Raw genomic sequence first — 49,826 nt, forward strand, 5'->3', positions numbered from 1 at the left:
ATATGAACTTTCAAATGGAATTTCGTTAAATTGGATTATAGTGTTCTTAATGCTGATAGCTAATTTTATAGCCAATACTTACACTTATAGCTTTCAACTAAGACGTAACGAACTCAAATGGTTTGTAACTATTACAATAATTGGTTTTATATCGGCTGTCTATAATAGCATTAGTACTAGCTTTTATGACATTACATTGTTTGTAAATAACTATATTGCGATAATGGTGTTCTTTTTTGCTTATATAATATTTACAGCAAATTGTAATTTCAAGGTTCTTGTTTATGGATTATATGTCGTAGGAATAGCAGCAGCTTCGATATGTTTATATCAACGCTTTATGCTAATATTCACCGGGACTTATATTCAAGACTTCTTTATTCCAGGTTTGGTCGTCAATCGAGACCTAGACACATTCGATTTTAGTCGTGCTAGCGCATTTTTTACAGAACCGGCTCACCTATCAATATATTTGCTCCCAATCTTTTATATTTCATTAAAGAGATATAACTTTACTCTATCCGTGTTGTTTGCACTTGGAATCCTTTTTTCGGGTTCTACAACAGGATTGATTCTTACAGCTATACTACTTATCGCCTTTATGGTAACAAGAGGTGTTGCAAAATGGAAATTGATCCTATTAGCAATTTTATTTGCTATTGGATATTATTTTGTTAACCAATTTTTTTCTGAAGTGCTGCTCTCCAATATTGAGAAATTAAATAATACTGATATGCAAGAGAATAGATTTTTAGGTCCCTTGGCGTATTTAGGATTTTTTGATTTGTTCCAATGGATTACAGGTATCGGTCTAAACCAATTGGGCGAACTTCTCAACTATCATGGGGTTCATTTGTATACAGACTGGGGCAAAGAGGTAAATGCTGCTTATGCTAATGCTGTGATTTATATGCTTATTAGCTATGGCCTGTGGGGGTTGCTGTATTTTATACGATATTTATTTAGAACGATAAAGACATATAAATCAGACATAGGTTTTATTATTATTGCATTAGGCGTTCTTCTGTCTGATCAAGTTCTGTTTAATAGAAATTTGCTCTATGTGCTAATGTTTCTTATTTTTTCGAACAATATAATAAATCTTAATAAGCGCGAAAATGATGAAAATACTCTATATAACCGCTCCACCGCTGTTTGATTTGGAGATTTCCTTAATAAGAGAACTGTCGGCATATGTCGAGCTGGATGTTATTGAAATAGTAAATCCATCCAATTGGCGTTCCTCGGCCTTTTCTATAAACTATATAGGGAAATCTGCTCAATTTGTTAATGCAGATAACTTTGATGACATGCGGCAGTATAAGGATATGATAGACTTAAAGAGGTGGAATCTCGCAATTTGTCCATCAGGAAATATTTCAAATATTATTAAGTTATCGCATCTCATCAAGTCTTTTATGCGAAATGGCAACTATGATATTGTCCACAATACAACGTACTCAAAAGAACTTCTTCCACTCTTACCCAAATTACGGTGTTATCCTCATAGGATTATGACAATTCATGATCCAATTCCGCATGATAAGCCTTCAATCCTGGAAAAGATGCGCTTAAACGTGTATCAGAGAGTCTTTGATAATAAACTGCTATTAAGTGATGCTTTGCTTGATGATTATGTAAAATATACAGGCATATCAAAAGAAAAAATCTTTTTCTCAAGATTAAGTACATACGACTTCCTTACCAAATATCAGCCCATTGAGAATAAGTATGGTAAGTATATTTTGTTCTTTGGACGGATTACTAGATATAAAGGAGTAGAACTCTTGATAGAAGCATATAAAGCAAGTAACTTGCTTGATAATGGAGTAAAATTAGTCATTGCAGGTAAAGGGATATTAGAGTGCGAACAGCCCTTAGAGGAAGAAGGTGTAATAATGCTGAATCGATATATTGAAAATTCAGAATTAGCCTCTTTGATATATCACTCGACATATGTTGTCTTGCCATATCGCTCTGCAACCCAAAGTGGTTGCGTTATGTCTGCTTTTGCCTTTAATAAACCCATCTTGGTAACAAGAGTTGGCGATCTCCCCAAGGAGGTTGAAGATGGAATAACCGGATTGGTAGTAGAGGCAAATGACGTCAATGCTCTAAAGACAGGAATAGAGACACTTCTAAACGAAGATTTGCTATTTGGTATAGAGACTAATATTAGGAAAAAATATAGTGATGACAGCCCTTATTCATGGAAGTCTGCTGCAAAGCAGATTGTAAATGCGTACAAAACGATTATTGAGAAATGATACATTTTAATTCTTTCCGCGAATGCAAGGACTATATATGGTCTGATGCATACAGATACAATGGAAATTATAGTTGGGTTTCCTTTTTGAAATTGTATATCATAACTATTGGTTTTAGATATACAGTTTGGATGCGCTTATGTACGTATTTTATGACACGCAAATGGGCATTGCCTTTTTACGCATGGTCTATATTTAGAGTAAAGCATCTTTCATATAAGTCCGGTATCCAGATTTCTTGGAAAACTCAAATAGGAAAAGGTTTCTATATTGGCCATTTCGGTACTATCGTAGTCTCACCTAATGCCGTATTAGGAGAGAATGTAAATATTTCCCAAGGGTGTTGTGTGGGTGCAGCGAATCGTGGTAAACGTAAAGGTGCTGCCACTATTGGAAATTGCGTTTACCTCGGCCCAGGATGCAAGGTTGTAGGTGCAGTTACTATCGGAAATGACGTTTGCGTAGGTGCAAATGCCGTCGTTACAAACGACATACCAGACGAAGCCTGTGTAGGTGGTATTCCTGCAAAGGTTTTATCAATGGATGGTGTGGAATTTTATATTGAAAAAACAGTATAGAGTTATGAAAATACTACATGTAATAACAACGCTTTCAACTGGAGGCGCCGAGCACTTGATGGTAGATTTGCTACCGCGGTTGAGAGATTTAGGTAATGAGGTGGAGATTGCTGTGTTCAGCTGTAAGAAGACTGCATTCTACAATCAGCTTGAGGCGGCCGGTATCAAGATCCACGGCTTCTCGGAAACAGAGGGCGTGTATAGTTATAAGCACATAGCCAGACTCAAGAAGTTGATGAAGGAATTTAATGTGGTACATACACACAATACTGCTTGTCAGATGTTCGCTGCTCTTGTGAAAACAAAGCGTAATATCCTTGTTACCACAGAGCATTCCACATCAACACGCAGAAGAAACTATCGAATCTTCTGGTATATCGATAGGTGGATGTACAAGCAGTATGACAAGATTATCTGCATTGCAGAACCGTCAGAAAAGAGTCTTCGTAACTATATAGGTGAAAATTTCCCAATCACAACTGTCCTGAATGGTATTGATGTGAGCCGTTTTGTGAATGCAAAAGCAATAGATCTCGGCTTCCCTGGTTGTAAGATTATCACGATGGTTGCTGGTTTCAGATATGAGAAAGACCAACCTACGGTTATTCGTTCCTTGAAGCATCTTCCAGAAAGCTATCATTTGGCATTGGTGGGCGATGGAGAAAAACGTCCGGAGTTGGAGGCTCTAATTGCAGAATTGGGATTGAAGGAACGGGTACACCTTTTGGGCTTGCGCAATGATGTGCCGAATATCCTGAAATCATCTGATGTGATTGTGATGTCCAGCCATCGAGAAGGTTTGTCGCTATCGAATGTTGAAGGTATGTCATCCGGCAATCCTTTTGTAGCAAGCGATGTAGAAGGACTTCGCGAGGTGACGAAGGGATATGGCGTTCTCTTCCCTCATGGTGATGATAAGGCGCTCGCTGATGTCATTTTGAAACTAACAACAGACGAAGAATATCGAGCTGAGGTCGTAAGAAAATGTCAGGAACGTGCTATGCAGTACGATATTAGCACCATGGCAGAGAATTATAATAAGGTGTATAAAGAACTTTCAAAATAACTATGAACATCCTTCTTACCGGAGGTGCTGGCTATATTGGTAGCCACACCATCATTGAACTTGACAAAGCTGGCCACTCAGTGGTCGTAGTAGATAACTTCGTGAACTCTCAGCCAGAGGCACTTCGTAGAGTTGCCAAGATTATTGGCAAGGAAGTTCCTTTCGTGGAAGCAGACGTGCGTGATCGTGAGGCTATGGACAAGGTCTTCACCGACCACAAGATTGATGCAGTCATCAACTTTGCTGGTCTCAAAGCAGTTGGCGAATCGGTAGCAAAGCCTCTGGAGTATTACGAGAACAACATGAATGGCGTATTCGTGCTGGTTGATGTAATGCGCAAGCACAACTGTAAGAACATCATCTTCTCTTCTTCTGCAACTGTCTATGGTGATCCTGCAATCATTCCTATTACAGAGGATTGTCCCAAGGGTCAATGCACTAACCCTTACGGTTGGACAAAGTCTATGCTGGAACAGGTGCTGATGGACGTGCAGAAGGCAGATTCCGAATGGAACGTTGTTCTTCTTCGCTATTTCAATCCTATTGGCGCACACGAAAACGGTCTGATTGGTGAAAATCCGAATGGCATTCCTAACAACCTCATGCCTTATATCACTCAAACTGCAATCGGTATGCGTAAGGAGCTGGGTGTGTTCGGTAATGATTATGACACACATGATGGCACAGGTGTACGCGACTACATCCATGTGGTTGACCTTGCTTGCGGTCATGTATGCGCATTGAAGGCTATTCAGGAGAACAAGGGTCTTGCCATCTATAATCTGGGTACTGGCCATGGATATAGCGTTCTTGATGTGGTCAAGGCATTCGAGAAAGTGAACGGCATGAAGGTGCCATACGTTATCAAGGACAGACGCCCTGGCGATATTGCTACCTGCTACTGCAATCCTGCTAAGGCAAAGGCAGAACTGGGATGGGAAGCTAAGTTCGGCATCGAAGAGATGTGTCGCGACAGCTGGAACTTCCAGAAGAACAACCCTAATGGGTATGAGGGGTAAGATGGATGGCGAGCAAGAACGATCAAAACTTCATAACCTTCTGTGATGAGCTCAGAGCGTACGTTGAGGAGCATCATCTTTTTCCTGACAAGCATACCCGACTATCGCACAAAGTCAAGTACACTCGTAAGAAGATTAATGAGGGTACACTTGAAGAGTGGAAGCGTGTGATGTTTGAGGAGATTGCGAATGCAAGGGATTTGAGCATACATACTGGTGGACGGAGAAAGCAAGAATAAGATAAAATTAACAGTTAACGTTAACACTATATGAAGGAGAAGACAAAGGAAAAGTTACAGTTGTGCCTGCAAGAGGTTTCGTGGATCAAGGAGCTTCTTGCAGAAAAACAAACTGATAGTATAACTGCTCGAATGCTTTGTATATATGCATCTATCCGCTTGGACGATGTCTATCATTGTATGCCAGATTACCCTAACCACCATCCCAACAAGGCATACACTGATCCTATAAAAGAAGAATACGAGAAGAGATGGCAGGATGCCAGAAATAAGTTGGGTGGTCATTTCCAATCGATCGAAGTTAGTGAAGAAACCGAAAACAGGAATCTTGGCGATATAGTCGAGAGAAATCTTATCTTTCAGACAATCACATTTGATAAACTGAAAGAGATGTTGGATGATGCGACTATATTTTATCAGATAGCGACTCATACAGAGGATGTTGAACCAGATATAGTCTCTTTATCTGTTATAGATAAACAGACTCTTATAGATGTATGCCAGTTCCTAAACAATAGTGATAGGGTTTTGTTGAGTACGAGCGCTCTCCATTTGTCTCAGAAAAATGCAGTTGGTGTTTTCTTCTGTTCACCAGCACAACAAAAGGTTCAAAAACTTTTAACGATAGAAACCTTTGTCGATCTTGCACATACACTTTATAATAAGGTATATACAGATACCAATATCCAACTCATGTTAAAGCGCATGCTTATTTGTTGGATTATGAACTATCATGATAACTTGTTCAATCCGGCTTCGTCAGATACTGCTCAACAATATGATAAGGGTCTTGATGAGTTGTTGTATGAAATGTTCAAGGCAGAAAAAGACGATGCTACGCGAAACCAGATTAAGAAGTATTTTGATAAACTTAAAAGCTTACCTATATATTCTGCAACTATTGTCGCTGCAAAAGACATACGAAATACAGCTTGTGCTCATTTAGATTCTACTCTTAACCTTTCGGATATTAATACTAGGCTTTCAGGCTTTGATGTCAGTAAACTTTACAGGCTATATGACTGTATGTATAAGACATTGCGAAATGTCTTGGATTCACACTTCTTACTACAGCACCTTGCCATTAAAGGACAAACGTTCTACGATATGTGGGTTGAGGATAAAGGGGTGTTGAATTTCTATAATGATGAAACGAATCAGGTTAGTTCCAATTATTTTACCAATACAATAACATTAGAAGAAGCAATCAAGGTCATCAAAGAGCATGGGATGGTATCCTTTGATCTTGCAATGGAAAAAGTCCGCAATACACTTTTCAAAGCAAAAGGTTGTCAGTATCAGCTTCTCAAAAAGCTCATTCTATCACGGTTCTGTGCTGATGATCTTTCTTACGACGAATTGACCACGTATGCTGACATATTCTATAGCATAAGGCATGGCTATCCAGAAAAGAATTGTTTGTTCTTTATTAAGTTGTGGAGAGTTTTGTGGCGAAAGGATAAGCGATCTCATCGTTTCATTTTGTACTCAATAGCTGGTAGCGCTGTATTTGATGTCAAAGGCGAAATGAAGAAACTTATCGAAGAGCTAGCAATAAGTAAATATGAACCCCATGTGCTCTATGGAGCGGTGATAAATGCCAAAGCCTGTATTAATAGTCAGACCAGCATTTATGCATATCAACAGAATCCAATAGTTGATGCACGGATTATAGATTATTGTAATAAGGTTGGTGATTTGAAGCTTCGTCTCGCAACAGAAATAGCATTGTCAAGCAGATGGTTCTGTGGCAATGACATACATTTTGGAAACTGGGTGAACTATAATGAATTCTTTGAAAGTCAGCTGTTAATGGTTCTTGCGTCTTATATGAAAAGTGCTTCTTTAGATGTTGAGAACGCGGATATTTTGAACACGTTAGTTTGTGAGCATAAGTATTCGGAACTATTATGGTATATTCTTAGGATTGAAAAACAAATAACAGGAACTTCCGGCGTCTTCGCTTCTCTCATCGAGGATTGCATCTACAGTGGAAATAGAAGTTACTATTCCGAGACTGCATATTGGGCCTTGTGTATGGAAGAACTCGGTCATATCGAGATAACTCATAATTGGTTAAAGAAATTACACGAAGACAATCTTGACAAAGGCTTGACCATGACTTTCTGTCGCTTTCTTCAAAGACATGCCGAATACCAGGACGAGCTATCACAATTAAGAGCATCTTTATTAGATTTGTATTCGTTTACACAAGACGAAATAGATTGGATGGAGCAGGATAAATAAGAATAAACCCTCTCATTTCTTGATAAGATGTTGAGGGTCGAGGGTATTTCTATTTTAGAAATGTTGGTTTTGGCGGCTATTACTGTTTTGCCTGAAGGAAACGTGAATCTTGTAGTGGCTAAATCTGTGTGCTCCCATATCAAAAACAATCAGTATTCTAGGAGATGCTCTACCCATTGGCGACCGATGGCGAAAGGTGAAGTTCTTCTAATACGTACAACCACCATGGAAGCAGCCGAGCAAGTCCGCACCCACATCCTCAACAACTGGCAAGACTTCACCACCATCTACAAAGGCACCGCTGCCCAATACACCACCCTCGCAAGAGTAAAGCAGCTCTTCGGCAAGTGTTAACGTTAAGTGTTAAATCTATACAAACGATATATGGTACAAGGAATAATGATACAATGTGATGTTTGCGATGAACATTTTCATGTCAAATATCAAATGGATGAGACAGTCAGATTATACCCTTGGAATCTTGATTTCCAATGTCCAGAGTGTGGTGATAGAATACACCTTACTTTTGGTGCTCAGGGTGTCAATCGCAAATATACTCAGGAAGAATTAGATGAAGAAGCGTATTTGATCGGGTATTCTTCGTGCTTACCGATTACCAAAGAAATGTATCTGAATAAAACGGATCGTGGTGGTCGCATAGCCTTTTTCTCTCCTTTTTTCAATTTGTCGAGATTATACCCAGAATCCGATTTTAGGTGCATCCAAGGGCAAAGGGCTGTGGTTGAGCACATTCTGTCAAATGTGTTTAAGTACCGTAAGTCTCTGACGGAACTCTTACCCCTTTTGAATAAAACCAACATGAAACCTGAGGCTTATGCAAGAAAAGTAATGCAGGTGTTCAATTTGAAGGGGCAGCAAAGAGGTATCCAGTCATATAAAGACTGTGTAGGTCAATATAGTGGCATGGTGGACGTCTGCTACAGAAATCTGGTTCCTCCAACATTCAAAAGTGAACCGTATGGTCATTTATTCATTGGACTATTAGCTTATGCAAAGGGCGCACCTATAGAGGAAATCTCGTTACTTAAACAAGAACTGGACAAGTTTGGGAACATCAAAGACTGGATGACAAAAAGGGCTTTCAAGCACATAGCCCAAATGGTTGGAAAAGTTGAGAAGTACTTTCCTGCCATGTTCTATGGTGTAACTGGAGAATATGAGATTCCTCATCAAAAACAATTGTATCTTATGACAATCAGTCACGAGGAGGTTAATAATGATTATCGTAACGGCTTTGAAGTATTAGAGAAAATACTACCTGCTTTTGTTGGAATGTCTAATAAATTGTTTCGATGTGACTCAAATAAATTTGGCGAGGAACTCTCTTACACGCTTTCCGATTTTGTCGATAGAACTGTTGGCGCAAGAATAGGTTTGATTTTCAAAGATGGAGTCTATTCTCAGTATTTCAATGGTTCTCTTGACAATAAGATTAGGAATAGTGAAACTCATGATGATTGGGAGTTTGATTCGGAAACTCAAACGTGTCGTTATGAGGATCAAGATAATAGGGGAGTGAAGATTGAATTACCACTCATGGATGTAGCATTCATGACTTACATTCAATTGCTTCACATTATGGAAATCACTATAATATTTAACACAATGCTTCAAAGAATATGGAAGTAAAGGTATTATCAGTAGAAGAAAAACAGGAGCTTGCGTTTACAAGAAAACGAGTTCTTTATAACAATAAGTGGGCTGCTAATCCATGGAAAGAAGAAGCTCAGCGCATATTTGAAACAAGACTTTCTGAGATTGGCAAGAATCAAATATTTGAAGGTGTACGATTACATGTGGATAATGCGACTGAGGTACTCTTTAGAGATGCTCAGTTGAATAAGCTACATTCAATTATTACAGATATATATGATTCATTGCCATATCATCCCGACTCTGCATTTGATCAGGCTTGGAGTGCATTAGAGCTGTCAATGAAACTGTATAATGTACGTTTGTGGGAAGGCAGGAAAGGGAATACTGATACTATAATCAATGATATATTTACACAGGAACTTCCTGCGCTTTTGAAAGACTATCCGGATTTAAAAACATCTCTTTTTGAATTCGTTAATGTGATGCCTTTGAGTGTTACCAGATTTGCATACGCACGATGGTTCCACCATAGAGGATTAGAGGTTCAATCGCACTATGGTGAAATTCAGCGTAGGACAAAGGAAATCATAGGTGAGGAGATGTATAATCGATTCGCAGAAAAATATGCTCCCGAAGATGATGCAAAGCATCAATTCGAATCCGCTCAAGAGATTAGGGATATATTGAGGGGTAAAGAACTTGTGTTTGCTGATAAAACGTTTGATCCTTTTGATGAATGGACACGATTACGAATTGTAGTAAGTTGTTTGCTTTACACAGCTCGCAATGAGCGTTTCCACGGTGATAACTTCTCACACTTCAAAAGCGATAGAGCCTCGCTGAAAACATATCACCATTTCTACTATCTGCTTATGGTAACATACTCGTTGTTGTGGGTTCTCTTACTGCGTCTTTGCCTTAGAACTGGTATTACGACTTTTGTAACTCCAGAACAAGTCAAGACAAGTATTGATAAGAATATAGAGCTTATTACAACGGTATTTAAGCAGGATTAAGAAAATGAAACTCGATAAACAACTATTTGACTTGGTGGCAAAGTTGGCTGCGGAGTCACCTCGGTTGCGTATGAATTATGATCTGCGTGACAGCGAGGAGGAGGATGGGCAGAGGATGCTTAACGTGCTTTTGCCCGGTACGAAGTCGGCTATTCACCGGCATACGGATACGAGCGAGGTGGTTGTCTGCATCTATGGTAGTGCCATTGAACGATTCTATGACGATGAGGGCAAAGAGACAGAGATGGTGGTGATGACGGCTGGCAGCAAATGTCCAGGTGTGGTGGTTGAGCAAGGGCGTTATCACTCGCTGGAAGCAACGAATGAAACGGGTGTCATCTTTGAGGCCAAAGCACATAAGTATCACCCTATTAAAACTGAAGATGTACTGGATAAATGATAATAGAACTATTGTTTTTTGAACTGATTCGTATTGCGTTAGACAATGCGAACAGCTTAATACATAAACCATCGGACAATGAGTGGAAGCAACTCTACAACATGGCTAAGAAGCAAAGCCTTGTGGGAATCTGCTTTGCTGCAGTCCAGAGGCTTCCAGAGGATGAACGCCCTCCAGAAATGCTCTATCTCACTTGGATGGGGATGGCGGCAAAGATTCTGCAACGTAACGAAACCCTAAACAGGCAATGCGTTGAACTGCAGAGGATGTTGGCCACTGATGGCTTTAATTCATGCGTTTTGAAGGGACAGGCTGTTGCTTCGCTTTATTGTTCTATAGCAGGGCTTCGTCAATCGGGCGATATTGATATGTGGATGGTGGCGGAACCTGAGAAGGTTATTGATTGGGCGCGTGCTACTGGAAGGATGTATTACTATGACTATCATCATGCGGATCTCTCGTTGTATCAAGATACCGAAATTGAGCTGCATTATCGTCCTTCGTTGAGTAGGAATCTTGTGAGGAATGCGAGACTACAGAAGTGGTTTCGTGAAGAAGGATCAAGACACATTGTCTATCGTGAAGAACTTGGTTTCGCTGTTCCCGATTTCATCTTCAATGTGGTGCTGACGATGAATCATAACTTCTGGCATTTGCTGTATGAAGGGGTGGGAATGAGGCAACTCTTAGACCTTTATTTCATCTTAAGGTCTAAGAACGCTAATACTTCGGCAAGCTCAGCACAGGCTGATGACGATAACCTTCATTGTGAAACTCTGAAACTCCTGAAACATTTGAAACTCTTGCGCTTTGCGAGCGCGAGCATGTGGATAATGAAGGAGGTATTTGGGTTGGAGGATGAATATCTGCTGTGTGAGCCGGATGAGGATGCTGGAAGGTTCTTGATGAATGAGATTATGCAAGCTGGCAACTTCGGTAAGCATGACGAGAGGTTGAAGGAGGGCAGATACAAGACTTCACGTGTCGGCTTGATGTGGGCATGGATGAAGCACAACCTGCGATTGATAAAATACTATCCTGCCGATGTGCTTTGGACTCCGATTGGAATCCTCAGGATCTCCCTCTGGAGACGTTGGCATTATAGAAACGAAAATGAACTGAAAAATATTTAACGCAATATGGAAAGAAACAAAAAGAAAATTATTAGGGCATGTACGGTATCTATCTCAATAGGATTCTTTAAAGAGATAATGAACAGAATGCGCAATGAAGGTTTTGAAATGGTGGCTTTAACGTCACCAGGTAAAGAACTCGATACCCTAAAAGATGAGGGATACCATTGCGTGGAGGTTCCAATGGAGAGGCGTATATCCCTGGTAAAGGATATGAAATCATTGTGGAACATGATTAAGGTGTTACGTAAAGAAAAACCTTATATCATTCATTCAATGACGCCAAAAGCTGGCTTGCTTTGCATGACTGCCGGATGGCTTATAGGCGTACCTGTTCGTATCCACACTTTTACAGGTCTTGTTTGGCCAACTTCTACAGGCATATCACGAAAGATCCTTATGTTGACAGATAAAATTCTTTGCGCTTGCGCAACACACATTATACCCGAGGGGCAGGGGGTTTTGAATGATTTGAAGAATGGAGGCATCACCAAGAAGCCAATGAAAGTTTTAGGCTATGGAAACGTGAGGGGGGTGGATATGGTTAAATTCAACCCGAACCGATTTGTTGATGTAAAAAAAGACAATAGTAAATTTACATTTATATTTGTTGGACGTATAGTTGGTGACAAAGGAATCAATGAGTTAGTAGAGGCATTCACGCAATTGCATGATAAGTACAAGAACGCAAAACTTGTTCTTGTTGGTGACTTTGAGGAAAATCTTGATCCCGTGAAGACGGTAACGATGGATAGAATCAAAGCAAATCCAGATATAGTAGCTTGTGGCGCTAAGTATGGTGATGAACTACTAATTGAATATATGAAATCAGACTGTCACATATTGCCTTCATATCGTGAAGGATTCCCAAATACTCCAATGGAAGCCGGTGCTTTGGGGTTACCTAATATCGTGACGGATATCAATGGAGCAAGAGAGATTGTGGTTGATGGTGAGAATGGACTTATTGTTCCGCCTCGAACTGTGCAGCCGCTTTATGATGCCATGGAGCGAATGGTGACCGATACAGCAATGCGCGAGAAGATGCAGAAGAATGCACGACCAATGATTGAATTGAGATTCGAGAAAAGTTTCGTGCAAGATTGTTTGATTAATTATTATAAGGAAATTCTAAAAGATAACAACTAGTATGTATAAGCATTTTTTTAAGCGATTGATTGATTTTACAATCGCATTGGTTGCACTTTTGTGCATCGGTTGGTTCTTGATTATTATTGCAATCTGGTTACACTTCGCAAATAAGGGTGCTGGTGCGTTTTTCTTCCAAGAGCGTCCGGGTAAAGGTGAGAAGGTCTTTAAGATTGTCAAGTTTAAAACAATGACAGACGAACGAGACACTGATGGCAAACTCCTTCCAGATGAGGTTAGGTTGACAAAGGTTGGTAAATTTGTTCGCTCGACAAGTATTGATGAATTGCCTCAACTTTGGAATGTATTAGTTGGCGACATGGCTCTGATAGGTCCTCGTCCGCTTTTGGTACGTTACCTGCCCTGGTACACAGAAGAAGAACGTCATAGACATGATGTGCGACCTGGCATTAGTGGCTATGCTCAGAGTCACGGTAGAAATACAGTGACATGGGACGAGAAACTGGCTATGGATGTATGGTATGTAAATAATGTGTCATTAAAGACTGATCTCAGTATCATCTTCAAGACTATTAAATCTGTTCTATTGAGAGAATCGGTTGAGGTAGCCGGTGTGGAAGCACTCGATGTATGCAGAATGAAAGAAGGTAAAACAATTAACAAATAAAGACTATTAACAATAAAAATATAGAAACAATGAAAAAAGCAATTGTTTTTGGCGCAACAGGCCAGCTTGGATGTTACAGTGCATTGGCACTGAAGGATAATGGTTACGATGTAGTAGCCGTAGGTAGAAGAACCTCTGATGGCGGCTTTTTCGCATCGAAGGGTATGACCTTCGTTGGCGGTTTTGACATTTCAAAGAAGGAAGCGTTCGAATTGTTGCCTAATCAAAAATATGATGTAGTGGTGAACATGGCTGGTACTATGCCTGCTCATGCCGACAGAAATATGATGCCTTACGTTCAGAGTATCGTTGTAGGCATTGTAAATCTGTGTAACTGGATGAAACAGAATGGTACTAAGCGCATTGTGTTCAACACAACTCCAAGTGATGTTGCAGAGCATTGGGGAGGTACGGAACCTATTGATGATGATGCTACACGTTCATTCCCTAAGAATGGCAACGATCATGCAGTATATGCAATATGCAAGCGTGCTGCATGTGACATTCTAGAGCACTGCCAAATAGCAGACGGTTTCGAGCCTTGTATTTTCCGCCACTTTATGGTTTACGGCTGGCATCCAGATGCATGGTATTATCTGGATGGCGAAAAGAGAATGCTACCTTGGCGTTATATGATTCGTCGTTGTATCAACGGTCAGGGTATTGATGTGTATGGTGATTCTTCTCGCTTGAAGGAACTTCTTTATATCAAGGATTTTGCTGCCGCTGTAGTTCGTGCTGCCGAAACGAATATCTGTGGCATTTTCAACCTTCCTGGTTATAAGCCTTATTCGTTGGACGAGATGGTAGATGGCATCATGGCCGCTTTTGCACGCAAGGATGCTGTGAAGACACATCGTCCCGATATGCCAGATACTCCTCAGATTTTGCTCTCAGGAAAGAAGAGCGCAGAGGTGCTCGGATGGAAGCCTCAGTGGACTTGGGAGGCTGCATGTGAAGATATGAAGGCGGAATGCCAGAGTAATCCTATAGAATTGATGTGGGGTGCCATTGAAGAGGAAGACCGAATCAAGTAAATCGATGGAACAAATTAATCACAAGGTACTGAAGGAACTAGATGAGAAGTTTGGTGCGCCATTCTACATCATGGATCCTGAGAAGTACAGAAGCAATATCAACGGATTCCTGAATGCCTTCAAGAAGAGATATGAGAAGGTGGAGGCAGGATATTCGTTCAAGACCAACTATGTGCCTGCCCTCTGCAAGATAGCCATGCAGGAGGGTGTGATGGCCGAGGTGGTAAGCGAGATGGAGTATGAACTGGCAAGAAAGATTGGTTTTGAGAAGGTGATCTTCAACGGACCTATCAAGCGTCCGGCTATCTTCAGAAAAGCGCTGGAGCATGGAGCCATCATCAATCTGGACAGCGAGTATGAGGTGGACATGATCTGCCAGTACAAGCAGGAGCACCCAGAGAAGGAACTGAAGGTGGGCATGCGCATCAACATCAACCTGACGGACGAGAACGGCAACAGCACGATACAATGCGGACTGAGATTCGGACGATTCGGTTTCCCAACGGAGCTCATCGGACGAAACATAGAGCGATTGCGTGAGGCTGGTGTGAAGATCATCTCGCTGCATGGTCACACTTCGACATCAGACAGAGCCGTGCTGAACTACAAGATTATCACTCAGCACATGTTGGCAACGTGCGAGAAATATGAGCTGAACGACTTGGAGTATTTCGACATCGGTGGCGGTTACTTTGGTGCTGCTCCTGAGGGTATGGACTTGACAGGAAGGCCGAAGTATGAAGACTATGCCAACTGTGTGCTGGATGAAGCCATGGCGAACGAGTGGTTCATGAAGCAGCAACCAACGATAGTGATAGAACCAGGTTCATCGGTTGTGTCGAATGTGTTCACCTACTACACTAAGGTGTATCAGAACAAACGAGTGGGCAAGGTGAATTTCGTGATGGTGGACGGAACGGTGTTTGACGTGAAGCCTACGATGCACGCGAATAACTTGCCGCACAAGGTGCATAGAGCCGTGGAGTCGGACGAAACTTACGTTTGCGATGTAGTAGGTTCGACCTGCATGGAGAAGGACGTGATGCTGAAGGAGGTGACGATGCCACGAATGGAGGCTGGTGACTTCATTCAGTTTAATGGTGTTGGTGCTTACACCATCTGTCTGACTCCGACCTTCATCAACTTCTTGGAGCCAATACTTATGCCTGAGAATGGCGAATGGGTAGAGGCAAGAAGAAGGCAGACGGTGGAGGATATTGTGGGAGTCTATCGACTCTGACGATAACGTTGACGTTAACGATAACGATCCTTCGACTCCGCTACTTCGACTTAGCTCAGCACAAGTCAGGAACCGAGGGTAATTTATGAACGATAAAAATTTTAGATAACAATGAACATCCTATTTACATGTGCAGGACGCAGAACGTACCTGCTGAAGTATTTCAAAGAGAATATGGCCGAGGGCGACAAGGTGGTGGCAACGGATATGCAGCTGAGTGCTCCGGCTCTGCAGGCTGCTGACGTGAAGCTGCAGGTGCCTGCAGTGTATGACCCTGAGTATGTGAACATCACGCTGAAGATTTGCGAGGAGCAGAAGATTGACGCGTTGATTTCGCTGAACGACCTGGAGTTGCCTATCTTGGCTGAGAACAAGGCGAAGTTTGAGGCGTTGGGTGTGAAGGTGATTGTGAGTGACCCACAGGTGATTGACATTGCCTTCGACAAGTATAAGACGGCTCAGTGGGTGGAGTCGCTGGGACTGGTGGCTCCGAAGACCTACGTGCGTCTGGCTGACGTGAAGGAGGCTTTGGCAAAGGGCGAGATTGAGTTCCCGCTGTTCATGAAGCCTCGTTGGGGTTCGGGCAGTATCGGCCTTGAGAGTATCGCCGACATGGAGGAGCTGGACATCTACTACAACCTGCTGATGAAGAAGATCAAGAAGACGATTCTGGCTACTGCAAGCGTGGGTGATGAGTACATCATGATTCAGGAGAAGCTGACTGGCAATGAGTTCGGTCTGGACATCATGAACGACCTCAATGGGAAGAACATTGGTGTAAGCGTGAAGCAGAAACTAGCCATGCGTGCTGGTGAGACAGACAAGGCTGTCACTGTTGACTTGCCGGAGGTGCGTGAGATGGGACGCAAGATTGGTGAGGCTCTTGGGCATATCGGCAATCTGGATGTGGACATCATGCAGCGTGCCGATGGTGCTTATTGCGTGCTTGAACTAAACCCTCGTTTCGGAGGTGGTTTCCCATTCAGCTATGAGGCTGGCGTGAACTTCCCTAAGGCTCTGATTCAGATGATAAAGGGTGAGAGTTTTGACCCTCAGATGCTCGCTCCTGAATACGGCAGAATGTTCTCGAAAAACGATTATCTGATGGAGATAAAGTAAAGACATAAATTTACTTCTTATCTTATGGATGCACAATTCATATCAGAGATAGATAGTTTTAGGAAGATGTCCAACTCATGGGACACTTTCAAGAAATCTGTCAAGACAGATGCTGATAAACAGGCTCTATACGCGGGGTATCTGACGTTTTTGGATGCTGTAATCGATGGAGTAAAGAATAGGCTTAATAGCAAAAAATACAATAAAGATACCGTTGTTCAGAATATTATCAAAGATAATTTTAAAAATAAGGCTGAGTATAAAGAGTTTCTAAGAATGAACCTTTACTGCATTCAGGATTATTGTGAAGGACAAAAGGGTGTCGTTAAGGTTGAATATATTGACAGATATGAACATATCATTTACACTCTGCTTGCAGAAATTGAGTGGTATTTTTGCAGATATGATGAGTTGATAAATGAAACCAACTATTTATCGGGGTTTGGATCAAGGAACAATCTTCATGTTTCCGAACTATATATTCTTTGCAAGAACATTCAATACATTGAAACTGTTCCAAAGATTCAGGACCTTTATTTTAGAGATATACGTCCTACCTCGATATTTCTTGTTAGGCAAATTCTCGAAGAGTCAGGAAAGAGTCTTATCGGATATTCCAAAATTCTGGATAAGAAAAACGTGCCAATCAAGAAATTCTCTCAAGTTGCCTGGGATTTTCTGAAGAGCAAAAGCAGTTCCAGTTGGAGGCTGCAAAGTCCTTTTCAACTTGCAACTATATACGGCATTAACTGTTGGGCTAATCAATTTATTCACACTACTATCTTTGCTCCAATTTTTGTACAGTCATATATTATTCAATACATTGCGCCCATAATAAATCCTGATAAAACAAAAGTTGTTGGGGATAAAGGGGCGTTAAGGAGCGATTTTGCTCAATATCTCTCTAATCTACATAAATCAGATTTGACCATATTATGGGATGATGGTGAAAAGACAATGGTTGAGTATAAAAAAACTTGTTTACTTAAGCGTTTGATAAATTGGTTGAAAGCAATATGGATAAACTGAAAAGACGTTGATACGCTTACAATTAAAATCAATATATCGTGGACGCAATTAGATTGTTATCGCTTGAACAAGAAACAATACTATCACTCATCAGTACTGTTGTAAGTGGTGCACACGACGTGCGGTTGAAGGCGGAAATCTGTTGGGCAAAGGTAATGGAAGAAGCGGCAAGGCAGGGGGTGCAGGGTATTTGTTTTGATGCTCTGGAGCTATTGCCTGCGGAACAACGGCCTGACAAGGCGATGCTGTTGGGATGGCTTGGGCAGGTGGTGTGCTTGGAACGGCTCTATAAGGGTCACAGGAAGTCGATAGATGCTCTTTCCTTCTTCTATCAGCAGAACGGTATCAAGATGATGCTGCTGAAGGGATATGGAATGAGCCTGTATTGGCCTAAGCCAAACCATAGGCCTGTTGGTGATATGGATGTTTATCTCGGAAGCTGCTGGCAGGAGGCTGACAGGCTCGTTAGCGAGAGGTTGGGCATCAGGATTGATGATGGCCATGAGCATCATACTTGTTTTACTTTTCAAGGCGTGAGCGTGGAGAACCACTATGATTTCGTGAATACCAAGGTGAATGATAGTTCGAGAGAGCTGGAGGCTTTGTTCAAGAGGCTTGCTACTTTCGACAAACCATTGACAATGGAGAAAAGCGAGATATTCCTTCCTTCGCCATCATTGAATGCCATTTTCCTGATTCGTCATCTGGGGCAGCATTTTGCGGGAGCAGAGGCGACACTGAGGCAGTTGCTCGACTGGGGCTTCTTCATGCAGCACGAACATGAGAATGTGGATTGGGAGCTTGTGGTCTCGACACTGAAAAAGGTGGGTATATACAGGTTCTTCCAGCAAATCAATGCTATCTGTGTGGATTATTTGGGATTTGCGGAATCGTCGTTTCCTCAGATAGAAAGGGAGGCAGACTTGGAACGACGTATCATTGAGGATATTCTATCACCAGAGTTTGGCAAAGAGAAGCCGAAAGGAAATACCATTCAAGTGATATGCTTCAAGACAAGGAGGTTCTTTGCGAACAGATGGAAGCGTGAGCTTGTGTATCGCGAAGGGATATGGAGCCAGCTGTGGTATGGCAGCATTGCGCATCTTCAAAGGTTCAAAACGATAAAGGATTGAATATTAAGCAGTCTATAATTAGTATGTTCAAAATTCTATATATCCATACACTTCCCCATCCATCTTTTACGGCAGATGAGACGGAAGAACCCAGACGGAAAGAGGCAAGATACCAAAGCATTATGCGTATCTTGAAGGATAGACAAGAATACAGATTTCTTGACAATACATTATCTTCCACTTTCTATAATGCCCAAACGCCCTTAGTCTCTGTATCTGCCATTGTCGGAGAAAATGGTCAGGGAAAGAGCTCCCTGATTGAACTGATGTTGCGGCTGATAAATAATATGGCCTACGCTCTGCGACCCGCATACGCACAAGCCAACAGAAGTCATCCGAGGTTTATTCGTGGTGTATATGCGGAATTTTCATTTGAACTGAACGGCAATGTCTATATCATCCGTAATGAGGATTTGAACATATGTTGCCGTGTCAATGATGAGAAGATATGGCAATATGACTATACTCAAAGAAACGATGAGAGTCATGGATTAACTAACATAAAGACAGCTTTACCCGCAACCGAGCAGGATGTTCATCGGTGGTTGTCGGACTTGTTCTACACTATTGTGGTAAACTATTCTTCATACAGCTACAACACGAACGACTATTTTCCAGAGCATATTGAGGACGAAGAATTAGATAAGGATGAGACAAGGGATAGTGTGACAGAAGAGGAACGCTGCTGGCTCTGTGGAATTTTTCATAAAAATGATGGATATCAGATGCCTATTGTCCTCAATCCTTTCAGGGCTAATGGTCAAATAGATTACAACAATGAGATTGATTTGTTGCAGACTCGAATCTATTTGTTGGCCATTTCAAACAATAGTCCTTTGGCTTCTATCTATAAGGATAAAAAGCCAAAATCCTTTGTGTTTGACATCTTGACGGATTTTTCTCCGACAGGGACCCACCTCTTTACCTCTATAAAGACAAGGTTGGAGATGTATTATCTGCATTACATAAGTGATTGGAGACATGCTGACGAGCATGCAATGGATATATTGGGAAAACGTATTGTTGAAGTATGGAGCAAATGTGTCGGCCTCAATTTGAACAAATGCTGCAAAAGCAAGGACGAGGGAAGCATTAGGAGAACCCTTAACTATATTGTATATAAAACGATTAAGATTTCCCTGACCTATGCAAAGTACAAAAGGTATCAGGAAGATGTGAAGAATGTTGAGGAAGAACTGAATGGGGAAAGCGGCATTGAAGCATATATCAAACAACTGTATCTGGACAACACCCACATTACGCTAAAAATAAAGCGAGCTATTGCCTGGTTGATATTTGCCCACTATAGTACTACAATGACGAAAGACAAGCAGGGCGAGAGATGGGTGACAGACTCAGAAATACCTATTTTCTTGTTCGCAAAACGTGTAGAGGATAGATTAAAGAACAAATCCAGGTATATAAATGGAGCAAATAAGAATGTGATGGCAAAGCGTTATCCGGATTTGCCTTTGCATGAATGGACAGTAGAGGAACTCCTTCCAGCTCCCAGTTTTCGCTCAGACCTTCGTTTCAGTTTGCTTGACGAGAAAGGGGATAATACGGGGAAAGTAGTGTCAATGCGCTCGTTCAGCTCAGGAGAAAAGCACATTGCAGGTTCTTTGTTTACCGCTCTGTATCATATATATAATCTTTATACACTTTGGGGAGAATCAGAAAACAAAAAACAGGGTATAAAGTACCGCTTCATTAACCTTGTGTTTGATGAGATAGAACTTTATTTTCACCCTAAATATCAGACCGCATTCCTAAAGAAACTATTGGATGGCATAAATGCCATGAACGTTGGCGACAAAATCAAAGGAATAAACATAATTATTTCCACGCATTCGCCATTTGTGTTGAGTGACATACCCAATCAGAATATCCTGTGTCTGGAATCGGGAGTGCCAAAACCTTGGAGCTCATCTTGCAACACTTTTTGTGCCAATGTGTATGACATACTGAACAGTGGCTTTTTCATGGAGAAGTTTGTGGGGGATTTCGCTGAAAGCAAATACCATGAGCTGATGGACAAGATTGGAAGGTGCGGCGGCAAGGTGCAAACCCATACAGAATTGACAGGTATAGAGACTGAGATAAGCCTTATAGGTGATGAATATCTCAGGGATTGTCTGAGGGAAGCCTTATATGCTAAAGCAGGTGAAAACATCCGCTTGCTTGAAGAAAAAAATAGATTGGAGGAACGTCTTGCAGCCATAGACAAGCAATTAAATCTGAGCTGACACAAATGATACCGATAGAATATTCAGGAGATATGTCTGCATACGACAAGTTTTGCAGAAACTTCAAGAAACGTTTGTCTCTTATATTGCAAAGAGGATATATTGGAAATCGAAGCAATATTACTGTAAAAGAAGCAAAGCAATACAGTGCAAAATTACAAGGGTATATTGCGGTTCTTTATACCAATAGCGTCGGAGACAAGAAAGGCAGATGGCTACAACTGGACGATTCTGATATTGTTCTTGCTCCAGCAGAAATGTTAGACAAAGAATCTATGGATAGCCTGAACATCATATATGACCATTTAGATGAAATAGTGAATGCGGATGATGCGGGAATGCTAAAGATTATTGCACATGCAAAGCGAATATACAAGCCCCTGACGAATAAGGATAAAGTATATGAGAACATCTGTAAGGTTGTAATCGGGCAGGGATATGAGCATAGAGACTTCCCACGCAGTGAATTAATCAAAGCGACAAAGACCAAAGTGTGCCCTTATTGCAACCGTGTCTTCGTTGAATGCATAGAAGGACAACAAAGAGAAGTAAAAGGCCAACTGGATCATTTCTATCCAAAAGAGAAATATCCATATTTGGCTATATCAAAATACAATCTGGTTCCGTCTTGCTCGTATTGCAATGGAGTCAGTGGAAAGCATAATAAAGATTCACGCATTGAGGGCTTACAAAATCCTTTTTTTATAAGGGATGTGAATTCGATGGTTTTCAAGGCAGATATACTACAACGTGGCTTTTTGAATTTGAAATCAATGGAGTCAGCCATAGATGTCGGGATAGATGTAAGTCTCAATATGGGGATGGCAAATAATGTAAGGGTTTTCAATCTGAAAGAACTGTATAATTCGCATAAGGATTATGTGGCGGAAGTTTATTTCAAGTATATGAAGATGAAATCCCCTGCCTATAAAACTTTTGTCAAACGTATGTCGCAGACATCTGGGAACAGCAAATCTCCTCTAATAAAACAGGTGTCGATTGAAGATTGGGAAAGGCTTGTTTTGGGAGTATATAATGAACCCGAAGAATTTTCAAAAAGGCCATTATCAAAGTTTGTTCACGACATCTTTGAAGGCTTGGTTAATGAACGGAAATCTATATGAGTTCAAAATAGCTGATTGGAAATATCCTTTGCTAGAAAATACAAGAGTATAATCATAACACATAATAAATATGGCTGAAGAAAGAAAAACTATCTACCTCTGTCTGGCACATATGTCAGAGGAAGGTTTTGAACAAAAGTATGTAAAAGAAGCATTTGACACGAACTGGGTCGTACCGATGGGGCCGAATGTGAATGCGTTTGAGGACGAACTTGGGAAGTTTGTCAATAATCATGTCAGTGGAGGCAAACTTGACCGCAAAGTGGTCTGCCTTTCGGCTGGTACTGCAGCGGTACATCTGGCATTGTTGGCTTGTGGTGTCGGACAAGGTGACGAGGTGATTGTGCAGAGTTTCACGTTCTGTGCTTCGTCCCATCCTATCACATACCTTGGGGCTACACCAATATTCGTGGATTCTGAATCTGAGACATGGAACATGGATCCAGAGCTTCTGGAGAAGGCTATCATCGACCGCAAGGAGAAGACAGGCAAATATCCGAAGGCGATTGTGCCCGTGGCTCTGTATGGTATGCCTTATCAGATTGACAGGATAATGGCGATTGCCGACAAGTACGGCATTCCTGTGGTGGAGGATGCTGCCGAGGGTATGGGCTCGCGATTCAACGGGCAGGTGCTGGGTACGTTCGGAAAGTTTGGCGTGCTTAGCTTTAATGGCAATAAGATGATTACGACATCTGGTGGTGGGGCGCTTATCTGCAACAATGCCGAGGATGCGAACACTATAATGTGGTATGCAACCCAGGCGCGTGACGCTTACCCTTACTATGAGCATACAGCCATCGGCTATAACTACCGCATGAGCAATGTGTGCGCTGGTATTGGTCGTGGACAGATGACGGTGCTGAATGACCACATTGCTCATCATAAGCATGTGCAGGAGCTTTACAAGAATTTGCTCAAAGATGTGAAGGGCATTACATTGCACGAACAGCCTGCTGACCCTCGATATGATTCCAACTTCTGGCTTTGTGCTGCCACGATTGACCCTGAGGTAAGAATCAAGGGACAGGAGAATGCCTATAAGGAGGTGATAAAGACGGCTGTGGGTGGTGCTGCGGGTGTCATCAAAGCGGTGGATAGTGCCACTACGGATTGTCAGCCGAATGAAAATGTAGAGGCACTACGTGTGTTCATGTTGCAGAAGAAGGTGGAGTGCCGTCCGGTATGGAAGCCTATGCACAAGCAACCTGTGTATAAGGATGCTCCTGCCTACGTGAATGGCGTATCAGAATCCATCTTCAAGGTCGGCTTCTGTCTGCCTGCGGGTCCGTATGTGACGGACGATGACGTGCGCTATATCGTGGAGTGTATCAAGGAGGCTATCGTTGGCTAAGGTGTGTATTATAATAAGGTGGGCGGCGATGCTTTCGTCGCCCTTTTGGGGAATAATGAAAAAGTTAGTTTGGGCCATCTTCGCTTTCTGCTGGTTTCTTCTGATTCCGCGGCGAGCGAACAGATTGCCCAACGATTGAAGAACATGGAGATAGATAAAGACTTGTTGAGCCATCTCGTCGACATGGCCAAGGCCAGTCCGCGTCTGCGCCATAGCCATGACTTGCGTACCTCACAGGCTGACAATAGTCAGCGGATGCTGAATGCCTTGCTGCCTGGTGCTGACGTACCTATCCATCGCCACCCGCAGAGTACGGAGATGGTGGTGGTGTTGTGTGGCAAGTTGGTGGAGGTCATCTATGATGATGGTGGGCGCGAGGTGGAGCGCATCAGCCTTGACCCTCAGGCCGGTAAGTTTGGATGTGTGGTGCCTAAGGGCGCTTGGCATACGGTGGAGGTGCTTGAACCATCGGTCATCTTTGAGGCCAAAGACGGTGGATATGGCTTCGATGGTAGTGAGGTGTGGAGTGGGGTGAGGGACAAAACGGCTTTCTCCAACTGCCTTGGCGACCTGAAAAAGAACGTAGAATATCTTATCGGCATGGAGCGTCAGCAAGGTGCTGTGGATGTGTCACCTGAGTATATCGCCCGCGTGCTGAATGTACCCGTGGAGGATGTCATACGGGTGATGGAGGAGATGGCGTAGGCCGTTTCGGTTCTTTGTCTGCGGTGGAGATGCAGTTATAGCAGTCCGCATAGGGGATATGTGGCTATAGGAGAAATGCTGCAGCGATACTATGCAGAAGGCGGATGCGCAAGATGATGAGTCTTGGGCATCCGCCTTCAGCGTTTGTCAGGGAATGAGTGGGTTGATAGTGACATTATACGAATTTTATATGGGAAATACAACCTCCATTTCGGAAGATTGATGGTAACGCCTTCGGCTAATCGCAACTCCTGTAGAGTTGCTAAGAGGGTGGGGGATGATACCCAGGGTAGAGGCGCTGCGCACCTCAACCCTGGGCTGGGAAATCGCAACTCCTACAGAGTTGCCTCTGGGTGCGTACCAACTCGTATAATCTCTACTCATAGCAAGGATAGGGATTTGCATGGCCTCAACCTTGAGGCTGAATGACGCAGGCACCATGGTAGGAAAAGCGGCCCATGGCCGATTAAAAAGTCCGGCTGTTGCGGTAAATAGCAATAGCCTCCATTTCGGAACATTGATGGTAATGCCTTCGGCTAATCGCAACTCCTACAGAGTTGCCTTCGGGTGCATACTGGCTCATATAATCTCTACTCATAGTAAGGATAGAGGTTTGCAATGGCTTCAACTCAATCCTGAGCTGAGAAATCGCAACTCCTACAGAGTTGCCTTCGGGTGCGTATTGGCTCATATAATCTCTACTCATAGGAAGGATGAAGATTCGCAATGGCCTAAACTCTGGGCTGGGAAAACGGTAGGACTGGGAAAACGGTAGGACTGGGAAAACGCAACTCCATTAGATTTCCGCTATGCGCAGTGACCTTCGGTTTAGAATTTCCTTTGGGTACGTAAAGTGGAGCTGTCTGTTAACGTGAATAGAAAACTTGTGATTGTCTTTAGGATAAAATGGTGGGAGATGGACTTTGGACTGGTTTGGCGGCTTGATTTGGTGATTGCGTGGTCGGAATTGGTGATTTCGTGCTTAGAAATGCTCGTTTCTGAGTTTGAAGTCAAGTTTGGTGTAATGGCGTCATATGTTGTCTGAGCAACAAAATAGTGCAATCTATTATTTTTCTTGTGAAAAAGATTGGAAGAGTAGAAGAAAAAGCGTAATTTTGCATATTAAGGCAATTGTGTTGTCTCTATTGGAAATCATGATTATTGTATGGCAGTCGTAAGATTGGATAATATCAAGGCGGAAACGTTCAGATGGGCGTTTGTCCGCGCAGGCTACAATGAAGCGGAAGCTGTTGCGGCTTTCCCTATGTTGGAGTCGTGGCTGTCTGGAGAACAATTGCCAACACTTCGCCAGCTTGAGAAGTTTGCTGCCAAGTTCTTTGTGCCTATGGGTTTCCTGTTCTTGCAGCAAAAACCAGTAGAGACCGTTCCATTCCCGATGTTCCGTGGCAGCGCTGGTATAGACAATAATTTCGATTTGAATGTCTATGATACGGTTATGAACATTCAGAGTCGCCAGGACTGGCTGGAGGAGTATTTGCAAGACAATGTGATGGATACTTGTCAGATAGTTGGAACCATTACGCCCGCTACTCCTTTTGCCGAGGCAGTCCGTAAGCTGCGTACTGCTTTGGGCCTTGAGTGCGAATGGGCATTCAGCCTTGCCAATGTTGAAACGGCAGTAAATGTGTTGACGGAACACCTTGAAGAAATAGGTATCTTCGTCGCATTCAATGGCGTTGTTGGCAACAATACTCATAGAGTCCTTAAAGTTGAAGAGTGCAGAGGTTTCGCTCTTGTCAATGATACAGCCCCATATATTTTTGTAAATAGTGCAGACAGCAAGTCGGCCCAGATGTTCACATTGATACATGAGACAGCCCATATCATGCTTGGTATTAGTGCTGGCCACGCTGGAGAAAGTATTGCCATGCAAAACCATGTCGAGAAATATTGTGATATGGTTGCTGCCGAATTCCTGGTGCCCGAGAACGTGTTGCGAGAATTGTGGAATGGTGAGATCAAATGGATGTCAAGACGCTTCAAAGTAAGCGAACTCGTCATTGCACGAAGAGGGCATGACCTGAATCTGCTCAGCGATGAGGACTATAACCAGTTCTGGCATGAATACTCCAATCGTCCCATTAACAAGAAAACATCTGGTAGTGGCGGAAGTTTCTATTTGACCAGCGTAAAACGTGTGGGAAGGGCTTTTGCTATCCATGTGAGAAACGCTGTAAACAGTCGTGTGTTGAGCTATACTGATGCTTTTAGATTGACGGGATTGCACGGAGGAACATTTGAACATTTTATGAATAATAATATATAAGGTCATGGCATATCTGATAGACAGTAATATATTTATACGTTCGAAGAATGAGATGCCTATGAATCTATGGCCTACGTTCTGGCAGCGAATGACCGATATGGTAAATAGCGGCGAGTTGTTTATCAGTACCAAGGTTAAGGAGGAAATAGAGCGGGGTAATGACGAGCTGACAGAGTGGCTGAAACACTCTGCGCCAAAGACGTGCTTTGTCGGGCTTGATGGCGACGTCATGCGTATGTATGGAGAGGTCCAGACATGGGCTGGTACAAAGTCATTCACTCAGACCGCCAGAAATGTGTTTGCTACTGTTGCCGATGCCTATTTGGTAGCTACTGCTGCTGCGAAGAATATGACACTGGTAACGTATGAGAAATCAAACCCAAACAGCAAAGCCCGTGTCTTGATTCCAGATGCCTGTGAAGCGGTTGGCGCCAATTATTGTGATTTGAACGCGGTGCTGCGCGGTATGGGAGTCGTGATATGATAATCTGCACAAAATGGATTCGAGCGTTATAAGTATTTAAGACACAACTTATAACGCTCGAATTGTTTCTGTACAAAAGAGATGTGGGCTCTCTTCAATCTCTGCAGATTTCCAATCCTGTCAATATAGAGTTGAATATAGCGAGTGGGGTGGTGGTTACTTCGCCGTGATGTGGAAACAGCCTTGGTGGACTTCGTATTTTATCCAGCAGCGGTCGTTCTGCCTCATGTCGCGCAGCACTTCGCTCAATATCCATTTCAGCGTGTCGTTGCGCACCACGCGGCGGCGCTCGCCTGGGGCTTCTACTGTCTTGTAGCGGTTGTAGGCGATGTCAAAGGTGGTGCCATACATGTGGCAGCTGTTCTGTGTGGCGTTGGAATTTCGTCTGCGCAGATGGGTCACATCCTTCTTGCTACGCAGCACGCTGGTCACGATAATCTTGTGGAGTGGCACTCCCTTGGTCTGAAGGCTGTCGAAGAAGGCGCGGCCTATGTCCTGCAAGAGTACGGAGGCGCGGGGCACGAGATAGGGGATGCTGTTGTGTAGCCGGTCGGTATAGAAGTAGGGGTTGGCGCCGATATATACCAGTTCGCTCTTGCGGCGTTCTGCTTCGTGCTCGTCTGCCACGGGCGACACGCCATGTTTCCGGGCTGAGAGCATCTGTACATCGTTCTGGTCGGGAAAGGTATTGCCGAAATTGGGCACGCTGAATATGCGGTTGCGCGCTGGGGTTCCGTCGGCGTTGAAAAAGCGTGTGCGCTGGCTGATGGGGGTGGCCTTCAGTGTGCCTTTGAGCAGCGCTGCGGTGTCTGCGGCCAGTGTGCTGTCGGCTGTCGTCGCTACGGGAGTCTGTGTCTGAGCGGAGCGGGGCATATCGCCTGCCACCGAGGGGAAGATACATCTCACCATGCCGAGCACCACCACTGCGATGCAAAAACCTTGTATATATCTTTTTCTACTTATGTTCATCAAATCTATGTATTTGTGCGCAAAGTTAGTAAAAAATCAACACTTTATGGTCAAGTATCACAAGATTTTTGTAAATTTGCACCTAAATTTAAATGGGTATCAATTGATAGAGAAACATATTATATTAGAAGATATCGACCCACTCATATTCTATGGGGTGAACAACAGCCACCTACAAATGATAAAGTCGCTGTTCCCTAAACTGCGCATAGTGGCTCGCGATAATGTGATGCGTCTTCTCGGCGATGAGGAAGAAATGGCCAAAGCCGAAGAAGATATTGAAACCATAAGAAAACATGTTCTGAAATATAACAGTCTGAACGATGAGGACATACTCGACATCATCAAGGGCGAGGCGACCAAGGCCGATGCCGTGAAGGATGTTGTGGTCTATTCGCTCTCAGGCCGACCTATCAAGGGGCGCTCTGAAAACCAGCAGCTTCTGATAGACTCGTTCAACAAGAACGACATGATATTCGCCGTGGGACCTGCCGGAACCGGAAAAACCTATCTCAGTATAGCCCTCGCCGTGAAGGCTATGAAGGAGAAGAACGCCAAGAAGATTATCCTGTCGCGTCCGGCCGTCGAGGCTGGCGAGAAGTTGGGTTTTCTGCCCGGCGACATGAAGGATAAGATAGACCCCTATCTGCAGCCGCTCTACGACGCTCTGGAAGACATGATACCGGCAGCCAAGCTGCAGGATATGATGGACAAGCACATTATCCAGATAGCTCCCCTGGCCTTCATGCGCGGTCGCACGCTGAGCGACGCGGTGGTAATACTTGACGAGGCTCAGAATACTACGCCGGCGCAGATACGCATGTTTCTCACCCGTATGGGATGGAATACCAAGATGATCATCACCGGCGACATGACCCAGATAGACCTGCCCCACGAGCAGAAGAGCGGGCTGAAGGAAGCTCTGCAGCTGCTCAGCGGTATCGAAGGCATCTCGGTGGTAGAATTCAACAAGAAGGACATCGTGCGCCACAAGCTGGTGACACGCATCGTCAATGCCTACGAAGCCTACGACAAGGCGCGACACGGCGAAAAGGAATTGGAATTCAAGGACTAAACTCAATAAATAATGAAAGCTCTAACGAAAACAGATTTCAAGTTTGAAGGACAACAAAGTGTGTATCATGGCAAGGTAAGGGATGTGTATGACATCAATGACGACCTGATGGTAATGGTGGCTACCGACCGTATCTCTGCCTTTGATGTAATTCTGCCCAAGGGCATACCCTTCAAGGGACAAGTGTTGAACCAGATAGCTGCCAAGTTCCTGGACCAGACCCAAGACATCTGTCCCAACTGGAAGCTCGCTACCCCTGACCCCATGGTTACCGTAGGTCTGAAGTGCGAGGGATTTCGTGTAGAAATGATTATCCGCGGTATACTTACCGGTTCGGCATGGCGCGACTATAAGAACGGCTGCCGCGAGATATGTGGTGTGAAGCTGCCCGAAGGCATGCGCGAGAACGAGCGTTTCCTCGAGCCCATCATCACTCCTACCACCAAGGCCGATGAGGGTCACGACCTCAACATCTCCAAAGAAGAGATTATCCGTCAGGGTATCGTCTCTGCCGAGGACTACGCCGTGATGGAAGACTATACCCGCAAGCTCTTTGCCCGCGGACAGGAAATTGCCGCCAAGCACGGACTGATACTGGTAGACACCAAGTATGAGTTTGGCAAGCGCGACGGCAAGGTATATCTCATCGACGAGATACACACTCCCGACTCGAGCCGCTACTTCTATGCCGATGGCTACGAGGAGCGCTTCGCCAAGGGTGAGCCCCAGCGCCAGCTGTCCAAGGAGTTTGTACGCCAGTGGCTGATTGAGCACAACTTCATGAACGAGCCCGGACAGACCATGCCCGAGATTACCGATGAGTATGCTGAGACCATCAGCGACCGCTACATCGAGCTCTACGAGCAGATTACCGGCGAGAAGTTTGACAAGACCGCCGAAGATGGCGACATCGCTGCCCGTATCGAGAAGAACGTGGCTGCATATCTGGCTACCCGCAAGTAGAACTATGTACGCACAGGAGAAGATTAAGCCCTACACAGGCAAGGCAGAGAAAGGCAAGATGGTGAAGAGCATGTTTGACACCATCTCGCCCACCTACGACAAGCTCAATCTGCTGATGTCGTGGGGCATCGACCGCCGCTGGCGCAAGGCTCTCATAGACAGTCTGAAGCCCTGGCGCCCCCAGCACATTCTGGATGTGGCTACGGGCACCGGCGATCTGGCCATCCTTGCCGCCAAGAGCCTGGCGCCCCAGCAGGTGACTGGCGCCGACTTCTCTGAAGGCATGATGGAGATAGGGCGCGAGAAGGCTGCGCGAGAGGGACTGGGAGAGGTCATCTCCTTTGTCCACGAAGACTGTATGAACATGTCTTTCGCCGACGAAACCTTCGATGCTGTCACTGCCTCGTTTGGCATCCGCAACTTCCAGAGCCTCGACAAGGGTCTGGCCGAGATGTGCCGTGTGCTGAAGAAGGGCGGTCGCCTCGCTATCGTCGAACTGACCACGCCGCAGCGCTTCCCGATGAAGCAGCTCTTTGGCCTCTACTCTCACACCATCCTGCCGCTCTATGGCAATCTGATCAGCCATGATGTCAAGGCATACCGTTATCTGACGCAGACCATCGAGGCCTTCCCTCAGGGAGAGCAGATGACGGAGATACTCAAGAACGCCGGTTTCGAGGAAGCCTCGTTCCGGCGCCTCACCTGTGGTATCTGCACCCTGTATCTTGCAACCAAATAACATATTACAGTTATGGACAAATATGGATTAATAGGCTATCCCTTAGGACACTCGTTCTCCATAGGGTATTTCAATGAGAAATTCCAGAACGAGGGCATCGATGCCGTGTACGAGAACTACGAAATCCCCGACATCTCTACGCTGCCCGAGATTCTCGACTCCAATCCGGAGCTGAAGGGGCTCAATGTGACCATTCCCTACAAAGAGCAGGTCATCAAATATCTGGATGCCATTAGTCCGGAGGCCAATGCCATAGGTGCCGTCAACGTTATCCGCGTCACCCACAAGGACCGCAAGACCATCCTCAAGGGTTTCAACAGCGACGTGATAGGTTTCACCAAAAGCATAGAGCCCATGCTGGAGCCCTGCCACAAGAAGGCGCTGATACTGGGTACTGGCGGCGCGTCGAAAGCCATCAACTTCGGTCTGAAGTCGCTGGGCCTGGAGACTCTCTTTGTGAGTCGCAGCAAGAAAGAGGGCGCCATACGTTATGAAGATGTGACTCCCCAGGTGGTGAAGGAGTATAACGTGATCGTCAACTGTACTCCCATCGGCATGTATCCGCACACTGACGAATGTCCCAACATTCCCTATCATGCTATGGACATGCACACGCTGCTCTACGATCTCATCTACAATCCCGACGAGACCCTCTTCCTGAAACGAGGCAAGGCTCATGGCGCCACCATCGCCAACGGACTGGAGATGCTGCTCCTGCAGGCATTCTCGTCATGGGAGTTCTGGAACGGCAAAGAACAACTATAATATATATAATAAGGTATAGGCGGGCCGACAGGGCTGCCAGAGCAAACAACACAATCAACACGACAAACAATGACAGACAACAGATATATGATGCGTGGCGTAAGTGCCGCCAAAGAAGATGTGCACAATGCCATCAAGAATATAGACAAAGGCATATTCCCACAGGCCTTCTGCAAGATTATCCCCGATATCCTGGGCGGTGACCCCGACTACTGCAACATCATGCACGCGGACGGCGCCGGAACTAAATCGTCGTTGGCCTACATGTACTGGAAGGAGACCGGCGATATCGATGTGTGGAAGGGCATAGCCCAGGATGCTATCGTGATGAACACCGACGACCTGCTGTGTGTGGGTGCTGTCGACAACATCCTGGTGTCGAGCACCATCGGCCGTAACAAGATGCTGGTGCCTGGCGAGGTAATCTCTGCCATCATCAACGGTACCGACGAGCTGCTGGCTGAGATGCGTGAGATGGGTATTGGCATCTATCCCACAGGCGGTGAGACGGCCGATGTGGGCGACCTGGTGCGTACGATTATCGTAGACTCGACTGTGACCTGCCGCATGAAGCGCTCGGACGTGATAGACAATGCCAACATCCGTCCCGGTGATGTCATTGTGGGTCTGAGCTCTACCGGTCAGGCTACCTATGAGAAGCATTACAACGGCGGTATGGGCAGCAACGGTCTGACCAGCGCCCGTCATGATGTCTTTGCCAAGTATCTGGCTGAGAAATATCCCGAGAGCTTTGATCATGCTGTGCCCGACGAACTGGTGTATAGCGGCAAGTATGCTCTCACCGACGAGGTGGAAGGTGCGCCCGTCAATGCCGGCAGACTGGTGCTGTCGCCCACACGTACGTATGCTCCAGTCATCAAGAAGATGCTCGACGAATGTAGAAGCGAAATCCATGGTATGGTACACTGTACCGGTGGAGCGCAGACCAAGGTGCTGCACTTTGTCAATGACAACTGCAAGGTGGTCAAGGACAATATGTTTGCCGTTCCCCCTCTCTTCAAAGCCATCCACGACTGTTCGGGAACAGACTGGAGAGAGATGTATCAGGTGTTCAACATGGGTCACCGCATGGAAATCTACGTCGCTCCCGAAACTGCAGAGAAGATAATCGCCATCAGCAAGAGTTTCAATATCGATGCCCAGGTAGTGGGTCATATCGAAGAGGGCGAGAAGAGCCTTACCATCCATTCTGAATACGGAACATTCAATTATTAATATATGGCAGAAAACAACAGCATATTATCTAAACTCGACGGACTTGAAAGCCGATACGAGGAGGTTTCAACCTTGATTACCGACCCTAATGTCATTGCCGACCAGGAGAGATATGTCAAGTTGACCCGTGAATATAAGGACCTGGGCGACATCATGGATGCCCGCAAGAGATATATCGACTGCATCAACTCTATCAAGGAGGCCAAGGACATACTGGCCAACGAGAGCGACCCCGACATGAAGGAGATGGCGCGCGAAGAGTTGGCAGAGAACGAGGCTCTCCAGCCCAAGCTGGAAGAAGAAATCAAGATTGCCCTCGTGCCCAAAGACCCTGAAGATGCCAAGAACGTGCAGATGGAGATACGTGCTGGAACAGGTGGTGACGAGGCTGCCCTCTTCGCCGGAGACCTGTTCCAGATGTACAAGAAGTACTGCGACTCCAAGGGTTTCACCCTCTCTGTGACCAGTGCGTCGGAAGGTGCTGTGGGTGGTTTCAAGGAGATAGACTTCGCCGTGAGTGGTGTGGATGTCTATGGCACATTGAAGTATGAGTCGGGTGTGCACCGTGTGCAGCGTGTGCCTGCCACCGAGACTCAGGGCCGTATGCACACCAGTGCCGCCACCGTGGCAGTGCTGCCCGAGGCCGACAAGTTTGAAGTGACCATCAACGAAGGCGAAATCAAATGGGATACCTTCCGTTCGAGTGGTGCCGGAGGTCAGAATGTGAACAAGGTGGAGTCGGGTGTGCGTCTGCGCTATATGTGGAAGAACCCCAATACCGGTGAAACCGAGGAAATCCTGATAGAATGTACCGAGACCCGCGACCAGCCCAAGAACAAGGAGCGTGCGCTGGCGCGTCTGCGTACGTTTATCTATGACAAGGAGCACCAGAAGTATGTGGACGATATCGCCAACCGTCGCAAGTCGCTGGTATCTACCGGTGACCGTAGTGCCAAGATACGTACCTACAACTTCCCCCAGGGCCGCGTGACCGACCATCGCATCGGTTATACCACCCATGATCTGCAGGGCTTCCTCAACGGTAACATCCAGGATATGATAGACGCTCTCACCGTGGCTGAAAACGCTGAGCGTCTGAAGGAAAGTGAACTCTAAAACAAATAGCATTGACGTTATGAACAGACAAGAACTGGTAAAAGAGATATTTGACAAGAAGTCGTTCCTCTGCGTAGGACTGGATACCGACCTGAAGAAAGTTCCTACCCATCTGCTGAATGAGGAAGACTCTATCTTCGCCTTCAACAAGGCCATCATAGATGCCACGGCAGACTACTGTGTGGCCTACAAGCCCAATCTGGCTTTCTATGAAGCCTTCGGCGTGAAGGGAATCATGGCCTTTGAAAAGACCATTGACTATCTGAACAAGCATTATCCCCATCACTTCGTCATCGCCGATGCCAAGCGAGGGGATATCGGCAACACATCGGCTATGTATGCCCGTACATTCTTTGAGGAGTACAACCTTGATGCCCTGACTGTCGCCCCTTATATGGGTGAGGACAGCGTGAAGCCCTTCCTGGGATATGAGGACAAGTGGGTAATCCTCTTGGCTCTTACATCCAACAAGGGCTCTTTGGATTTCCAGATGACTGAGGACAAAGACGGCGAAAGACTCTTTGAGAAGGTGCTGAAGAAGAGCCAGGAGTGGGGCAACGATACCAATATGATGTATGTGGTAGGTGCCACTCAAGGAGAGATGTTCAAGGACATCCGCAAGTGTGCTCCCACTCACTTCCTGCTGGTTCCCGGCGTAGGTGCCCAAGGAGGCAGTCTGCAGGAGGTGTGCAAGTATGGCATGACTACTGATTGTGGTCTGCTGGTCAACTCGTCGCGCGGTATCATCTATGCTTCGCAAGGTGAAGACTTTGCCGAGGTGGCTGCGCAGAAAGCCCATGAACTGCAACAGGAAATGGCAGCTGAATTAGAACGCATTGAACGATAGCAAAATCATAAGCGATCCGGTCTTCGGATTTGTAAAGATACCACGGGGATTGCTGCTCGACATCGTGAAGCATCCCCTGTTTCAACGCCTGACACGCATCAAGCAGTTGGGCTTGACCAATGTGGTATATCCCGGTGCCCAGCACACCCGCTTCCAACACTCATTGGGCGCTTTTCATCTTACGAGTGAGGCCATACTCTCGCTCACGCAGAAAGGCGTGTTCATCTTTGAAAGTGAAGCAGAGGCGGTTCAGTCTGCCATATTGATGCACGACATCGGTCATGGCCCTTTCTCGCATGTGCTGGAGAATACTCTCATCCACGGCATATCCCATGAGGAGATATCGCTGATGATGATGAATGAGATAAACCACGACTTGGGCGACAACCTGACCTTGGCCATCAAGATTTTCAAGGATGAATATCCCAAGCGTTTTCTGCACCAGCTGATTAGTAGTCAGCTCGATATGGACAGGCTTGACTACCTGCGCAGAGACAGCTTCTTTACCGGTGTGACCGAAGGCAATATCGGCTCAGCGCGTATCATCAAGATGCTCAATGTGGTCGATGACAATCTTGTGGTTGACTCAAAGGGTATCTATTCGATAGAGAATTATCTCACTTCGAGGCGGTTGATGTATTGGCAGGTGTATCTGCACAAGACCACGGTGGGTTATGAGAAACTGCTGGTCAATCTCCTCTCGCGTGCCAAGTATCTGGCTGACCAGGGAGAGACGCTCTTTGCCACTCCGGCGCTGCACTTCTTCCTCTATAACCATATAGATAAGGAGGCGTTTGTGGACAATGCTGAGCCGTTGCAGCATTACAAGATGCTGGATGACAGTGATATCTGGGCGAGTGTCAAGGCGTGGACCACCCATCGCGACCCCATACTCTCGTTGCTGTCTCGCAATCTTATAGACCGCCGAATCTTCAAGGTTGAGGTTCGCAGTACGGCAGTGGAAGAGGCTGAAGTGATGGATATAAGGCATCAGATAGCCCAGCGCTATGGGCTCTCTTTTGACGACACAGCCTATCTGGTCAATGTCTCTACCATCCGTAAGGACATGTATGACATCCACGACGACCACATATCCATATTATACAAGGACGGTACGATAAAAGACATCACTGAAGCCTCTGAAATACTCAATATATCGTTGTTATCAAAAAAAATATGCAAATATTATCTTTGTTATCAGCGTTTTTGAATTATATTTACTATATTTGCAGAAATTAATTAATACATAAACTATGGAGTTTACTGCTAAACAGATAGCGCAATTCGTGCAAGGTGTCATCGAGGGCGATGAAAATGCCTCAGTCACTACCTTTACGAAGATTGAAGAGGGTGTGCCTGGTGCCATCTCTTTTCTTGCTAATCCCAAATATACACATTATCTCTATGAAACCAAGTCCTCGGTGGTGCTCGTTGACAAAAGCATAGAACTGGACAAACCTGTAGAGACTACGCTTATCAGAGTAGACAACGCACGTGACTGCGTAGCCAAATTGTTGCAACTCTATGAGAGCATGAAGCCCAAGAAACAGGGCGTAGACAAGATGGCATTCATCTCTGAGTCGGCCAAGATTGGCGACAATGTTTACATCGGCGCTTTTGCCTATATCGGCGACAATGTTGTGGTGGGCGACGGCTGTCAGATTTATCCTAATGCCACCATCTGTGACAATGTAAAACTCGGTAATAACTGTATATTGTATCCCAACACTACAGTCTATCACGACTGTCGTTTGGGCAATGAAGTTATCCTTCATGCCGGCAGCGTGGTGGGTGCCGACGGCTTTGGCTTTGCCCCCAATGCCGAGACCAACAGTTATGACAAAATTCCCCAGATAGGCAATGTCATTATAGAAGACAATGTTGAAATTGGCGCAAATACCTGTATCGACCGTTCTACTATGGGTAGCACGTTCGTAAGAAAGGGCGTCAAACTTGATAATCTTGTACAGATAGCACACAATACTGATATCGGTGAAAACACCGTGATGAGTGCTCAGGTAGGTATTGCCGGCTCTACCAAGGTGGGCCAGTGGTGTATGTTTGGCGGTCAGGTAGGTATTGCCGGACATATTACTATCGGCAACAAAGTATTCCTGGGTGCCCAGTCGGGTGTACCTGGCAGTCTGAAAGATAACCAGACCCTTATCGGTACTCCCCCTACAGACCAGCGTTCGTTCTTCAAGTCACAGGCCATCATCCGCAGATTGCCCGAGATTTACAAGCAGCTGAACGATTTGCAGAAGGAAGTGGAAGAGCTGAAAAAGCAGAAACAAGATTAATCACATATATCTCTATCAATTAGAGAACAGAGCAAAGTAATATATGGACACAGTAAAACAGACTACCCTTAAAGGTAGTTTCTCTCTCTTCGGCAAAGGATTGCATACCGGTCTTCACCTGACCGTCACTTTCAATCCTGCTCCAGAGAATCATGGATACAAGATTCAGCGTATCGACCTCGAGGGACATCCCATCATCGACGCCATAGCTGAAAAGGTAAGTGACACCCAGCGCGGTACAGTGCTTTCCAGTGGCGATATCAGAGTAAGCACTATCGAGCATGGTATGGCAGCTCTCTATGCAATGGGTATTGACAACTGTCTGATTCAGGTTAATGGTCCTGAGTTCCCCATTCTTGACGGTTCGGCCATGCAGTATGTCGAGAAAATCAATGAAGTGGGAATCCAGGAGCAAAATGCACCTAAGAACTACTACGTTATCCGTAAGAAAATAGAAATCAAGGACGAAAAGACAGGCTCATGCATCACCATTCTCCCCGACGAGGAGTTCAGCATCACCGCCATGTGTTCTTTTGAGTCCAAATTCATCAACAGCCAGTTTGCCACACTTGACAGTACCAATAACTTTGCCAAGGAAATAGCACCTGCGCGTACCTTTGTGTTTGTTCGTGATATCGTTCCATTGCTCGAGGCTAACCTTATCAAGGGTGGAGACCTGGACAACGCCATCGTTATCTACGAAAGAGAAGTGGAGCAGGAGAAGCTCGACCAGTTGGCCGACGTTCTCAAGGTGCCCCATATGGACGCCAAGAAGATTGGCTACATCCAGCACCGTCCGCTGATGTGGGAGAACGAGTGTACCCGTCATAAGCTCTTGGATATCATCGGTGATATGGCTCTTATCGGTCGTCCGCTGAAGGGTAGAATCATTGCCACCCGTCCTGGCCATACCGTGAACAACAAGTTCGCCCGATTGATGCGTAAGGAGATTAAGCAGCACATGGTTCAGGCGCCTATCTATGATCCCAACGAGGCTCCTATCATGGACAACATCCGCATCCGCGAGTTGCTGCCCCACCGCTATCCCATGCAGCTTGTTGACAAGATTACCGCCATTGGCCCCACAAGCATCACCGGTGTGAAGAATGTAACCAGCAATGAGCCTTTCTTCGTAGGCCACTTCCCACAGGAGCCTGTAATGCCAGGCGTCCTTCAGATAGAGGCAATGGCACAGTGTGGCGGTTTGTTGGTACTCAACCAGGTGGAAGAGCCCGAGCGTTGGTCAACCTATTTCTTGGGTATTACCGATGTGAAGTTCAGGCAGAAGGTTGTCCCTGGCGACACCCTGCTTTTCCGCGTAGAATTGCTTCATCCCGTACGCCACGGCATCAGCTCCATGAAGGGCTATATGTTTGTCGGCGACAAGGTAGTGTCTGAGGCTACATTTACTGCACAAATCGTTAAAAACAAATAATATGAACCAAATAAGTCCTTTGGCATACGTTCACCCAGAAGCCAAACTGGGAGACAACAATATTATAGGCCCCTTCTGCTTTATTGACAAGAATACGGTATTGGGTGATAACAATGTCCTTCAAAACAGTGTTACCATCAATCGTGGTGCTCGTATTGGAAACAATAATGAGATTTTCCCCGGTGCCAGCCTTTCCACCAAACCTCAGGACCTGAAGTATAAGGGGGAGGAGACCATCTGTGAGATAGGCGACAACAACAGTATCCGTGAGTTTGTTACCATTTCGCGTGGAACTGCTTCAAAGGGTACCACCATCGTGGGCAACAATAACCTGCTCATGGAGAATATGCATATCGCCCATGACTGTGTGATTGGTAGCAATATCATCATCGGTAACTCTACCAAGATTGCCGGTGAAGTGGTGGTAGACGATAATGCTATCTTGAGTGCCGAGGTGCTTTGCCATCAGTTCTGCCGTATCGGTGGCTATGTGATGATACAGGGTGGAAGCCGCTTCAGCCAGGATATTCCTCCTTATATTATTGCCGGCAAGCATCCCTTGAAGTATGCAGGTGTCAACATCATCGGTCTGCGTCGTCGTGGATTTAGCAATGAGCTTATCGAAAACATCCACAACGCTTACCGCATCCTTTATTCTAAGGGACTGATGAAGGAAGGCATTGAGGAAATCAAAAAGCAACTTACAGTTACCCCAGAAATTCAGTATATCATAGACTTCGTAAGTTCTTCCCAACGGGGAATTATCAGATAATGAAGACACTGGTTGTTGTTCTTGGGCCGACAGGCGTGGGAAAAACAGAACTCTGCCTAACTATAGCCGAGCATTTGGGCATTGACATCATCAATGCCGACTCGCGTCAGATATTTGCAGAGCTGCCTATCGGTACTGCTGCTCCGACCCAAGAACAACAACAGCGTGTTCATCATCATTTTGTTGGCAATCATCACCTTAATGATTATTACAGCGCCTCTATCTATGAAGAAGAGGTAATGGCGTTGCTGCGCGACAAGTTTGAGCGTGGCGATGTGGCTATGCTTACCGGTGGAAGCATGATGTATATTGATGCCGTATGCAATGGCATCGATGATATCCCAACCATCGATGACGCTACGCGCCAGATGATGAAAGCCAGACTTGAAACCGAAGGTCTTCCTGCGCTTGTTGAGGAGCTTCGTCGGCTTGACCCCGAACACTATCAGATCGTTGACAAGAACAATCCTCGCCGTGTCGTCCATGCCTTGGAAATCTGCTATATGACTGGCAAGACCTACACATCCTTTCGTACCAACAGTAAGAAGGAACGTCCTTTCCGTGTCCTCAAGATTGGTCTTAATCGCGACCGCGGAGAACTCTATGAACGTATCAACCAGCGTGTTCTTGACATGATGGATGCAGGTCTGGAGGACGAAGCTCGCCGCTGTTATCCCCTCAAAGGACTCAATTCGCTCAACACAGTAGGTTATCGGGAGATGTTTGATTATTTTGATGGACTCACCGACCGCGTCGAAGCAATCCGTCGCATCCAGTCCAACTCTCGCAGATATATGCGCAAGCAACTCACATGGTTCAAAAAGGACCCTGAAATCGTATGGTTTCACCCGGATAACGTTAAAGAAATCATAAATTATATCGACACACACTTATTAGACAAATAGTTTTCGTACTTTTGTACGTGCATAACAGCTTGTTTTATTAACTATGGATAAAGTTAAATTCCTCTACCTGTGGTGTAGGGCCAAAATCACAGCCTTTTGGGCGTGGTACAAGAACCTCTACGTGGGCGCTCCCGTATGGAAAAAGGCGTTGATAGGATTTGTTTCCGTTATCGTTTCTTTCCTTTTGTATTTAGGCGCTGTTGACATCAACTTCCTTTGGCTGTTTGGTAAGTCACCCGGTTATTTCTCCGGCATCCTTAATCCTCAGACCAGCCAGGCTTCTGAGATTTACAGTGCTGATGGTCAGCTCATTGGCAAGTTCTTCAGTGAGAACCGTACCCCTGTTAAGTATGAAGAGATTACTCCTGATTTCTTCAAGGCCCTTGTTGATACCGAGGACGAGCGTTTCTACAGCCATTTCGGTATTGACCCCATTGGTATCTTTGGCGCCGTCAAGGATGCTGCCTTGCGCCATGAGGGCCGAGGCGCTTCTACCATTACCCAGCAGTTGGCCAAGAATATGTTCCGTGTCCGTTCTCACTATTCTACTGGACTTTTGGGTAAGATTCCCGGTCTGCGCATCCTGATTGTCAAGAGCAAAGAGTGGATTATTGCGCTGAAGTTGGAGTCACGTTACAACAAGAAGGAGATTATCACGATGTACGCCAACACCGTTGATTTCGGTTCCAATGCTTTTGGCATCAAGACTGCCGCCAAGACCTATTTCAATAAGTTGCCCAAGGAGCTTACCACCGACGAAGCAGCCGTCCTTGTGGGCATGCTCAAGGCTACCACCTATTACAATCCCAAGAGTCATCCCGAGAACAGCCGCTCACGTCGTAATGTTGTGCTGAGCAACATGCTGAAGCATGGCGATTTGTCGCGAAGCCGGTATGAGGAGTTGAGCAAACTCGATATCAAGCTCAATTACAAGGTGGAAGACAACTATGATGGTCAGGCCACTTACTTCCGCAATGCCGTTGCCGAAGCCTGCGACAGTCTGCTTGTCGGCGTCAGCGCAGGTGTCGGTTCCGATGATGATGACAACAAAGCGCCTGACCTCTACACGAGTGGCTTGAAGATTTATACTACCATAGATACGCGTATGCAGAAGTATGCTGAAGAGGCAGCCAACAAACAGATGCGTATCATCCAGCGCAACTTCAACAACCATTGGGGTAAAGAGGAACCATGGCAGGATGAGCACCACCAGGTTATCCCCGGCTTCATCGAGGGTATCGCCAAGCGCCAGCCCTTCTACAAAGCCTTGGTCGAGAAGTTCGGCGAAAACGCCGACTCTATTGACTATTATCTCAACAAGCCTCACAAGGTCAAGGTCTTTGACTATGCCAATGGGGAGATTGAGATGGAGATGTCCAGCCTCGACTCTATCCGCTATATGGTGCGCTTCATGCACTGCGGTATGGTTGCTATGGAACCCCAGACCGGCGCTGTAAAGGCATGGGTGGGCGACATCGATTTCAAGCATTGGAAGTATGACAAGGTTACAGCTATGCGCCAGCCCGGTTCTACCTTCAAGCTCTTCGTATATACCGAGGCGATGAACCAGGGACTTACCCCGTGCGATAAGCGCCGCGACGAGCAGATTAGCATGGATGTCTTTGACAGCAAGAAGCAGGAGATGACCCGTTGGACTCCCACCAATGCCAATGGAACCTTCAGCGGCGACTCTATGCCTCTCAAGTCTGCCTTCGCCCGAAGCGTCAACTCTATTGCTGTACGCTTGGGCCAGGAGATGGGCATCAAGCGCATTATCTCTACGGCCCACGCCATGGGTATCGACAGTCCGCTCGACGACGCCCCCGCCTTGGCCCTCGGTTCCAGTGATGTGCGTCTTCTCGAGTTGGTCAACTCCTACTGCACCGTGGCCGACAATGGCCGTCGCCATAAACCTATGCTGGTTACCCGTGTCGAAGACAGGGACGGCAGGGTCATCTATCAGGCCGACACCCAGTCCGAGCAAGCCATATCCACCAAGTCAGCATTCTTCATGCAGCAGTTGCTCCAGGGAGGTATGCGCGAGCCGGGCGGAACCTCGCAGAGTCTGTGGGGCTATGTCGGCGATGTGCGCGATACCGAGTTTGGCGGAAAGACGGGTACCTCCAACAACCATTCCGATGCTTGGTTCGTGGGCGTCAGTCCGCGTCTCGTCGTAGGAGCATGGGTTGGCGGCGAATATCGCTGCATCCATTTCCGCACTGGTGCCTTGGGACAGGGTAGTCGTACGGCTCTCCCCATCTGTGGTTATTTCCTCCAGTCGGTTTTCAAAGACCCCGCTTTCCAGCAATATCATGGCAAGTTCGTCAAGCCAGCCGATGCCGACATCTCGCGCGTTGACTACATCTGCGACAGCTACTATCAGAAAGCCAAGAACGACAGTACTGCTACTGATAGCCTTGAGCTCAATTCGGAAGAGATAATACTTGATGAAAACGGCAATCCTGTTATCCGAAAGGAGGAGAAGTCCGAAGTCGGAACCTCTTCTGAGCCCGGTTCTCAGGGCGACCACAAGCCCCATAAGCCCACCGAGCAGGCAGTTCGTTTTGATGATTTGTAATTATCCATAGGTTTGGAACATATCAATCTTGACAACGAAGAGTTTCAGAAAGCTCTGCAAATTATACAGTTTACCCGTCGCTCGCTTTTCCTTACCGGAAAGGCAGGCACGGGTAAATCTACGTTTCTCCGCTACATCTCCGAGACCACCAAGAAGAAACATGTCATCCTCGCGCCTACTGGTATAGCCGCCATCAATGCCGGTGGCTCCACGCTTCACAGTTTTTTCAAGCTCCCCTTCCATCCCCTGCTGCCCAATGATACCCGCTACAGCGTGCGCAATATGCGTAAGACACTGCGCTATACCAGCGAGAAATGCAAGTTGCTACGCGAGGTTGAACTGATTATCATCGACGAGATTAGCATGGTGCGCGCCGATATCATCGACTTTATTGACAAGGTGCTGCGCGTCTACAACCGCAATATGCGTGAGCCGTTTGGCGGCAAGCAGCTCCTCCTTGTCGGTGATATCTATCAGCTTGAGCCTGTCGTTCGTGAGGAAGACCGTCAGTTGCTTGCGCCTTTCTATCATTCCCAGTTCTTCTTCGATGCCAAGGTCTTTGCCTCCCTCCAGTTGGTAAGCATCGAACTGACCAAGGTGTATCGCCAGAACAATCCTACCTTTATCAACCTGTTGGACCACATCCGTTCGTCGCATGTCACCACTGCCGACCTCGAGATGCTCAATCGCCAGGTGGGTGCCGACATTGACACCTCCGACTCTTCGCTCTCCATTACGCTGTCCACCCGTCGCGATACCGTCGATTACATCAACAGTACGCGCTTGGCTGAGCTTGATGGCGATGCTACCATCTTTGATGGAACCATCGAAGGCGATTTCCCCGAGAACAACTTGCCCTCTCCACTCAAACTCGAACTCAAGGTGGGCGCCCAGGTACTCTTTGTGCGCAACGACAAGGAGAAACGGTGGGTCAATGGCACTCTGGGCACTGTCACGGGTTTCTCGCTCGATGTTGAGGATAGTAAGGACGCCATCATCTATGTCCGTACCGAGGATGGAGTGGAGTTTGATGTTGAGCAGGAAATCTGGAGCAATATCAAGTATACCTTCAACGAGAAGGAACAGAAGATTGAAGAGTCTGTTCTTGGCACTTTCTGCCAGTTCCCTCTGCGTTTGGCGTGGGCCATTACCGTCCACAAGAGCCAGGGCCTTACCTTCCGCAATGTCAAAATCGATTTCAGCGGCGGAGTTTTTGCCGGCGGTCAGACCTATGTTGCCCTTTCGCGCTGCCGTTCGCTCGAAGGCATCAGCCTCAAGAGCCCCATCCGGCGTGAAGATGTCTTCGTCAAAGCCGAAGTTTCCCGTTTCGCCAAGAACTATAACAACCAGCAGCTTATTCATGCCGCTCTCGAACAGGGCAAGGCCGACAAGCAGTATTATGATGCCGTCAAGGCCTTTGATGCAGGCGACATGCAGGCAGCGCTGGACAACTTCTTCCTCGCTATCCATAGCCGTTACGATATCGAACGCCCTGTTGCCAAGCGTTACATCCGTCGCAAGCTCAATGTCATTAACCAGAAGGACCAGGAGATAGCCCGTTTGAAGGAAGAAATCAAGAAGAAGGAGAAATTTCTCAAGAAACTGGCTGTCGAGTATGTCGTCATGGGCCGCGAGTGCGAGAAGGAGCATTTCACCGAGGCCGCCATCCGAAACTTCGAGAAAGCCCTTGAGCTCTGTCCCGATATTCCCGAAGCGAAGCGACGGTTGAAGAAACTCAAGAAAGACTGATTCCCTATATACCTTATTATATATATGACTACAGGCAGACAGAAATGCGACCTCCTGAGGAGCATACGCCAGCAGCTGGCTATCGAATATGGGTTGGATTACACGCCAGCAGAGTGCCATCATGTCGGCGACTGTCCCGGCACTTGCCCCGTGTGTGATGCCGAGCTTGCCAATCTTCAGCGACAGCTCGACGAGCGTGGAATCACCGAAGTTGCGGAGAAAATAGATATCTGCAGCATCATTACTACCATAGAGCCTGATGAGGAATACCACGAGTTGGAAGGTCTCGCCGGTCCCATGCCGCGTGGACGGGATGGAAAGATTACGGACATCCCCGAGGGAATCATTCCTGATGACATGCTGTTGCAAGGAGAAATCATGCCGACAGATTATCTTGACCGCGATTAACCTTTTCTTCATTGCCCCTTCAATGCAGCAAAATAAAATAATTTTGCCCTTTTCCTTGCGCATCCGACTGATTATGCCTAATTTTGTAACCTAAACACTTTATTAAAATAGAACAAATGGCAACACCGCACATTTCAGCCGCAAAGGGCGATTTCGCCAAGACAGTGCTTATGCCTGGCGACCCGCTTCGCGCAAAGTTTATAGCAGAGACATTCCTCGAGGATGTCAAGTTGGTAACATCGGTTCGTAATGCCCTCGGCTATACCGGTCTGTACAAGGGCGTACCAGTTTCAGTTATGACCAGTGGCATGGGTATGCCCAGCATTGGCATTTACTCTATGGAGCTCTACAAGTTCTATGGTGTAGAGAACATTATCCGCATCGGTTCGGCTGGTAGCTATCGCGACTGGCTCAAGGTGATGGATGTCACTCTTGCCGAGGTAGCCGTGAGCGAGTCTTCCTACGCTCTTGTACAGGGTGGCTGCAAGGACAACGCCATCAAGCCAAGCCAGGAACTCAATGACGTCATCAAGGCCAAGGCCAAGGAGATAGGTATTGAGTGCAAGCCCAGCATAGTTCATTCCAGCGATGTCTTCTATCGTGATGCCTCACAGGGTACATGGCAGGATATCATCAAGCAGAATGGCAGCGACTGCGTAGAGATGGAGAGCTTTGCCCTCTTCCACAATGCCAATATGACAGGCAAGCGCGCAGCCTGCCTGCTTACCATCAGCGACTCTTTTGTCGACCACACCGAGTTGTCAGCCGAAGACCGTCAGAATTCGTTTACCAAGATGATGACCCTGGCGCTCGAGAGTGCCATCGTGCTTTAATTTGTATCAGTACGCATTATAGAAAAGCGCAGACCCGGCAGGGGCTGCGCTTTTTTAATCCATTTCCGTTGTATTCTTGTCACACGGTACGTTGCAGTCTCAGGCGTTAGTGGCAGTTACCTGTTCTACATCTGTCGCAATTGCCTATTATAGGGTGGAACATTATTGCAGTTTTTTGTATTCATCTTCGCATACAGGTTCCAGCCATTCGTTAGAGGCGTTTTCGCCAGGAACCTCGAAGGCGAGGTGGGCAAACCAGCTGTCTTTGGCAGCACCATGCCAGTGTTTCACGTTGGCAGGAATGTGGATAACAGTACCTGGCATTATCTGCTGTGCCGGCTTGCCTTCTTCCTGATACCACCCACGGCCACCCACACCTACCAGCATCTGGCCGCCGCCTGTTGTGGCATGGTGTATATGCCAGTTGTTGCGGCATCCAGGCTCAAAGGTTACATTGGCAAAAGGTATCTGACTCGTGGAGATACGGGCAAGATAACTATTACCTTTGAAGTAAGCAGCGTAGGCTGTGTTAGGCTCGCCGATGGGAAATATCATCTCACGTTGGAAAGCGGCCTTGGCGTCATCGCCGGTCACATCTTCGTTCCACACCTCTTTGGCAAGATTGAAGGCAGCCCAAGCCTTGGGCCAACCGGCATAGAAAGCGATATGTGTGATTATCTCGGCTACTTCTGTACGTGTGATGCCGTTGTTCTTGGCAGTTTGTAGATGGTATTTCAACGAACTGTCTGTGATGCCTTGGCTGATAAGTGCTGTAATGGTTACCATACTTCGGTCGCGGAGGGAGAGTAGGTCATTGCGGCTCCATACTTCTCCGAAGAGTATGTCATCGTTGAGGTGGGCGAACTCTGGAGCAAACACTCCTAATTGCATGCGTCCTGCGGTCTGTTCTATTTTCTTTTGTGCCATAATGTAGAGTGTTATCATTGTTAATAAAATAAATATTACGAGTCTTTTCATAATTGTCAATAGTTAAGTCGTTTCAACCATTTGTCTACTTTCGAGAGATTATTGCGGGTCTCATGACCGTAGATGCTCATTGCCTCTTTGAAGGTGGCGTTGGGGTACAGCTTCTTTAGGTCGTTTACCACATTGCCAAGCCCGCTTCCTTCATGGGTGGTAAAGGGGATAATGGTCTTGCCGTTCAAATCGTATTTGTCGAAGAAGGTAAACATTACTTGTGGATAGGTGCCCCACCATACTGGTCCGCCAATAAAGATGGTTTCATATTGGTCCATGTCATTCACCTCGCCCTTGAAGTCTGGCTTCTCGTTGTTCTCTGCCTCTCTTTTTACCAGTTTGGTGAGGGCATTATATGGCATGTCGTAGCTTTTCTCCGCGACAATCTCAAACTCGTCACCGCCCGTGAGTTTCTGTATCTGGTCGGCCACAAGTTTGGTGTTGCCCACCTTCACATTGCCCACTCCGTAGTTCTCCCCGGCATGCGAGAAGAATACAATCAGTATTTTTCCTTTGCTCTCCATAGAGGCTTGTTCTTTTTGTTGCGATGATCTCACACTTCCGTAACATGCAGCAGAAACCATGAGTGCCGAAACCATCATTGATGTATACTCCAATACTCGTTTCATAATCGATAGTTTTATTATGTTGCGATTTACAATGCAAAGGTATATAGAAACTGAATTGGCATTGTTACCTATATTACGCCAATTATTACCGTTTTCTCCTAATGTGGCTCTCCCCGTTGCGGCGTAACGCACAATCGCATATTTGTATACAGTGCTTTCCTGTATGCGAATATGCGATTTGTTGGCTTCGGGCGTTCTGCTCGGTATGAACAGCCCGGCGTCTATTCAAAGTATTTCTTCAGCAACTGTCGTGACAGCTGTACTGGGTCTTGCTTTTGGGGATATTCGATGGGTACTTCCAGTTCGCAGAACTTCTCTTCAAACTCGTAGCACTCTTTGACAAAGCTGTCTTCATCATACTCGATGCCCCGTTCACGGCAGTCGATGGCGCGGTCTACGAACATGCTCCAGCGTGGCAGATAGAAACTCTTGAGCAGTCCGTCCCATGGGCGGCCGGCATAGTCGTTGAGTCCTGCCAGATTGTTGTTCCACACGGTGACGATGCGGCGGGCGTTGCGCTCATAGTAGTCTTTCTCCTCGGCAGAGTTGCCCCAGCTGCGAGCCTGTTCTATCCATCGCTTCATGGAGAACACGGGGTGGCAGGCGGTCAGGGCAGCCTCGTCGGCCAGCACCTCTTTCATCTCACTTCCCAGGCGCTTCATCTCCTTGAGGTCGTAGCAGTCGTAAGCCACGACAAACTTGCGCCAGAGCACGTAGAAGTGTTCCTCCAGACACTGGCGGCCGATGTTCACCACGTCCATCTTGTATCCGTCGCGGTCTGAATTGAGGTTCACCATCTCCTTCCATATTTCGTTCTGTGCCTCGCGCGTGGGCGTACATTTATCTTTCTTTTTCATTCCCGGACGCGACTCCACAAAGGTGTAGTTGTATGTGCGTGGTACGTCGAGCACCCGTTCGCAGTAGTCACGATACACCTTGCGTGCCTTTTCGTCTATGCGGCCCATGCGCTGGTCAGCCAGCGAGTTGCGCCATTCGTTGAGCGAGCCAGGCATATTCCACGCCTTGTCAAAGAGCATGCTGAAGGCAAACTGGTTGACATCGAGGGCTTCGAGTGTAGCACCCACACCGCTGAAGTTGGAACCTGCCTTCTCGTATGTATTGTCTATATAGTTGTATATGCGGTCCGAGGGAGCCACCAGACGGTTGCGTCCGCCAAAGTTGTTGAGATAGCACCAGATGAAGGGCTGGCCGTAGAACGACTCAGTGGTTTTCCACATCTGTACATTCTCACACCAGTAGTCGAGCATAATCAGGCGACCCTGTGGCACACCTCTGAAGAGAGCCTTCATGCGTTCGCTGTTCCATCCTGGCATGTATTTGTATGTCCAGCTCATCTGCAGCCAGTGTGCATCCTTGTCTGCAGCAGCCAGCGACTCGTATATACCGCGTGAGAGCATGGCCAGCGAGTCACAGTTGAACGTGGGCGGGTCTACCTCGTTGAAGGGGTCTATGCAGTACATGTGGTCGGTGCCATACATGCGAGTCTGCTCTTCGATGAAGGCGCGCTGTATATTGGCAAACATGGGGTCGGTGGCAAAGAGGAAACGGCATCGGTAGCGCTCGGGGTCTTTGAATGAGCCCCAGTACGACACGTCGGTATATTTGAGACCTTTGTGTTTCTCTACGAATTTTGCGGGCACGTGTCCGGCAAATCCCGACAGCACGGGAGTCATGTTCAGTTCGCGTTGGCGCTTCAGTATCTGCTTCTGCAGCGTCTGCTGACGGTCCATCCAGTCGCGGGGCAGAGGTCCCATGAAGGCGTCGAAGTTGCACATGCGGTGCCAGCCCAGATAGGCGGGGCCGGAGAAGAAGGAGCGAATCTCTTCATCGTTGAGCCCGAACTTCTTCCACACGTTATACCAAGTCGATTCCTGACCGGTGATGGCCAGAGGCATGTTGACACCGTTGAGTGCCATCCAGTCGATGAAGTGTTCCCACTCGCGCCATGTCCACCAAGGCAGCGAGTAGCCGTAGGTGCAGTAGTTGAGGAAGAAACGCATGGGAAGCCGCGACTCTATTCTTACCTTCTCTTTGACAGCAGGCATAGTCTCCGGCAGTTCGATAGGGTCGTCTTTGTACCAGGAGATGGCGGTGTGACAATAGTTCTTGAGATAGTGGTTCAGGCCCATAGCCATGCTGTTGGCGTTGTTGGCGCTGATGACCACCTTGCCCTGGTTGCTCTCCAGGGTGAATACGTCTTTTGTGGAGTCAATCTTTTTGAAGACCACTGTCTGGGCCTTGTTGCCCAGTATACGTCGCGCCAGATTCTGCGCCGTCTTGACATCGTTGGATGCCATCATGCCTATGGTTACCGCCATCAGGCAGAGGGTAGTAATGATTCTACGGTTCATGATATAAGTTGATGAGTAGTTGACAAAGTGGGGGTGGGGT

General features: G+C 46.2%; 44 protein-coding genes. 40 read left to right on the forward strand and 4 right to left on the reverse strand.

The window, feature by feature from the left end:
- From CIK94_RS07600 to CIK94_RS07715, 24 genes are all read left to right on the forward strand, one after another.
- The coding region (locus CIK94_RS07600; protein WP_094422373.1) for a hypothetical protein at window positions 1-1,159 on the forward strand (1,159 nt) is incomplete at its 5' end.
- Window positions 1,119-2,267, forward strand: coding sequence for a glycosyltransferase family 4 protein (locus CIK94_RS07605; protein WP_094422376.1), 1,149 nt, complete (start codon window positions 1,119-1,121; stop codon window positions 2,265-2,267). The genes CIK94_RS07600 and CIK94_RS07605, both read left to right, overlap by 41 nt.
- A complete protein-coding gene (locus tag CIK94_RS07610) occupies window positions 2,264-2,845 on the forward strand; it encodes a serine acetyltransferase (RefSeq protein ID WP_094422378.1) in 582 nt (193 codons plus the stop codon). The genes CIK94_RS07605 and CIK94_RS07610 overlap by 4 nt, the downstream gene beginning before the upstream one ends.
- A gap of 4 nt (window positions 2,846-2,849) precedes the next feature.
- A complete protein-coding gene (locus CIK94_RS07615; RefSeq protein WP_094422380.1) occupies window positions 2,850-3,911 on the forward strand; it encodes a glycosyltransferase in 1,062 nt (353 codons plus the stop codon).
- Between the two features lie 2 nt (window positions 3,912-3,913).
- Window positions 3,914-4,930: a UDP-glucose 4-epimerase GalE gene (gene galE / locus CIK94_RS07620; protein ID WP_094422382.1), complete on the forward strand. Its 1,017-nt coding sequence runs from the start codon at window positions 3,914-3,916 to the stop codon at window positions 4,928-4,930.
- Between the two features lie 269 nt (window positions 4,931-5,199).
- Entirely contained in the window at window positions 5,200-7,416 is a 2,217-nt protein-coding gene (locus tag CIK94_RS07630) for a hypothetical protein (RefSeq protein WP_094422387.1), read from the forward strand.
- 225 nt (window positions 7,417-7,641) lie between these two features.
- On the forward strand, window positions 7,642-7,770 hold the full coding sequence (locus CIK94_RS14870) for a hypothetical protein (protein WP_256388337.1): 129 nt from the start codon (window positions 7,642-7,644) through the stop codon (window positions 7,768-7,770).
- 45 nt (window positions 7,771-7,815) lie between these two features.
- The gene (locus CIK94_RS07635; protein WP_216821933.1) at window positions 7,816-9,066 is read left to right on the forward strand and encodes a PHD finger domain-containing protein; all 1,251 of its coding nucleotides are present in this window, start codon (window positions 7,816-7,818) and stop codon (window positions 9,064-9,066) included.
- Window positions 9,057-10,049 (forward strand): hypothetical protein, encoded by a 993-nt coding sequence (locus CIK94_RS07640; RefSeq protein WP_094422391.1) that lies wholly within the window; start codon window positions 9,057-9,059, stop codon window positions 10,047-10,049. Before CIK94_RS07635 ends, CIK94_RS07640 begins: the two co-directional genes overlap by 10 nt.
- A gap of 4 nt (window positions 10,050-10,053) precedes the next feature.
- Entirely contained in the window at window positions 10,054-10,449 is a 396-nt protein-coding gene (locus CIK94_RS07645) for a WbuC family cupin fold metalloprotein (RefSeq protein ID WP_094422393.1), read from the forward strand.
- Window positions 10,446-11,582, forward strand: a complete 1,137-nt coding sequence (locus CIK94_RS07650; RefSeq protein WP_094422396.1) for a nucleotidyltransferase family protein — start codon at window positions 10,446-10,448, stop codon at window positions 11,580-11,582. Before CIK94_RS07645 ends, CIK94_RS07650 begins: the two co-directional genes overlap by 4 nt.
- Before the next feature lie 6 nt (window positions 11,583-11,588).
- Window positions 11,589-12,731 carry a glycosyltransferase family 4 protein gene (locus tag CIK94_RS07655; RefSeq protein WP_094422398.1) on the forward strand — a complete coding sequence of 381 codons (1,143 nt, stop codon included), beginning with the start codon at window positions 11,589-11,591 and terminating at the stop codon, window positions 12,729-12,731.
- Between the two features lies 1 nt (window position 12,732).
- Window positions 12,733-13,359, forward strand: coding sequence for a sugar transferase (locus tag CIK94_RS07660; RefSeq protein ID WP_094422400.1), 627 nt, complete (start codon window positions 12,733-12,735; stop codon window positions 13,357-13,359).
- A gap of 29 nt (window positions 13,360-13,388) precedes the next feature.
- Complete coding sequence (locus CIK94_RS07665; RefSeq protein ID WP_094422402.1) at window positions 13,389-14,396, forward strand: NAD(P)-dependent oxidoreductase; 1,008 nt, start codon at window positions 13,389-13,391, stop codon at window positions 14,394-14,396.
- A gap of 4 nt (window positions 14,397-14,400) precedes the next feature.
- Window positions 14,401-15,636, forward strand: a complete 1,236-nt coding sequence (locus tag CIK94_RS07670) for a hypothetical protein (protein ID WP_094422404.1) — start codon at window positions 14,401-14,403, stop codon at window positions 15,634-15,636.
- Window positions 15,637-15,747: 111 nt separating this feature from the next.
- Complete coding sequence (locus tag CIK94_RS07675) at window positions 15,748-16,755, forward strand: ATP-grasp domain-containing protein (protein ID WP_094422406.1); 1,008 nt, start codon at window positions 15,748-15,750, stop codon at window positions 16,753-16,755.
- A 24-nt stretch (window positions 16,756-16,779) separates the two neighbouring features.
- Complete coding sequence (locus CIK94_RS07680) at window positions 16,780-17,784, forward strand: hypothetical protein (RefSeq protein WP_094422408.1); 1,005 nt, start codon at window positions 16,780-16,782, stop codon at window positions 17,782-17,784.
- A gap of 119 nt (window positions 17,785-17,903) precedes the next feature.
- Window positions 17,904-18,917: a nucleotidyltransferase family protein gene (locus tag CIK94_RS07685; RefSeq protein ID WP_256388338.1), complete on the forward strand. Its 1,014-nt coding sequence runs from the start codon at window positions 17,904-17,906 to the stop codon at window positions 18,915-18,917.
- On the forward strand, window positions 18,854-21,163 hold the full coding sequence (locus CIK94_RS07690) for an AAA family ATPase (RefSeq protein ID WP_094422410.1): 2,310 nt from the start codon (window positions 18,854-18,856) through the stop codon (window positions 21,161-21,163). The genes CIK94_RS07685 and CIK94_RS07690 overlap by 64 nt, the downstream gene beginning before the upstream one ends.
- Window positions 21,164-21,168: 5 nt before the next feature.
- Complete coding sequence (locus tag CIK94_RS07695) at window positions 21,169-22,287, forward strand: hypothetical protein (protein ID WP_144008341.1); 1,119 nt, start codon at window positions 21,169-21,171, stop codon at window positions 22,285-22,287.
- 70 nt (window positions 22,288-22,357) lie between these two features.
- Window positions 22,358-23,641: a DegT/DnrJ/EryC1/StrS aminotransferase family protein gene (locus tag CIK94_RS07700; protein WP_094422414.1), complete on the forward strand. Its 1,284-nt coding sequence runs from the start codon at window positions 22,358-22,360 to the stop codon at window positions 23,639-23,641.
- Between the two features lie 144 nt (window positions 23,642-23,785).
- Entirely contained in the window at window positions 23,786-24,346 is a 561-nt protein-coding gene (locus CIK94_RS07705) for a WbuC family cupin fold metalloprotein (RefSeq protein WP_094422447.1), read from the forward strand.
- Window positions 24,347-25,511: 1,165 nt separating this feature from the next.
- Entirely contained in the window at window positions 25,512-26,633 is a 1,122-nt protein-coding gene (locus CIK94_RS07710; RefSeq protein ID WP_094388228.1) for an ImmA/IrrE family metallo-endopeptidase, read from the forward strand.
- 4 nt (window positions 26,634-26,637) lie between these two features.
- Window positions 26,638-27,117, forward strand: coding sequence for a DUF4411 family protein (locus CIK94_RS07715; RefSeq protein ID WP_094422417.1), 480 nt, complete (start codon window positions 26,638-26,640; stop codon window positions 27,115-27,117).
- Window positions 27,118-27,273: 156 nt separating this feature from the next.
- On the opposite strand, the gene CIK94_RS07720 is transcribed toward CIK94_RS07715, so the two are convergent.
- Window positions 27,274-28,086, reverse strand: coding sequence for a DUF5715 family protein (locus CIK94_RS07720; protein ID WP_094422419.1), 813 nt, complete (start codon window positions 28,084-28,086; stop codon window positions 27,274-27,276).
- 103 nt (window positions 28,087-28,189) lie between these two features.
- Here CIK94_RS07720 and CIK94_RS07725 point away from each other — a divergent pair, with 103 nt between their 5' ends.
- The 16 genes from CIK94_RS07725 (at window position 28,190) to deoD (ending at window position 45,807) form a co-directional block, all read left to right on the forward strand.
- On the forward strand, window positions 28,190-29,161 hold the full coding sequence (locus CIK94_RS07725) for a PhoH family protein (protein ID WP_094388225.1): 972 nt from the start codon (window positions 28,190-28,192) through the stop codon (window positions 29,159-29,161).
- 12 nt (window positions 29,162-29,173) lie between these two features.
- The gene (locus CIK94_RS07730) at window positions 29,174-30,124 is read left to right on the forward strand and encodes a phosphoribosylaminoimidazolesuccinocarboxamide synthase (RefSeq protein WP_094422421.1); all 951 of its coding nucleotides are present in this window, start codon (window positions 29,174-29,176) and stop codon (window positions 30,122-30,124) included.
- 4 nt (window positions 30,125-30,128) lie between these two features.
- Window positions 30,129-30,863 (forward strand): bifunctional demethylmenaquinone methyltransferase/2-methoxy-6-polyprenyl-1,4-benzoquinol methylase UbiE, encoded by a 735-nt coding sequence (gene ubiE / locus CIK94_RS07735; RefSeq protein WP_022310271.1) that lies wholly within the window; start codon window positions 30,129-30,131, stop codon window positions 30,861-30,863.
- Between the two features lie 12 nt (window positions 30,864-30,875).
- Window positions 30,876-31,628: a shikimate dehydrogenase gene (locus CIK94_RS07740; RefSeq protein ID WP_094422423.1), complete on the forward strand. Its 753-nt coding sequence runs from the start codon at window positions 30,876-30,878 to the stop codon at window positions 31,626-31,628.
- 69 nt (window positions 31,629-31,697) lie between these two features.
- Window positions 31,698-32,864: an AIR synthase-related protein gene (locus tag CIK94_RS07745; RefSeq protein WP_094422425.1), complete on the forward strand. Its 1,167-nt coding sequence runs from the start codon at window positions 31,698-31,700 to the stop codon at window positions 32,862-32,864.
- Between the two features lie 3 nt (window positions 32,865-32,867).
- Window positions 32,868-33,980: a peptide chain release factor 1 gene (gene prfA / locus CIK94_RS07750; RefSeq protein WP_094387198.1), complete on the forward strand. Its 1,113-nt coding sequence runs from the start codon at window positions 32,868-32,870 to the stop codon at window positions 33,978-33,980.
- A gap of 19 nt (window positions 33,981-33,999) precedes the next feature.
- A complete protein-coding gene (gene pyrF, locus CIK94_RS07755) occupies window positions 34,000-34,827 on the forward strand; it encodes an orotidine-5'-phosphate decarboxylase (RefSeq protein ID WP_094422427.1) in 828 nt (275 codons plus the stop codon).
- Window positions 34,817-36,037: an HD domain-containing protein gene (locus CIK94_RS07760; protein WP_094422429.1), complete on the forward strand. Its 1,221-nt coding sequence runs from the start codon at window positions 34,817-34,819 to the stop codon at window positions 36,035-36,037. The genes pyrF and CIK94_RS07760 overlap by 11 nt, the downstream gene beginning before the upstream one ends.
- Window positions 36,038-36,080: 43 nt before the next feature.
- A complete protein-coding gene (gene lpxD, locus CIK94_RS07765; protein ID WP_094388219.1) occupies window positions 36,081-37,127 on the forward strand; it encodes a UDP-3-O-(3-hydroxymyristoyl)glucosamine N-acyltransferase in 1,047 nt (348 codons plus the stop codon).
- Between the two features lie 43 nt (window positions 37,128-37,170).
- Window positions 37,171-38,562, forward strand: coding sequence for a bifunctional UDP-3-O-[3-hydroxymyristoyl] N-acetylglucosamine deacetylase/3-hydroxyacyl-ACP dehydratase (locus CIK94_RS07770; RefSeq protein ID WP_022310278.1), 1,392 nt, complete (start codon window positions 37,171-37,173; stop codon window positions 38,560-38,562).
- Window position 38,563: 1 nt separating this feature from the next.
- Complete coding sequence (gene lpxA / locus CIK94_RS07775; protein ID WP_094387202.1) at window positions 38,564-39,334, forward strand: acyl-ACP--UDP-N-acetylglucosamine O-acyltransferase; 771 nt, start codon at window positions 38,564-38,566, stop codon at window positions 39,332-39,334.
- Window positions 39,334-40,239 (forward strand): tRNA (adenosine(37)-N6)-dimethylallyltransferase MiaA, encoded by a 906-nt coding sequence (miaA, locus tag CIK94_RS07780; protein ID WP_094422431.1) that lies wholly within the window; start codon window positions 39,334-39,336, stop codon window positions 40,237-40,239. The genes lpxA and miaA overlap by 1 nt, the downstream gene beginning before the upstream one ends.
- Window positions 40,240-40,282: 43 nt before the next feature.
- Window positions 40,283-42,817, forward strand: a complete 2,535-nt coding sequence (locus CIK94_RS07785) for a transglycosylase domain-containing protein (protein ID WP_094422433.1) — start codon at window positions 40,283-40,285, stop codon at window positions 42,815-42,817.
- Window positions 42,818-42,829: 12 nt separating this feature from the next.
- A complete protein-coding gene (locus CIK94_RS07790) occupies window positions 42,830-44,566 on the forward strand; it encodes an ATP-dependent RecD-like DNA helicase (RefSeq protein ID WP_022310282.1) in 1,737 nt (578 codons plus the stop codon).
- A 24-nt stretch (window positions 44,567-44,590) separates the two neighbouring features.
- Window positions 44,591-44,974: a hypothetical protein gene (locus CIK94_RS07795; protein WP_094422437.1), complete on the forward strand. Its 384-nt coding sequence runs from the start codon at window positions 44,591-44,593 to the stop codon at window positions 44,972-44,974.
- A gap of 116 nt (window positions 44,975-45,090) precedes the next feature.
- Window positions 45,091-45,807 (forward strand): purine-nucleoside phosphorylase, encoded by a 717-nt coding sequence (gene deoD / locus CIK94_RS07800; protein WP_094387207.1) that lies wholly within the window; start codon window positions 45,091-45,093, stop codon window positions 45,805-45,807.
- 162 nt (window positions 45,808-45,969) lie between these two features.
- On the opposite strand, the gene CIK94_RS07805 is transcribed toward deoD, so the two are convergent.
- The 3 genes from CIK94_RS07805 to CIK94_RS07815 form a co-directional block, all read right to left on the reverse strand.
- Entirely contained in the window at window positions 45,970-46,785 is an 816-nt protein-coding gene (locus tag CIK94_RS07805; protein ID WP_094422439.1) for a carboxymuconolactone decarboxylase family protein, read from the reverse strand.
- A 5-nt stretch (window positions 46,786-46,790) separates the two neighbouring features.
- Window positions 46,791-47,414, reverse strand: coding sequence for a flavodoxin (locus CIK94_RS07810; protein ID WP_094422441.1), 624 nt, complete (start codon window positions 47,412-47,414; stop codon window positions 46,791-46,793).
- Window positions 47,415-47,635: 221 nt separating this feature from the next.
- Window positions 47,636-49,826, reverse strand: a 2,191-nt coding sequence (locus CIK94_RS07815; RefSeq protein ID WP_216821934.1) for an alpha-N-acetylglucosaminidase, incomplete at its 5' end; no start/stop codon positions are given.

Source organism: Prevotella sp. P4-51 (assembly GCF_002251455.1).
In the GTDB taxonomy this organism is placed as follows: domain Bacteria; phylum Bacteroidota; class Bacteroidia; order Bacteroidales; family Bacteroidaceae; genus Prevotella.

What these genes read in the sequence shown, in the direction of transcription:
- CIK94_RS07660 (WP_094422400.1), top strand. Translation starts at nt 12,733, where the DNA reads ATGTATAAGCATTTTTTTAAGCGATTGATTGATTTTACAATCGCATTG.
- CIK94_RS07605 (WP_094422376.1), top strand. Translation starts at nt 1,119, where the DNA reads ATGATGAAAATACTCTATATAACCGCTCCACCGCTGTTTGATTTGGAG.
- CIK94_RS07695 (WP_144008341.1), top strand. Translation starts at nt 21,169, where the DNA reads ATGATACCGATAGAATATTCAGGAGATATGTCTGCATACGACAAGTTT.
- lpxA (WP_094387202.1), top strand. Translation starts at nt 38,564, where the DNA reads ATGAACCAAATAAGTCCTTTGGCATACGTTCACCCAGAAGCCAAACTG.
- CIK94_RS07645 (WP_094422393.1), top strand. Translation starts at nt 10,054, where the DNA reads ATGAAACTCGATAAACAACTATTTGACTTGGTGGCAAAGTTGGCTGCG.
- CIK94_RS07650 (WP_094422396.1), top strand. Translation starts at nt 10,446, where the DNA reads ATGATAATAGAACTATTGTTTTTTGAACTGATTCGTATTGCGTTAGAC.
- CIK94_RS07715 (WP_094422417.1), top strand. Translation starts at nt 26,638, where the DNA reads ATGGCATATCTGATAGACAGTAATATATTTATACGTTCGAAGAATGAG.
- CIK94_RS07805 (WP_094422439.1), bottom strand. Translation starts at nt 46,785, where the DNA reads ATGAAAAGACTCGTAATATTTATTTTATTAACAATGATAACACTCTAC.
- CIK94_RS07630 (WP_094422387.1), top strand. Translation starts at nt 5,200, where the DNA reads ATGAAGGAGAAGACAAAGGAAAAGTTACAGTTGTGCCTGCAAGAGGTT.
- miaA (WP_094422431.1), top strand. Translation starts at nt 39,334, where the DNA reads ATGAAGACACTGGTTGTTGTTCTTGGGCCGACAGGCGTGGGAAAAACA.
- CIK94_RS07670 (WP_094422404.1), top strand. Translation starts at nt 14,401, where the DNA reads ATGGAACAAATTAATCACAAGGTACTGAAGGAACTAGATGAGAAGTTT.
- CIK94_RS07745 (WP_094422425.1), top strand. Translation starts at nt 31,698, where the DNA reads ATGACAGACAACAGATATATGATGCGTGGCGTAAGTGCCGCCAAAGAA.
- CIK94_RS07795 (WP_094422437.1), top strand. Translation starts at nt 44,591, where the DNA reads ATGACTACAGGCAGACAGAAATGCGACCTCCTGAGGAGCATACGCCAG.
- galE (WP_094422382.1), top strand. Translation starts at nt 3,914, where the DNA reads ATGAACATCCTTCTTACCGGAGGTGCTGGCTATATTGGTAGCCACACC.
- CIK94_RS07730 (WP_094422421.1), top strand. Translation starts at nt 29,174, where the DNA reads ATGAAAGCTCTAACGAAAACAGATTTCAAGTTTGAAGGACAACAAAGT.
- CIK94_RS07615 (WP_094422380.1), top strand. Translation starts at nt 2,850, where the DNA reads ATGAAAATACTACATGTAATAACAACGCTTTCAACTGGAGGCGCCGAG.
- CIK94_RS07710 (WP_094388228.1), top strand. Translation starts at nt 25,512, where the DNA reads ATGGCAGTCGTAAGATTGGATAATATCAAGGCGGAAACGTTCAGATGG.
- CIK94_RS07740 (WP_094422423.1), top strand. Translation starts at nt 30,876, where the DNA reads ATGGACAAATATGGATTAATAGGCTATCCCTTAGGACACTCGTTCTCC.
- CIK94_RS07690 (WP_094422410.1), top strand. Translation starts at nt 18,854, where the DNA reads ATGGAGCCAGCTGTGGTATGGCAGCATTGCGCATCTTCAAAGGTTCAA.
- CIK94_RS07635 (WP_216821933.1), top strand. Translation starts at nt 7,816, where the DNA reads ATGATACAATGTGATGTTTGCGATGAACATTTTCATGTCAAATATCAA.
- CIK94_RS07680 (WP_094422408.1), top strand. Translation starts at nt 16,780, where the DNA reads ATGGATGCACAATTCATATCAGAGATAGATAGTTTTAGGAAGATGTCC.
- CIK94_RS07610 (WP_094422378.1), top strand. Translation starts at nt 2,264, where the DNA reads ATGATACATTTTAATTCTTTCCGCGAATGCAAGGACTATATATGGTCT.
- prfA (WP_094387198.1), top strand. Translation starts at nt 32,868, where the DNA reads ATGGCAGAAAACAACAGCATATTATCTAAACTCGACGGACTTGAAAGC.
- CIK94_RS07810 (WP_094422441.1), bottom strand. Translation starts at nt 47,414, where the DNA reads ATGAAACGAGTATTGGAGTATACATCAATGATGGTTTCGGCACTCATG.
- lpxD (WP_094388219.1), top strand. Translation starts at nt 36,081, where the DNA reads ATGGAGTTTACTGCTAAACAGATAGCGCAATTCGTGCAAGGTGTCATC.
- CIK94_RS14870 (WP_256388337.1), top strand. Translation starts at nt 7,642, where the DNA reads ATGGAAGCAGCCGAGCAAGTCCGCACCCACATCCTCAACAACTGGCAA.
- CIK94_RS07785 (WP_094422433.1), top strand. Translation starts at nt 40,283, where the DNA reads ATGGATAAAGTTAAATTCCTCTACCTGTGGTGTAGGGCCAAAATCACA.
- CIK94_RS07770 (WP_022310278.1), top strand. Translation starts at nt 37,171, where the DNA reads ATGGACACAGTAAAACAGACTACCCTTAAAGGTAGTTTCTCTCTCTTC.
- CIK94_RS07665 (WP_094422402.1), top strand. Translation starts at nt 13,389, where the DNA reads ATGAAAAAAGCAATTGTTTTTGGCGCAACAGGCCAGCTTGGATGTTAC.
- CIK94_RS07720 (WP_094422419.1), bottom strand. Translation starts at nt 28,086, where the DNA reads ATGAACATAAGTAGAAAAAGATATATACAAGGTTTTTGCATCGCAGTG.
- ubiE (WP_022310271.1), top strand. Translation starts at nt 30,129, where the DNA reads ATGTACGCACAGGAGAAGATTAAGCCCTACACAGGCAAGGCAGAGAAA.
- CIK94_RS07655 (WP_094422398.1), top strand. Translation starts at nt 11,589, where the DNA reads ATGGAAAGAAACAAAAAGAAAATTATTAGGGCATGTACGGTATCTATC.
- CIK94_RS07675 (WP_094422406.1), top strand. Translation starts at nt 15,748, where the DNA reads ATGAACATCCTATTTACATGTGCAGGACGCAGAACGTACCTGCTGAAG.
- CIK94_RS07640 (WP_094422391.1), top strand. Translation starts at nt 9,057, where the DNA reads ATGGAAGTAAAGGTATTATCAGTAGAAGAAAAACAGGAGCTTGCGTTT.
- deoD (WP_094387207.1), top strand. Translation starts at nt 45,091, where the DNA reads ATGGCAACACCGCACATTTCAGCCGCAAAGGGCGATTTCGCCAAGACA.
- CIK94_RS07700 (WP_094422414.1), top strand. Translation starts at nt 22,358, where the DNA reads ATGGCTGAAGAAAGAAAAACTATCTACCTCTGTCTGGCACATATGTCA.
- pyrF (WP_094422427.1), top strand. Translation starts at nt 34,000, where the DNA reads ATGAACAGACAAGAACTGGTAAAAGAGATATTTGACAAGAAGTCGTTC.
- CIK94_RS07705 (WP_094422447.1), top strand. Translation starts at nt 23,786, where the DNA reads ATGGAGATAGATAAAGACTTGTTGAGCCATCTCGTCGACATGGCCAAG.